Raw genomic sequence first — 55,671 nt, forward strand, 5'->3', positions numbered from 1 at the left:
CTACGTCGACCGCTTCGTCGGCGCCGAGGGCGACCCGGACTACAACGCCGGTGCCGGACTGGGCTGGGTCGACCTCGGCCGCCGGTTCGCGGGCGAGGTGCCCGGGCCGTACACGTGGTGGTCGCAGCGCGGCCAGGCCTTCGACACCGACACCGGCTGGCGCCTCGACTACCAGCTCGCCACGCCCGCGCTCGCCGACCTCGCCCGCAGCTACGAGGTCGACCGCGCCGCCTCCTACGACACCCGCTGGTCCGACCACTCCCCCGTGGTCGTCGACTACGAGCTCTGACCCTCTCCCCCGCGAACCGACCCCTCGAGGCCACCCATGACTCCCAGCACCCCGGGCGCCAAGCCCGTCATCTTTTCCGGCATGCAGCCCTCCTCCGGGTCGCTGCACCTCGGCAACTACATCGGCGCGCTGACCCAGTGGGTCGCGATGCAGGAGGACTTCGACGCCTACTTCTGCGTCGTCGACCTGCACGCGATCACGGTCCCGCAGGACCCGCAGCAGCTCCGCGAGCGCACCCGCGCGACCGCCGCGCAGTACATCGCCGCGGGCATCGACCCCGCGCGCTCGACCCTCTTCATCCAGTCCCACGTGCCCGCTCACGCCGAGCTCGCCTGGGTCCTCAACACCCTGACCGGCTTCGGCGAGGCCAGCCGGATGACGCAGTTCAAGGACAAGTCGGCGAAGCAGGGCGCTGAGGCCGCCTCGGTGGGCCTGTTCACCTACCCGATCCTGATGGCGGCCGACATCCTGCTGTACCAGACGGACGCGGTGCCGGTCGGCGAGGACCAGCGCCAGCACCTGGAGCTCACCCGCGATCTCGCCGCGCGCTTCAACTCGCGCTTCGGCGAGACCTTCGCCGTGCCGGAGCCCCACATCGTGCGCGAGACCGCGAAGATCTTCGACCTGCAGAACCCGGGCGCCAAGATGTCGAAGTCGGCGGAGTCGGATGCGGGCCTGCTCAGCGTGCTCGACGAGCCGAAGGCGACCGCGAAGAAGATCATGCGCGCCGTGACGGACACCGAGTCGGAGGTGCGCTTCGACCGGGCGGCGAAGCCCGGCGTCTCGAACCTGCTGACGATCTACTCGGTCCTCGCCGACCGCTCCGTCGAGTCGCTGGAGCAGGAGTACGCGGGCCACGGCTACGGGGACCTCAAGAAGGGCCTCGTCGAGGTGGTCGCCGCCACCTTCGACCCGATCCGCGCGCGGACCGCGGAGCTGCTCGCCGACCCGGCCGAGCTCGACCGGGTCCTCTCCCTCGCCGCCGACCGCGCGTCCGAGACCGCGGAGCGCACGCTCGCCGCCGTCTACGACTCCGTCGGCCTCCTCCGCCGCGTCCGCTGAGGCGGCCGTGCTGCGGCTCGCGCTCTTCGACCTCGACGACACCCTCTTCGCCCATGCCCGCGCTGTGCGGGAGGGGATCGTCGCGTACGCCGCCTCGCTCGGCGCCGCCTACGCCGGCGAGCCGGCCGACGTGCAGCGCCGCTGGCACCTGCTCGAGGAGGAGCACTACCACCGCTACCTCGCGGGCGAGCTCGACTACGAGGGCCAGCGCCGGGCGCGCGCCACGGACTTCGCCGCGGAGGCCGGAGTCGGGCTGACTCCCGAGGAGGCGAGCTCCTGGTTCCGCGGGTACCTCGAGCACTACGTCGCCGCCTGGACCCTCCACGACGACGCGCTGCCCGTCCTCGACCGGCTCGACGCCGCCGGAGTCCGCCTCGGCGTCATCACCAACGGCGTGCTCGACTTCCAGCGGGGGAAGATCGAGGGCACGGGCCTCTCCGGTCGCTTCGAGCACGTGATCGCCTCCGGCGACGTCGGCGTCGCCAAGCCGGACGCGCGGATCTTCGCGATCGCCTGCGAGCGGTTCGGGGTCTCTCCGGAGGAGGCCCTCTACGTCGGCGACCGGCTCGGCACCGACGCCGTCGGAGCGGCCGCTGCGGGCCTGCGCGGCGTCTGGCTCGACCGCGTCGGCGGTCCCGAGCACGGCCGCGAGCTGCCGCCCGAGGCGGTCGAGCTGGGCGTGCGCCGGATCGGCTCCCTGGACGAGCTGGACGCGCAGCTCGGGCTGTCGGCGGACTGAGGCCCCGCCCGGTCCGGGTCTCGATAAGCCGCCTGCAGCGACTACGCGACCAGCATGCAGGTCCGAATTGCCGGGTCTCGATGAGCCGGCTGCGGCGAAGACTCGACCAGCATGGGTGTCCCCGAACCACCCCGTTGCGATACTCGTTGCGCCGTCGTCGGAACGACGAAGCGCCCCACCCGACCCGAGGGTCGGACAGGGCGCTTCACCGTGAACGGACGCACATCATTCGCTCGCCGCACGAGGCGAACGGGGAGAACGCGTGTCAGCGTTGTCCCCTAACCGGACGGAACCCGCTCCCCGAGACGCGACCACCTCGATGAGCCGACCGCGCCGCGGCAGGCAGGGACTGCCGCGGAAGGAACTACTGCACGTCCTCGTCGATCCAGTCGAAGGTCTTGGTGACGGCCTTCTTCCAGAGGCGGTACTGGCGGGCGGCCTCGTCCTGGTCCATCTGCGGGGTCCAGCGCGAGTCCTCCTGCCAGTTCTGGCGCAGGTCGTCGAGGTTCTCCCAGAAGCCGACCGCGAGACCGGCCGCGTAGGCCGCTCCGAGCGCGGTGGTCTCCGCGACGACCGGTCGGACGACCGGGACGCCGAGGATGTCGGCCTGGAACTGCATGAGCAGGTTGTTGGCGATCATTCCGCCGTCGACCTTGAGCTCCTGCAGGGGGACGCCGGAGTCGGCGTTGACCGCGTCCAGGACCTCGCGGGTCTGGAAGGCGGTCGCCTCGAGCGCGGCGCGGGCGATGTGGCCCTTGTTGACGTAGCGGGTGAGGCCGACGAGGGCTCCGCGGGCGTCGGAGCGCCAGTAGGGGGCGAACAGACCCGAGAAGGCGGGCACGAAGTACGCGCCTCCGTTGTCCTCGACCGTGGCGGCCAGCGCCTCGACCTCGGGGGCCGAGCCGATGAGGCCCAGGTTGTCGCGCAGCCACTGGATCAGCGAGCCGGAGACCGCGATCGAGCCCTCGAGCGCGTAGTGCACCTCGCCGTCGCCGAGCTTGTAGCCGATGGTGGTGAGCAGACCGTTCTTCGAGTGGACGATCTCGGTGCCCGTGTTGAAGATCAGGAAGTTGCCGGTGCCGTAGGTGTTCTTCGCCTCGCCCGGGTCGAACGCCGCCTGGCCGAAGGTCGCGGCCTGCTGGTCGCCGAGGATGCCGGCGATCGGGACCTCGCGCAGCAGCGACGAGGACTCGACGTGGCCGTAGACCTCGGAGGAGGAGCAGACCTCGGGGAGCATCGACTTCGGGACCCCGAAGGCCTCGAGGATGTCGTCGCGCCACTCGAGGGTCTCGAGGTCGAGGAACAGGGTGCGGGAGGCGTTGGTGACGTCGGTCTTGTGGACGCCGCCGTCGATGCCGCCGGTCAGGTTCCAGAGGACCCAGGTGTCCGTCGTGCCGAAGATCAGGTCGCCCGCCTCGGCCTTCTCGCGAGCACCCTCGACGTTCTCGAGGATCCAGACGATCTTGGTGCCGGAGAAGTAGGTCGCGAGCGGGAGGCCCACGATCGACTTGAAGCGGTCCGCGCCCTCATCGCCGGCGAGGCGGTCGACGATCGACTGGGTGCGGGTGTCCTGCCAGACGATGGCGTTGTAGACGGGCTTGCCGGTCGTCCTGTCCCAGACGACAGCGGTCTCGCGCTGGTTGGTGATGCCGACGGAGGCGATGTCGTGGCGGGTCAGGTCGGCGCGGGAGAGAGCCTGGCCGATCACCTCGCGGACGTTGTTCCAGATCTCGATCGGGTCGTGCTCGACCCAGCCGGCGCGCGGGAAGATCTGCTCGTGCTCCTTCTGGCCGGTGGAGACGATCGATCCCTTCTTGTCGAAGATGATCGCGCGGGACGACGTGGTCCCCTGGTCGATAGCGATGACGTAGTCAGCCATGAATGATTACTCCTTCGTAACGGGGGTGAAAGGAAGCGCGGCGGTCTAGAGGACCGGGAGCAGCACGAGCGAGGCGAGGCCCGCGAGCACTCCACCGACGATCGGGCCGGCGACGGGCACCCAGGCGTAGCTCCAGTCGCTCGAGCCCTTGCCCTTGATCGGCAGGAGAGCGTGCGCGATGCGGGGGCCGAGGTCGCGGGCGGGGTTGATGGCGTAGCCGGTCGGGCCGCCGAGGGAGGCGCCGATCGCGATCACCAGGATGGCGACGGGCAGCGCGCCGAGCGCGGCCAGACCGCCGTCGCCCTGACGTCCGCCGCCGAAGCCGATGACGACGAAGACGAGGACGAAGGTGCCGACGACCTCGGTGACGAAGTTCCAGCCGTACGAGCGGATCGCCGGGCCGGTCGAGAAGACGCCGAGCTTGTTGGCCGCGTCGGGCTCCTCGTCGAAGTGCTGCTTGTAGGCGAGCCAGCAGAAGACGGCACCGAGGATCGCACCGATCATCTGGGCGAGGATGTAGACGAGGATCGAGACGATGTTGACGGGCACGCCGGATCCGAACTCGGTCGCTCCGCTCGCGACGAGGCCCAGGGTGACCGCGGGGTTGAGGTGCGCCCCCGAGTTGTACGAGACGATCACACCGGCGAAGACCGCGAAGCCCCAGCCGATGTTGACCATGAGGGTTCCGCCGTTGAGACCCTTGCTCTTCACGAGCGCGACGTTGGCGACGACACCGCAGCCGAGGAGCACGAGCATGGCCGTTCCCACGACTTCGGCGAGGAAGACCACTCCGAGATTGTCCACGTTGACCTTTTCCTTTTCGTAAGACGGACGCGCACAGGCGTCCGCGGCGGGCTTCGATGCCCGACGGTGTGAAGTTATCGGCGCCCTGTCCTAGCGACAAGGAACGGCGCGTGCACGTTTGTGCGTTGTCACGACGGAAGCCCCGGTCGAGGTGGTCCTCGGTCCGGGGCTTCCGTCGATCCGCGCCTGATCGCCGATCAGGAGGCGGGCACGGCCGTCGGGGTCTGCACCGAGGTGCCCCCGACGTCGACGCCGTTGTACTCCTTGAGGTGCGCGATGGTCGCGTCGACCTCCGACGCGCGGGCGGCGTCGTCCCAGCCCAGCACGGCGCCCGTGTGCTCGGCGAGCTCCTCGAGGAGCTCGCGGCTCAGGCCGCCCGTGAAGGCGTGGTTGGTGCGGCGCATCACCAGGTCGATGAGGTGCACCACGCTCTCGCGCTGGGCGAGGTAGCGGATCTCACCGGTGGTGAAGTCCTTGTCGAAGTCGAGCGCCTCGTCGTGTCCGTCGGCCAGGGCCTCGATGACCTCCTGCGCGCGGGTACCGTAGCGCTCGAGCAGCTGGCCCGTGCGGGCCGAGGAGAGCCCGGAGCGGTGCTGGCTGATCCACTGCGCGCGGGACGCATCGGTGCGCGGGAAGCCCTTGCCGCCTCCGATGGGGGTCTTCACGGTGGAGACGCGACGGGTCACGCCGATCCGCTTGAAGACCTCGTTCGAGAGGTGCTCCGACAGGGCGCGGAACGTCGTCCACTTGCCGCCGACCAGGCTGAGCACGGGCGAGCCGTTGCCGGGGAGCGTCGAGGGCTCGATGCGGTAGTCGCGGGAGACGAAGCCCGGGGCCTCGTCGTCGTGGCGGGGCAGCGGGCGGATGCCGGAGAACTTGAAGACGATCTGCGAGCGGTCCACGCGGATGGCCGGGAAGACGTGGTTGACGAGCTCGAAGAAGTAGTCGATCTCCTCCTCCGTGCACACCGCCGGCTTCGTGGGGTCGGCGTCGATGTCGGTCGTGCCGACCATCACGCGGCCCTTGAGCGGGTAGATGAGGACGATGCGTCCGTCGCTGTGCTCGAAGAACATCTCGCGACCCTCGCAGGCCTCGACCAGCTCGGGGTTGTCGAGCACGATGTGCGAGCCCTTGGTGCCGCCCATGAATTTCGTGGACGTGCCGAGGGCCGTGTTGGTGAAGTCGGTCCACGGTCCGGAGACGTTGACGACGACGTCCGCCGCGAAGGTGAACTCCTCGCCGGACTCGCGGTCGCGGAGGACGACGCCCTTCTCGTCGGCGCCGACGGCCTCGACGTAGTTGGCCGCGCGGGCCTTCCTGCCGCCGATCAGCGCGTCGTGGAGCACATCGAGCGCGAGGCGCTCGGGCTCGTGCACGGAGGCGTCGAAGTAGGTGGCGGTGTACTTGATCTTCGGGTCGAGCTTGGGGAGCTCGTTCAGCGAGCGCTTGCGCCCGTGGAACTGGTGGCGCGGGACCGTGCCGCCGTCGCGGGAGAAGAAGTCGTACATCGTGAGGCCGACCTTGATCAGCAGCGCACCGCGCTCCTGCGGCTTGCCCGACTTGTGGGTCAGGAAGCGCAGCGGAGCCGCGAGGATGCCCGAGAACGTCGAGTAGATCGGGATCGTCGTCTGCAGCGGCTTCACGTAATGGGGAGCGATCTTCAGCAGGCCGTTGCGCTCGTGCACGCCCTCGTTGACGAGTCGGAACTCGCCGTTCTCGAGGTAGCGGATGCCGCCGTGGATCATGTGGCTCGAGGCGCTCGAGGCACCGGAGACGTAGTCGCCGCGCTCGACGAGGGCGACGTCGACGCCGTTGAGCGCGAGCTCGCGGAAGGTCCCGATGCCGTTGATGCCACCGCCGATGACCAGGACCGTGGCGCGGGGGTTGTCGCGGAGAGCAGCGACGCTCTCGCGCAGAGCGGAGTTTCCGGGAGTTCCGTCGGACTGTGCCACTTCGTACTCGCCTTCGTGTCGTAGGGGTGTCGTCGAGGCCTCCGCACCAGCGTGCACCGGGGAGATGACCGATTGATTTCGCGGAGGAATACAGCCATCCTTGACCCGACAACACATCCGGTCAAGACGGGTGGAAATCCGTGCAGGGAGTGCTATGACCCCGGTGAGACCGGTCGTCGAACTCGACGAGACGACCCACGCGACCCATCCCGACAAGACGCGGGACGCGCTGCGTGCGGCCCAGCTGTACTACATGCAGGATCTGACGATGGACGCGATCGCGCACGAGCTGCACACGTCGCGCTCCTCCGTCTCGCGCCTGCTCTCGCACGCCCGCGCGACAGGCCTGGTCGACATCCAGATCCGCTCCCCCCTCGACCGGGCGAGCGCCCTCTCGGCCGAGGTGCGGTCCCACTTCGACATCACGGCGCACATCGTGCCGGTGCCGGACCACACCAGCGAGATCGACCGGCTCGAGCGGGTCGCCCTGTCCGCAGCGAGGATCCTCGGGCAGTTCATCGACTCGAACATGATCGTCGGCATCGCCTGGGGCTCCACGATGAGCGCGATCAGCCGCCACCTGATCGCCAAGGAGACGCACAACACGCAGATCGTGCAGCTGAACGGCGCCGGCAACACCGAGACCACGGGCATCAACTACTCGAGCGAGATCCTCCGCCGCTTCGGTGACGCCTACGCGGCGAAGGTCCAGCAGTTCCCGGTGCCGGCGTTCTTCGACGACCCGACCACCAAGCAGGCGGTGTGGCGCGAGCGCTCCACCCGACGGGTCCTGGAGCTGCAGCAGCGGATGGACGTGGCGCTGTTCGGGCTCGGGTCGCCGTTCGCGGCGGTCCCCTCGAAGGTCTACATCGGCGGCTACCTGGAGCCGAGCGACTTCACCTCGCTCAGCGGCTCCGGGGTCGTCGGCGACGTCGCGACGGTGTTCTACCGGTCCGACGGCAGCTGGGACGACATCCCCATGAACGAACGTGCAAGCGGTCCGGACCTCTCCACGGTGCGCCGCGCGTCGCGCCGGATCTGCGTCGTCTCGGGCGCCTCGAAGCTGCCGGGCCTGCGCGGCGCCCTGGCGGCCGGTCTCATCACCGACCTCATCCTCGACGAGGGAACGGCCCGCGCCCTCATCTCGGACTGACGCCTCCCGCCCCCTCCGCGGGACGCGCTCGGGTACGCGGCACGCCGACCCAGGCGCACCGGAGCGGCGTCTCGCGGGAGCGGTCAGGACTCGCGGGCGTGCGCGTCGAGGAACTCGTAGACCTCGGCGTCGTCGATGCCGGGGAAGGTCCCCGACGGCAGCGGCGCGAGCACGTGCGCGTGCAGGCGCGCGCTCGGCCAGGCGTTGCCGTCCCAGCGCGCGGCGAGCTCCGACGGGGCGCGTCGGCAGCAGGACTCGTCGGGGCAGCGGGAGAGCTCGCGGCGGTCGGTGTCGCGGCCTCGGAAGAAGCGGGCCTCGGCGAACGGGACGCCCACGGTGATCGAGAACTCCTCGGTGGCGGTCGTGCCGGTCTGCGACGCCGACCAGAAGGTGCCCGCCGGAGTGTCGACGTACTGGTAGTACTCCGTCGTCCGGTTGGTCCGGGTGAACGCGGAGCGCGCCGACCAGTAGCGGCAGACGACCTGGCCCTCGACGGCCCCGGTGACGTCGGTCGGCAGCGGCAGCCCGTCGTTCTCGTAGGCCTTCTGGATCGAGCCGTCTCCCAGCACCCGCAGGAAGTGCATCCGGATGTCGAGGTGCGAGGTGAGCAGGTTCGTGAAGCGCAGGGCGGCGGCCTCGTGGGTGACGCCGAAGCCGTCGCGGAAGTCCTCCACCGAGATGTCCCGCTCGCGCTTCGCCTCCTGGAGGAACGCGACCGCCGGCTCCAGCGGCATCAGGCACGCGGCGGCGAAGTAGTTGATCTCGAGGCGCTGGCGGAGGAAGTCGGCGTAGGTCACCGGCCGCTCGTGCCCGAGGAGGCGGTGCGCCATCGCCTGCAGCGCCAGCGCCCGCAGGCCGTGCCCCCCGGGGATCGAGGCGGGCGGGAGGTAGATCCTGCCGTTCGCGAGGTCGATCACCGAGCGGGCGGAGTGCGGCAGGTCGCCGACGTGGATGATCTCGAAGCCGAGGTGCCGGGCCATCTTCGAGACGGAGCTGTGGGTCAGTGCTCCTCCGCGGTGCCCGACGGTCCGGAGCATCTCGCCCGCCACCTCCTCGATCTCGGGCAGGTAGGAGCTGCGCTCGCGCAGCTGGAGCCGCTGGGCGGTGTTGGCCCGGCGCGCCTCCTCCGGTGTGGCACTCGCCTCGCTCCGGCGACGGGCGAGCTCGCGGTAGACGCCGAGGAACGCCTCCAGCACGGGCGTGCTCAGCCCCTTGTTGACCTTGAACTCGGGCAGGCCGAGCGAGCGGTACAGCGACCCCTTCTGCACGCGCGCCAGCTCGATCTCGAGCGCGGCCCGCTCGCTCGGCGGCTCGTCCGAGAGCAGCGCCGCCAGCTCGACGCCGAGCGCGGCCGCGAGGCGCTGCAGGAGGGAGAGGCGCGGCTCGCGGCGCCCCGTCTCGATCAGCGAGAGCTGGCTCCCCGACACGTCGACGCGCTCGGCGAGCTGCCCGAGGGTCAGTCCGCGCCGGGTGCGGAAGTGGCGCAGGCGCTGCCCGAGCAGCACGGCGTCGGAGCCCGGGGCGGGCGTCGAGGGATCGGTCACGGCGAGCTCCAGCGATCGGTTGTGACGGAAGCGCAAAAAGGTGGTTTCTTGACCGCCTGAGCGCCGGGAATACCTCCCGATCCTCCTCCATCCTGGCTTCAGGCGCCACTGAGCGCCCCTCCCGGCCCGGCCGGCCTCTTCCCGGCTGCGGCCGGCGACTCCCCACCCCCGTCGACGACGACCACCGAAAGCGGAGCCAGCATGAGCATCTACAGCAACACCGTCCGACTCGAGCCGAGCACCATGACCGCGCCGACGTCCGTCCCCGCGCCCGTCGTGCCGCCGGCGCCCCTCGCCCTCCGCCGCTGGGTGCGCGAGACCGCCGCGATCCTCAAGCCCGACGCGATCGAGTGGAGCGACGGCTCCCCCGCGGAGTGGTACCGCCTGACCGAGCGGCTCGTCGCCTCCGGCACGCTCCTCCCGCTCAATCCGGAGTGGCGGCCCGGCTCGTTCCTGGCCCGCACCGACCCGGACGACGTCGCCCGGGTCGAGGACCGCACCTTCATCTGCACGACCGACGAGGCCGACGCGGGACCGACCAACAACTGGCGCGAGCCCGCCGCGATGAGGGCCGAGCTCGCTCCCCTCCTCGACGGAGCGATGCGCGGACGGACGATGTACGTCGTCCCGTTCTCGATGGGGCCCGTCGGTGGTCCGCTCTCGCAGCTGGGCGTCCAGGTCACCGACTCGGCCTACGCGGTGCTGAACCTGCGGATCATGGCGCGCGTGGGCTCCGAGCCGCTCGCCGCCTTCACCGAGGAGACCCCGTTCGTCCGCGGCGTGCACACCGTGGGGCTGCCCCTCCGCGACGCGGACGGCGTCACCCGCGAGGACGTCGCCTGGCCGTGCAGCCCCGTGAAGTACATCACCCAGTTCCCGGAGACGCGCGAGATCGTCTCGTACGGCTCCGGCTACGGCGGCAACGCCCTGCTGGCGAAGAAGTGCTTCGCCCTGCGCATCGCCTCGGCGATGGGGCGCGAGGAGGGCTGGCTCGCCGAGCACATGCTGCTGATCCGCATCGTCTCGCCCGAGGGACGGCGCTACCACGTCGCCGCCGCCTTCCCGAGCGCGTGCGGCAAGACCAACCTCGCGATGATGCAGCCCGCGATCCCCGGCTGGCGGGTCGAGACGCTGGGCGACGACATCACCTGGATGCGCCGCGGGGAGGATGGACGCCTCTGGGCGATGAACCCCGAGACGGGCTTCTTCGGCGTCGCTCCCGGCACCGGGGAGAGCTCGAACCCGAACGCCGTGCAGACGCTCTGGGGCAACACGATCTTCACCAACGTCGCGCTCCGCGAGGACGGCGACGTGTGGTGGGAGGGCCTGACCGACGAGGTCCCGGAGCGGCTGACCGACTGGCGCGGGCAGCCGTGGACGCCGGCGTCCGGCACGCCCGCCGCGCACCCCAACTCCCGCTTCACCGCGCCGGCCGCGCAGTGCCCGTCGCTCTCCGCCGACTGGGACGCCCACGAGGGCGTGCCGCTGGACGCGATCGTCTTCGGTGGCCGACGGGCGAGCAACGTCCCGCTGGTCACGCAGGCCACCTCGTGGCAGCACGGCGTCTTCCTGGGTGCGACCGTCGCCTCCGAGAAGACCGCGGCCGCGGAGGGCACGGTCGGGGAGCTGCGCCGCGATCCGTTCGCGATGCTCCCCTTCTGCGGCTACAACATGGCCGACTACTTCGCGCACTGGCTCGCGATCGGCGCTGAGCTCGGCGATGCGGCGCCGGCGGTGTTCCAGGTCAACTGGTTCCGGAAGGACGCGGACGGCGAGTTCCTCTGGCCCGGCTTCGGCGAGAACGCGCGGGTGCTGCAGTGGCTCGTCCGCCGCCTGGAGGGGCTGGCGGAGGCGCGGCGGAGCCCCCTCGGCGACCTGCCGGTCGTGATCGACACGCACGGGCTCCGGCTCTCCGCGGCCCAGAAGGAGGAGCTGTTCTCCGTCCCGGTGGAGGCGTGGCTGGAGGAGTGCGCGCTCACGGAGGAGTTCTTCACGCGGTTCGGCGACCGGCTGCCGCCCGAGCTGACCGCCGAGCTCCAGGCCCTGCGGCTCCGGCTCCTCGCCGAGAAGCTGCCGCTGGCGGCCTGATCCCCCTGACCGAGCCGGCTCCTGCCGGACACCCCTGTGGCCCGCGGGCGGATCATCCCCCTTTCCTCGCACCCCCGCGGGTCCACTCCCCCCTTCCGCTCCCACGTCGACGGGCACCATGACCGACCGCATCACGCTCCGCTTCCTCGCCGCCCCGCAGGACGCCACCGCCGACGGCCGCAGCGCCCAGGCCGGCCGCGTCCTCGAGTGGATCGACAAGGCCGGCTACGCCTGCGCCGTGGGCTGGAGCGGCGGCTACTGCGTGACGGCGTACGTCGGCAACGTCCACTTCACCCGGCCCATCTCGGTCGGCAACCTGATCGAGGCGACCGCCCGCGTCATCCACACCGGGCGCACGAGCATGCACGTGCTGGTGCAGGTCGCGCAGGCGGATCCGCGGACCGGCCTCTACGAGGACGCCACGCACTGCCTCCTCGTGTTCGTGGCCGTCGACGACGAGAAGAGGCCGCGGTCGGTCCTGGAGTGGCGGCCCCGCTCGATCGAGGACCTGTCCCTCGCCGAGGGCGCCGCCGCGCGCATCGAGGGCCGCCGGAGGCTGCACGACGTGATGCGCGCCCAGGAGTACACCGAGGCGGGCACCGGTCCGCGGATCGTGTTCCGCTTCCTCGCGGCGCCGGGCGACGTCAACTGGGGCGGCAACGCCCACGGCGGGATCGTGATGCGCTGGATCGACGAGGCGGCCGACGCGGTCGCGCAGCGCTGGACCGGCCGCGACGCGGTGGCCGTCTACTCCGGCGGGATCCACTTCTACCGTCCGGTGCGCATCGGGCACCTCGTCGAGGTGGAGGCGCGCCTCATCCACACGAGCGCCCGGAGCATGCACCTGGCGGTGCACGTGCGCTCCGGGGACCCGCGGACCGGCGAGCTGGAGCTGACCACGCAGTGCCGGAGCGTCTTCGTGGTGCGGGGCTCGGACGGGGCGGCCGAGCCGGTCCCGCCTCTCGAGCCGCGGACCGAGGAGGACCGGCGTCTGGACGCCCATGCGCGCGAGCTGATCCTCCTGCGCGCGGCGCTGCCGCCGCTCCCGCTCGCAGGGACGGCCGGCGCTAGGGTCGGAGCGTGAAGCTGCCGATCCTCGTCCTCAACGGCCCGAACCTGAACCTGCTCGGCACCCGCGAGCCCGAGCTCTACGGCTCGGACACCCTCGTCGACGCCGAGGCGCTGGCGGCGGAGGCGGCCGAGCGGCACGGCTTCACGGTCGAGACCTTCCAGAGCAGCTCGGAGGGCGCGATCGTCGACCGGCTGCACGCGGCTCGCGGCTCCGTCTCGGGAGTGGTGCTCAACGCCGGGGCGTACACGCACACGTCGATCGCGATCCGCGACGCCGTCCTCGCGACCGAGCTGCCGATGGTCGAGGTCCACGTGAGCAACGTGCACCGGCGCGAGCCGTTCCGGCAGCACTCCTACCTCTCGGACGTCGCGATCGCCGTGATCGTCGGCGCGGGGATCGCCGGCTACGGCTACGCGGTGGACGTGCTCGCGCGAGCGGCGGAGAAGCGATGAGCGGCCTCGGACGCTCCTTCGGCAGCGCGGTCGACGCCTACGACCGCGGGCGGCCCGGCTACCCCGACGACGCCGTCGACTGGATCGTGGGGCACGCCCCCGCGCGGGTGGCGGGCGCCTTCGTCCCGGAGCGGGCCCGCGCGGCGGGAGCCGACGCCTCCGATCGGCTGCGCGCTGTGGACCTCGGCGCGGGAACGGGCAAGTTCACCGCGTCGCTCGCGTCCCGCGGCCTCGACGTGACCGCGGTCGAGCCCGACGCGGAGATGCTCGCGCGGCTCGCCTCGAATCTGCCGGGGGTCCGCCCCGAGGAGGGGACGGCCGAGGCGATCCCCGCCGCGGACGCCTCCGCGGAGCTCGTCACCGCCGCGCAGTCGTGGCACTGGGTCGACGCCGAGCGCGCGGGAGCCGAAGTCGCCCGCGTCCTGGTGCCGGAGGGCGTGCTCGCGCTGGTGTGGAACATCCGCGACGAGTCGGTCCCCTGGGTGCGCCGGCTCGGCGAGGTCGCCGGAGCCTCCACCGCCGAGCGCTTCGAGACGCTCCGGCCGCCGCTCGGCTCCGCTCTCGAGCGGGTGGCGTTCGCGGCCTTCGAGTGGTCCTTCGAGCTGGACCGAGCCGGGGTGCGGGACATGTTCGCGTCCCGCAGCTCCGTCATCGCGATGCCCGACGAGGAGCGCGCCGCGGTCCTCGCGGCGGTCGACGCCGTGGTGGACGAGGAGTCGGGCGGGAGCGGGACCGTCGCGATGCCGTACTCGACGCGCGTGACGATCGCGCGCCGCTCCTCCTCCGCCTGACTCCGCGCCGCGCGCCGCGGACCGCCCCGCCCGCCGACTACCCTCGGAGGGCGCCGCACCGGCGCGAGCACCGAGAGCACGAGGAGAGACGCACGTGAGCATCATCGCCGCCGCAGACGGGTCCGCACTGGGCAACCCCGGCCCCGCCGGCTGGGCCTGGTACGTCGACGACGAGCGCTGGGCCGCGGGCGGCTGGTCGCACGGCACGAACAACATCGGCGAGCTCACCGCGGTGCTCGAGCTGCTGCGCGCGACCGCGCAGGAGGAGGAGCCGCTGCACATCCTCTGCGACAGCCAGTACGCCATCAAGGCCTGCACCGAGTGGCTGCCGGGCTGGAAGCGGAAGGGCTGGCGCAAGGCCGACGGCAAGCCGGTGATGAACGTCGAGATCATCAAGGCGCTCGACGAGGAGCTGCAGGGCCGAGCCGTCACCTTCGAGTGGGTGAAGGGGCACGCCAACCACCGGATGAACGAGGCCGCCGACGTCCGCGCCCGGAGCGCCGCGACCGCCTACCAGCGCCGGCAGCCCGTCGACGCCGGACCCGGATGGCCGACGGCCGCCGCCGCGCCCGCCGCGGCCGCCGCGCCCCCCGTCGAGGACTCCGCCACCCTCTTCTAGCCGCGTTCCCCCTGGGGCAGCCGCAGCAGCCCCGTCGCCACCAGCTCGCGCACCCGCGGCAGCACCGAGTCGGACACCGCCTCCTCCTCGACCTGGAGGAGCGAGGCGACCGCCGCCGCGATCGCCGCCACCGAGAGCTCGCCGTCGCAGGCGCCGACCACGGCGGCGAGCGCCGTGTCGACCTCCTCGACCCGGGCGAACCCGCCGCCCTGGCGCAGCCGCAGCACCGTCGGATCGTCGTTGCCCGGCCAGTAGTGCCGCTCCTCCGTGACGTCTCCGGCGACGACCAGGGCGAGACCCGCCAGAGCGCGATCGTCGATCGACGCGAGGGCCTCGGCCGCGTCGAGGCAGGCGGCGAGGTGGCCGCCCAGGCCCGCGGTCGCGACCGGCGTGGTGATCCGCTCGAGGCGGCGGATCGGCGGGCGGGGCTGCTCGGGCAGGCGGAGCGTGACGTAGCCGAAGCCGACGCCGGTCACCCCGCGCCGCTCGAAGTCGGTCAGCCAGGCGTCGACCAGCGCGTCGAACGCGGGGCCGCGAGTCGTGCCGCCGTCCCGGATCCAGGTCTCGGCGTAGACCGCCGGATCCTGACGCTCGCGCTCCACGACCCAGACGTCCAGAGGAGAGGCGGTCCCGCCCATCCAGGCGTCGAGCCCCTCGGGCCCCGCCTCGAGCGCCTGCTCCAGCGGGCTGCGGGCGTCGGCGAGCCAGTCCGCGATCCGGTCGAAGGCGTCCGCGCCCTCCCGGTACTCCCAGTTCCCCAGGAGCTGCGCGACACCGCCGGGCACCAGGTGCTCGGCGGCTCCGAGGATCACGCGGCGCACGATCTCGTCGCCCTCCAGCCCGCCGTCGCGGTACTCGTAGGAGGGGACGCCCTCGGCTCGCGGCGTGATGACGAACGGCGGGTTCGTGACGATGTGGTCGAAGCGCTCCCCCGCGACCGGCTCGTAGAGGCTGCCGAGGCGGAACTCGATGTTCTCGATCCCGTTGAGCGCCGCGGTGAAAGAGGCGAGCGCGAGCGCGCGCTCGGAGATGTCGGTGGCGACCACCTGCTCGGCGTGGCGGGAGGCGTGCAGCGCCTGGATCCCGCAGCCGGTCCCCAGGTCGAGCACGCGGCCGACGGGCCGCTGGATCATCAGGCCGGTCAGCGTGAGGCTCGCGCCGCCGACGCCGAGCACGTGGTCCTCGTCGAGCGCGCGGCCGAGGGCGAGCTCCCCGAGGTCGGAGGCGATCCACCAGGAGGCAGCGCCGCGCTGGTCGACCACGTCGTAGGGGCGCAGGTCGAGAGCCGCGGTGACGACGGCTCCGGCCTCGACGCGCACCAGGCCGAGCTCCACCGCCCCCTCCAGCGCGAGAGCGCCGAACGCCTCGTCCGCGTCGTCGGCCGAGACGGGATCGGCCAGGAGGAACAGGCGGGCGAGGGTGGCCAGCGCGTCGTGGTCGCCGCTGCGCTCGAGGGCGCGGCGGGCGGGGACCCGGTCGCCGCGGTGCAGCGCCTCGGCCGCTTCGTCGCCCCAGAGCCCCCGCACGGCGTCCACGCCGTAGCGGGCGCGGATCAGGTCGTCGCGCAGGAGGGCGATACGGGCTCGGTCGAACGGGTCTGCGGAGAACACCGCTCCATCCTCCTGCACACGGGTCGGCCACCGGGGCCGCCGCGGCCGTACGATCGGAGGCATGCCGCTGACCGGAGAGTACGAACCCAGCACGTCCGAGTGGGCCCGCGAGCAGGCGGAGCTCTACGAGCGGACCGGCGGAGCCGAGGGGAACCTCCTCCGCGGCCGCCCCATCATCGTCCTGACCACCGTCGGCTCGAAGAGCGGGAAGCTCCGCAAGACCGCGCTGATGCGCGTCGAGCACGAGGGCGAGTACGTGGTCGTCGCGTCCAAGGGCGGCGCGCCCGAGCACCCCGTCTGGTACGGCAACATGCTCAAGGAGCCGCACGTCGAGCTGCAGGACGGGCCCGTGAAGAAGGACTACGCCGCGAGCGTGCTCGAGGGCGATCTGCGCGCGGCCTGGTGGGAGCGCGCGGTCGCCGCGTGGCCGGACTACGCCGAGTACCAGACGAAGACCGAGCGGCAGATCCCGCTCGTGCTGCTCACTCCCTGGTCCTGAGCGCGGCGGGCGGCTCGGCCCGTCGCTGAGGCGGCCGTCCTCCGGTCGAGGTCGCGCCGCACGGCAGGCGCCTCACGTGGGCGGCGAGCCCAGCGGATCCCGTCCGGCCTCAGACCCGGGCCGCGATGAGGTCGAGCACCTTCGGGCTCGAGAGCAGCGCGAAGTGGCCGACCACCGAGACCGCGATGTTCTCGCGCGCCCCGGCGAGGCGGCTCCCTCCGGGGATGTACTGGTCGCGCATCCCGTAGATCGACGTGATGCGCGCGTCGGCCTCGCGCTCGGCCAGCAGGGTGCGGATCAGCGGGCGGTGGGGTGCGAACTCCCGGAGCGCCCGCGCCGGGGCGATCCGTGCGAGCGACGAGCCGTTGAACGGGGTCGAGACGGCGATCATGCGCTCGATCCGCCCGTCCTCGCGGTCGTCGACGACCATCATGTGCTTGCCGATCAGGCCGCCCTTGCTGTGCGCGACGACGACGACTCCGCGCAGATCGTGCTCGCGCAGGTAGTCCTGGCCGAGTCCGGCCGACGCGACGATCGGCCGCGTGTTGTAGCCGAGCGCGGGCAGCACGTGGATCGGATGGCCCGCCGCGTGCAGCCTCTCGGCGATGGGCCGGAGGAACTGCCACGTCTCGTAGATCCCGGGGATGAGCAGCACCGGAGCGCCGTCGCCGGACGCGTACCGCGACACGTCCCAGCCCTCCCGCAGGTGCACGAAGCGCGAGCCGTAGGCGTAGCGGTAGTCGCGGAGGTACGCGCGCCGCAGCGACGTCGAGCGGCGCGGGCGGGCGGAGTCACGTGCCGGCATGGGCCCGCTCCAGCTCCGCGATGTCGAGGCGGCTCATCGCGAGCATCGCCTGCAGAGCGCGCGCGGACGCCTCGGGGTCGGCGCCTCCGAGCAGACGCGGGAGGACCTCCGGCACGATCTGCCAGGACAGCCCCCAGCGGTCGCGGAGCCAGCCGCACCGGCTCTCCTCGCCGCCGTCCGCGATCAGGGCGTCCCACAGCCGGTCGAGCTCGGACTGGCCGCCGACGGTCACGACGATCGAGACGGCCTCGGTGAACGGGAACCGCGGCCCGGCGTTGATCGCCTGGAACCGCTGCCCGTCGAGCTCGAACGTCACCGACAGCACCTCGCCGGGCGACGGAGAGCCCTCCGGCAGCACCTGGCTTCCGGTGATCCGCGAGTTCGGCACCAGCTCCGTGTAGAAGCGCGCCGCCTCCCCTGCGCCGTCGTCGAACCAGAGGAAGGTGCTGACCGCGCCCATCGGAGTCTCCGTCCTGCGCGGGAGGGTCTCCGCGGCTCCCTCAGTGTGCCGCGGAGGCGCCCTCCCCGCGACGGATCACAGCGGGTTGACGCCGAACGCCGTGGCCAGCTTGTCGATCTTCTTGGCGCGGCCCAGCCGGGGCAGGTCGCTGCCGTCGCGGATGACGCGGCCGCGGGCCTCGAAGTCGTCGAGGAAGTCGCGGGCCCAGGCGACGTCGGACGGCGTCGGGCTGATGACCTCGTTGATCACGGCGAGCTGCTCGGTGTCGAGGCAGAGCTTCCCGGTGAGGCCGAGCGAGACCGTGAGCGCGGACTGCTCGCGCAGCACGGGGTGGCTGTTCGAGACGGTCGGGCCGTCGATCGGGCCGGGCAGGTCGCCGATGCGCGAGGCGACGACCAGGCGCGAGCGCGGGTAGGCCATCGCGAGGTCGTCGGCGCTGGTGCCGGTGTCGCGGCGGTAGTCGCCGCTGCCGAACGCGAGGCGGAAGGTGCCGCGGGCGCGGGCGATCGAGACCGCCTCCTCGATGCCGAGGGCGGACTCGACCAGGGCGAGCACCGGGGTGGAGCCGCCGAGGCGATCGAAGGTCTCGGTGACGTGCTCAGCGGCCTCGGTCTTGGCGAGCATGACGCCGGCGAGGCCGGGCAGGCCCTTCAGCGCGTCGACGTCGTCGGACCAGAACGGGGTGGAGTGGTCGTTGATGCGGACCCAGGCGCGCTTCTCGCCGGTCAGCCACTCCGCGACGTCGGTCCGCGCGTCGGGCTTCGCCTTGGGGTCGACCGCGTCCTCGATGTCGAGGACGATCTGGTCGGCGCGGGACGCGTGCGCGGCGTCGAACGTCTCGGTGCGGGTGGCGTTCACCAGCAGCCAGGAGCGCGCGATCTCGGGGGCGACGTCGCGCCCCTTCCGCTTCGCGATGGCGGTGGTGGTGGTCTCGGGCAACGTCACGTTCGGGTCCTCTCGGTGGCGCGGTCCTCGCTCCGCGGACGCCACCGCTCTGCGACGGCGCCGGGGACAAGGGTAGCGGCTCCCCGTCGGCGGGGCTCCGGGCACTCCGGCGTCTCTCCACTCCGGGGCTGCGACGCCCCGAGCGCTCCGGATCAGCGGCCCTCCGGACGCTCCCACAGCGTCAGCACGGTCGTCGGCACCCGGATCCGCTCGCGCGCGACGAACCCCGCCTCAGCGAGCACCGCGTCCGCCTCGCCCTCCGGCAGCGCCTGCCAGACCCGGTCCTCCCCGGCGAGCGCGGCGCGCAGCGCCTCGCCCTCCAGCAGGACGTCCGAATACGTGCCCGTCGTCCTGTACGGAGCGGCGAGGGCGACATCGTCCACGCCCGCGAACGCCTCCGGGTAGGCGGCGAGCGCCAGGCGGGGCCGGAGCGAGACCGTCCCGGAGGAGCCGAGGAGGACGGCGTCGCCCGGACGGGCCCGCTCCTCGACGGCGGCCGCCAGACCGCGGAGATCCTGCCCGGCCGGCTTCCCGGTGACCGTGCGCATCTGCACCAGGACCGGCAGGGCGGCCACCGCGATCAGGGCGAGGAGGGCGACGCCCGTCCGGGCCCTGAACGAGTCGAGCGCGAGGCCGAGGAGGACCGCGAGAGCGGGCGTGCTCGACGCGAGGTAGCGCGGAGTGAACATCGGCTCGACGAGGAGGGTCCCGAGCACCAGCACCGCCGTCGGCAGCACGATCCAGAGGACGAGGGCCGGCAGGAGCGGCCCGCGCATGCCGCCCCGCACCGCGGCGACCGCGAGGAGCGCGACGGCGATCCCGGCCAGCCACCACGCGGATCCGAAGAACGGCTCGACCAGGACGGTGAACGCGGTCACCGGCTGCGAGCGGAGCCAGCCGACCTGGCCGCTCTGCCCGGCGGCGAGGAGCAGCACCGGCACGGCGCCCAGTGCAGAGAGGGCGCTCGCCGGGAGAGCCCGCACGGCACCCCGGGGCGCCGCGGCCGCGGCGAGCGCGACGAGAGCCGGCAGCACCAGCACGGAGTAGAGGAACACCGCGTCCGCCAGACCCGCGACGGCCGCGAACGCGATCCAGCGCAGGGCTCCTCCGGAGCGGGCCGCCCGCACGACGAGGACCGCCGCTCCCACCACGAGCGCGGTGGCCAGAGCGGAGGATCGCGCCTCGGTCCCCGAGAACGAGGACCGCGGGAGCAGCACGAGCACCGCGGCGGCGAGGAGTGCCGCCCGGGGCCGGTCGAACGATCGCAGCAGGACGACGACGCCCGCCGCCGCCGCTCCCGTGGCGAGAGCGGACGGCGCCCGCACCGCGAGCTCCGACTCCCCGGCGATCGCGATCCAGCCGTGCATCATCAGGCCGTAGACCAGGTGCACCGCGTCCTTCTCCTGCACGAAGGCGAGGAGCTCCCCCACCGGGAGCCGCGCCAGGCGGAGGGTCGCGGCCTCGTCGTTCCAGTAGGAGGGGATCCAGGAGCCGACGAGGGTCAGCGCGGTGGCGAGGGCGAGGACCGCGCTCGCGGGCAGGGTCCGGAGCGCGCGCATCCCGCCAGCGTAGAGGCCGGGCTCAGCGCGCCGAGCGCTCGGCGAGACCCTTCGCGTACGCGGCCTGGCCGACGTGCTGCGTGTCGTCGTCGATCACCGAGACCAGCCGCACCCCGAGGGTCACCGGCGGATCCCACTGCTCGTCGACGACGCGCTCGAGGTCCTCGTCGCCGAGCGTGTCGAGGAGGGCGAGCGTCTGCCGGTGCACGGCGTCGGCGTACTCCGCGAGCAGCGCGGCCGGCACCGCGGCGAGCGCCGCCACCTCGGCCGGCTCCTGCCCGTAGCCGGTCTCGTCGGGCCCGAAGGGCAGGCCGGACCGGCCGTGGAAGCCGTCGGCCGTCCACACCTGCTCGTGGCCGGCGAGCGGGGCGAGGTGGTCGTCCTGCACCCGGACGAGATGCCAGACGAGCCAGGCGGGCGAGTTCGAGCGGGCGTCCGCGCGGAACGCGAGCTGATCGGGGGTGCTGTCGTCGAGGACGGCGTGCACGTTCTCGTGCACCCGGCCGAAGGCGTCGCGGAGGAGGTCGATGGCTGCGCTCATGCCGCCAGCCTGCCGCTCCCGCGCCCGGTGCGGCACCCCCTCCGCGCGCCTCGGAGGAAGTGCGGAGGCGGGTGCCCGATACTCGGCCCGTGACCTCCGGATCCTCGAACCTGGCGACGAAGCCGTGGCTGACCTCCTACGCGGAGGGCGTGCCCGCCGAGATCGACCCTCCCACCCAGACCCTCGTCGACCTGCTCGAGGACTCGGTCGCGCGGTACCGCCGCGGCACCGCCCTCGAGTTCTTCGGCGCCGAGACCAGCTACGCCGAGCTCGGCGAGCAGGTCGCGCGCGCGGCGGAGGGCCTGCGGCGCCTGGGCGTGCGCGCCGGCGACCGCGTCGCGCTGGTGCTCCCGAACTGCCCGGAGCACGTGGTGGCGTTCTACGCCGCTCTCCGCCTCGGAGCGATCGTGGTCGAGCACAACCCGCTCTACACGCCGCGCGAGCTGCGGCGGCAGTTCGAGGACCACGGCGCCCGGTTCGCGGTCGTCTGGGACAAGATCGCCGACGTCGTCGCGACCATGCCCGCCGACCTGGGCATCGAGCGCGTCGTCTCCGTCGACCTCACCCGCTCCTTCCCGCTCGGCAAGCGCCTGGCGCTCCGGCTCCCCCTGCCGTCGGTGCGCCGGTCACGCGAGAAGCTGACCGCGACCCCCCGCAGCCGCTCCCTGGTGCCCTTCGCGTCGCTGCTGAAGAACCGCCGCATCGCGCGCTCGCACCCCCGCCCGGTCCTCGGCGACACGGCCCTGCTGCAGTACACGAGCGGCACCACCGGCACGCCCAAGGGCGCGATCCTCTCGCACGCGAACCTCCGCGCGAACGCCCTGCAGGGCCGCGCCTGGGTGCCGGGCCTGCGCGAGGGCGACGAGACGTTCTACGCGGTGCTCCCTCTGTTCCACGCCTACGGGCTGACGCTGTGCCTGACCTTCGCGATCAGCATCGGCGCGAAGGTCGTGCTGTTCCCGACCTTCGACGTCGGCCTCGTGAAGGCGGCCGCGAAGTCGTCGCCGCCCACCTTCCTCCCCGCGGTGCCGCCCGTGTACGACGCGCTGGCCCGCGCCTCCGAGCGCCACGAGCTCGACCTGCGCGGCATCCGCTTCGCGATCTCGGGAGCGATGAGCCTGCCGGTCGCGACGGTGGACCGGTGGGAGCGCGCGAGCCGGGGACTCCTGGTCGAGGGCTACGGCATGACCGAGAGCTCGCCTGTCGCCCTCGGGAACCCGGTCGGCCCGACCCGCCGGCCCGGCACGGTGGGCGTGCCGTTCCCCAGCACGACGATCCGCCTCGTCGACCCCGCCGATCCGTCGGTCGACCGCGGCCCGGGCGAGTCCGGCGAGCTCCTGCTCCGGGGGCCGCAGGTGTTCCAGGGGTACTGGAAGCGGCCGGAGGAGACGGCCGAGGCCCTCCTCCCCGGCGGCTGGCTGCGCACGGGCGACATCGCGACCGTCTCGGCCGACGGCTTCGTGACGATCGTCGACCGGGCCAAGGAGCTCATCATCACCGGCGGCTTCAACGTCTCCCCCTCCGAGGTCGAGGGAGTGCTGGAGTCGCACCCGGACGTGACGCGCGCGGCCGTCGTCGGGCTCCCCCGCGAGGACGGCGGCGAGAGCGTCGCGGCGGCCGTGGTCCTGCGGGCCGGGACGGCCGTGGATCCGGAGGCGCTGCGCGACTTCTGCCGGCTGCACCTGACGCCCTACAAGGTGCCCAGGCGGATCGTCCCGGTGGACGAGCTGCCGACCTCGCTGATCGGCAAGGTGCTGCGCCGCCAGGTGCGCGAGAGTCTGCTGGACTGAGGCGACCGGAGCGGGCGGTGGCCCGCGAGGAGGAGGACGACATGGCGAGGATCGTGCAGTACGAGCGGATCGGCGGGCCCGAGGTGCTCGAGACCGTCGAGGCGCCGGAGCCCGAGGCGGGGCCCGGCACCGTGGTGGTCGCCGTCCGCGCGGCCGGCGTGAACCCGATCGAGTGGAAGGTGCGCTCCGGCCTGCGCCCGAGCCCGCCGTTCGACGGTCCGCGGAGGCTCGGGTCGGACGGCTCCGGCGTGGTCTCCGCCGTCGGTCCGGGAGTGACCGGTTGGAGCGTCGGCGACCGGGTCATCGTCAGCGGCGCCACCGGCACCTACGCGACCGCCGTCGCGGTCTCCCCCGACTCCCTCGATCCGCTCCCCGACGGACTCGGCTTCGAGGAGGCGGCCGCGCTCGGCATCCCGGTCTCCACCGCCTACCAGGCGGTGGTCTCGCTCGGCGTCGCGGAGGGATCGACGTTCGTCGTCCACGCGGGCGCCGGAGCGGTCGGCCGGGCGGCGATCCAGTTCGCCGTCGACCGCGGAGCCCGGGTGATCGCCACGGCGAGCCCGGCGAATCACGAGGCGCTGCGCGCGCTCGGAGCGGTGCCGGTCGCCTACGGGCCCGGACTGCTCGAGCGGCTGCGTGCCGCGGCGCCCGAGGGCGTCGACCGCGTGCTCGACGCGGCCGGGACGGACGAGGCGCTCGCCGCCTCGCTCGCGCTGGTGGAGGATCCGCAGCACGTCGGAACGGTGGTCGCCGGTCCTCGGGCGGCCGAGCTGGGCATCCGGGCGTGGAGCGGCGGCAGTCCCGTGCCGCTGACCGAGGAGGAGCAGCGCCTCCGCCGCGAGGGGGTGCCGCTGGCCGCCCGGCTGGCGAGCGAGGGGCGCTTCGCGGTCGCGACAGGTCCGCGCCTCCCGCTCGAGCAGGCCGCAGAGGCGCACCGGCTCAGCGAGGACGGCCACGTCCGCGGGAAGATCCTTCTCGTTCCCTGAGCCGGGCCGGCTCCCGGCATCCGTCTCCCCGCCGCTTCCCCCGCTCTCACCGTCGAGAAGGAGTCCCCGTGTCCACTGACGACACCACCCCCGTGATCCTGGGGGGCGCCCGCACCCCGTTCGCCCGCTTCTCCGGGGCCTTCGCGCCGCTCTCGGGCGTCGAGCTCGGCGCCGCTGCCATCCGAGGGGCTCTCGAGCGCTCGGGCGCCTCCGCGGCCGACGTCGACGCGGTCGTGCTCGGCCAGGTGATCCAGGCCGGAGCCGGTCAGGGCCCCGCCCGGCAGGCCGCGGTCCTCGCGGGCCTGGGCTGGGACGTCCCGGCGGTCACGATCAACAAGCTCTGCCTGTCGGGTCTCACCGCGGTGATCGACGCGGCGCGGATGATCCGGCTCGGCGAGGCGCAGGTGGTCGTCGCCGGAGGGCAGGAGTCGATGACCAACGCGCCGCACCTCCTGCTCGGATCCCGCTCGGGCCTGGGTGTCGGTCCGCGTCCGCTCGAGGACGCACTCCTCCACGACGGCCTGCTCGATCCGTTCGACCGCCGCCTGATGGGGAGGGTGACCGACGACGGCAACGCCGCACGGGGCATCCGCCGCGAGCGCCAGGACGCCTTCGCCGCGCTCTCGCACCAGCGGGCCGCCGCGGCACGGTCCACCGGCGTGCTCGCCGAGGAGATCGTGCCGGTCGCGGTGCCGCAGCGGCGCGGACCGGACCTCGTCGTGTCCGCCGACGACGGGATCCGGGAGGACAGCACGGTCGAGACGCTCGCCCGGCTGGCCCCCGCGTTCTCGCCCGAGGGCACGATCACCGCGGGCAGCTCGTCCCCGATCACGGACGGCGCCGCCGCGCTGGTCGTCGTGTCCCGCGGCTGGGCCCGCGAGCGCGGACTGCCCTGGCTCGCGACCGTTGCCGAGCACGGGCAGGTCGCCGGACCGGACAACTCCCTGCATTCACAGCCGTCGGCGGCGATCCTCCGGGCGCTCGGCCGCCGCGGTGCAGCGGTGTCCGACCTGGACCTGATCGAGATCAACGAGGCGTTCGCCTCCGTCGTCCTCCAGTCGGCGGACGATCTCGGCGTCGAGCCCGAGGAGGTCAACCTCGACGGCGGGGCGATCGCGCTCGGCCACCCGGTGGGCGCCTCCGGAGCACGGCTGGCCCTGCACCTGGCGCTGGCCCTCCGTCGCCGAGGCGGCGGGCTCGGCGTCGCCGCGCTCTGCGGCGGAGGCGGCCAGGGCGAGGCGCTGATCCTCGAGGGCTGACCGGCGGTCCGCCCCCAGGAGCGCGTCGGCGCCTCCGGCTACGCTCGCGGGATGAGCATCCTGAGCGCCGACGGCCTCGCCTTCGTCACCGAGCGCCACCTGGCCACCCTCTCCACCCCCGGCCGCCAGGGCCGCCTGCACGTGGTCGCCGTGGGCTTCACCTACGAGGACGGCGTCGTCCGCGTCATCACCTCCCGCGAGAGCCAGAAGGTGCTCAACGTCCGGCGGGGCGGCACCGCGACGGTCGGGCAGGTCGACGGCATCCGGTGGCTGAGCCTGGGCGGTCCGGCGACGATCGAGGAGGAGCCGGACGCCGTGCAGCACGCCGTCGAGCTCTACTCCCAGCGCTACCGCACCCCGCGCCCGAACCCCCTCCGCGTCGCTATCCGCATCGACGTCGACTTCGCCCTCGCCTCCTCCGGCCTGCGCGCGGAGTAGCCGGGTGGCCCGCGGCGACGCGCTGGGCGGGGGCGGTGCCGTCTCCTCCCTCCGCACCTACCGCTACGTCCGCCTCTCCCTGGTGGCGGCCGTGGTGCTCCTCACGGCCGGCCTCGTCCACCAGCTCGTCGTCGGAGGCCCGCTGCGCTCGATCAGCGCCTCGTACTACACCCCGGTCCGCTCCCTCTTCACCGGGGCGCTCTTCGCGGTCGGCGTCGCGCTGGTCGTCCTCGCCGGGAGGAGCGTGCGGCGCTTCCTCCTGCTGCTGGCGGGCATGACGGCGCCGGTCATCGCGATCGTGCCGGTGCCCCTCGCCTCGGAGGAGCTGCAGCGCCTCCAGGGAGCGGTGTGCCCGGCGGGAGGGGCGTCGTGCCTTCCCACGACGGCCGCGGGTGAGGTCGCCGCCTCCCTGCCCGCCTACCTGGTCACGGCCGCGGCCGTCCTCGTCGCCTCCGTGATCCTGCTCGCCCTCGACCGGGTCCTCGACCGCTGGGCGCTCGTCCGCACCGCGATCGCCGCCGCCCTCCTGATCTTCCTGGCGGCCTGGAGCACGCTCCCGTCGTTCCTGCGGCTCGGCCACTACGCCGCCGCCGGCGTCTTCTTCCTCCTCATCGCCGTCACCGCCGGTCTGCACGCCGTCGCGGTGCGCGAGGAGGGAGCGAGCGGGCCGGGGACGCCGCGCTTCTACTCCCGCTGCTACGCCGTTCTCGCGGTGCTGATCGCCGCGGTCGATGCGGCGCTGGTGCTCCTGCTGCTCACGGGGCGGGGAGCGGAGCTACTCGGCGAGCAGTGGCTCCTGCTCGGCGAGGCCGTCGCGCTCGCCCTCTTCGGGGTCTTCTGGGTGCTGCAGACCGTCGAGAACTGGGATCGTCCCGACGTGCTGCTCGTCGCGCGGGGCTGAGGGGGCCGGTGGCGGCCCCCTCAGCCGCTCAGCGCTTGAGGGTGATCGACGCGCTCCGCCCGAGGTTTCCTGCGGCGTCGTAGGCGTGCGCGACGATCGCGTACCGCCCGGCCGGGTAGGAGGAGGCCGAGACGGTCAGGCGCCACGTGCCGTCCGACGCCCTCGTCGCGTCGCCCAGCCGCGTGGCTCCGCTCCAGAAGCTCAGCTTCGTCGTGCCGACGTCGTCCTTGGCGGTGGCGACCAGGGTGACAGAGCCGCGCACCGTCGATCCGCTCGTCGGCGCGGTGATGACGGTCTTCGGAGCCGTCGTGTCGCGCGACGGCGCGGGCGAGCCCGTGGGTGCCGGAGCAGGAGCCGCGGTGGGCGCCGACGTGGGAGTCGGGGTCGGGGTCGGAGCCGGTTCGTCGCCGAGGCCCCAGGCCGTCCACAGCTCCTCCGCGATCATCGCCTGACCGGCGACGTTCGGGTGGAAGTAGTCGACGTCCGTCGAGAGCTGGTCGAGCGAGATCGGAGCCGCCGTGAGGGCGCCGCCGTCCCAGACGCAGTCGTTCGCGGCGGATGCGCAGGCCGATTCGAGTGCCTCGTTGAAGTCGGCCTCCCGGTCCTCCGCCGCCGCGAGCGAGGCGGTGTAGGCCGAGCCGGTCAGCGGGGCTCCGGTCGTGGCGTCGACTCCGCGCTGGGTCCGGCAGACCCCGCCCCAGGCCCAGATCGCGGCGCCCGGCGTCGGCTTCACGGCCTCCCACTCCGACTCGATGTCCGGGACCGAGCCGACGAGCACCGTCGCCTCCGGCCACTCCTCGCCGATCGAGCGCAGGATCCGGGTCGCCGACGCGGCGAAGGAGGCCGCGGGCGTCATCGCGTAGCCGTCGCGGGAGTCGGGCGAGAGGCTCAGCGAGCAGAGGTCGTTGCCGCCGATCAGCAGCGTGACCACGTCCGGCTCCTCCCCGGCCGCGACCGCGGCGTCGATCCGCGACTCGACTCCGCTGATGACCGCGCCCGACTTCGCGTAGTTCACCGCGCGGACCGCCGTCCGCGGATCCGCCGCCGCCATCCGGCTCGCGATCGAGTCGACCGCGGGCGCCGATCCCGTCGCCCAGGAGTTCTCGACGCAGTCGCGGTTCACCCCGCAGGTCGTCGCCGCGCGCGTGATCGAGTCGCCGAGCGCGAGCAGCGTCTGCGTCCCGGACGCCTGCGCCGGCGGTGCCGCCAGGAGCCCCGCCAGGAGCGCGATCGCCCCCGCGCCGACCCCTGCCGCTCTCCGCCGTGCCCTGTGTGCTGTGGTCCCCATGTCGTCCCGTCCCCTGGTCGTCCGTCGCTCGAGTGCCTCGCGTGCTGCGAGAGCACGAGGGGCGAGCGTACGTCGCTGCGGATCCCCCGACGGACCGGAGGAGAACGGCTCCCGCCCGGCGCGGCCCGGATGGGGGACACGGAGGACGCACGGAGGCGGGCGGCCCACAGCTTCGGGCGCCCGATCGTCAGGACCTGCACGACCGGCCCGCGCGCTCTCCCGCCCGGAGAGCACGTGGACCGACGGCTCCTCCTCGATACTCTGAGGCGATGATCGGCCGTCGCCGTGGAGGGAAGAGGGATCAGCATGGACTACTCGAACGAGGACGATCTCAAGCAGAGGATCGGTATCGTCTCCTGGAGGAATCTGTCGAAAGAGAACTTCATCGCGTTCGCATCCGAGTTGCCGAACATGAGCGAGGAGCTCGCCCTGAAGGTCGTCGAGCAGTTCCCGGATTTCAAGAATCTCGTCCTCGACTCGTTCAGTGAAGTGCGAGATCAGGCGAGTTCAGCCGTTCGAGCCAACTGGAAGAGTCAGAAGAAGGTTCACAGGGCCTTCGCCGAGTACCGCGCCGTCCTGAACCGCGAGCTGGATCGTGACACCCTGAGCGCGGCGGACCGCTACTCGGTCCTTCGGCTGTTCAAAGAAGCGATCGACGACGAAGCACTCAAGGATTCGGAGCACAAGGCGTTCGTGCTCCGGGCACTGGGCATCGTCGCGATGGTCGCAGTCGCCGGAGTCTCGACGGGAGTCGCCGTCCTCGGCGGTCGAGCCAGGATCGGCGGAGACGCCTAGTACCGAAGCCGATCCAACGGACCACTCCTCCGCCGACGAGCGCGTCGAGGCCGCGAGGCGGTCGACCCGCCGAACAGGCGAGGTTCCCGATCCGGCCGCCGGGAGAACACAGAAGGCCCGCTCTCTCGAGCGGGCCTTCTGTGGTGGTGGATCCGAGGGGATTCGAACCCCTGACCTCTTCATTGCGAACGAAGCGCGCTACCAACTGCGCCACGGACCCGTGCCTTCCGAGCCGTCACCGGCCCGAACAACTCGTCCACACTAGCACGGACGAGCAGGCGCCTCGCACTCGGGTCAGGCCCCGCGGCGGCGCTGCAGCGCCTGGTCGAGGTCGATCGCGTCGACGCCGTCCACGACGCCCATCGCGGCGAAGCGGGAGGAGGGACGCGGCGCCTCGGGAGCGGGAGCGGCAGCACGCGGGACGCGCAGCGGCGCCACCTCGGGAGCGGTCGCGGCGGCGCGCTGGGCGAGCTCCGCTTCCGCCGCGGCGGTGCGCAGGCGCTCCACGGCGTCGATCGACGCCATCGCGGAGGCGGCGACCGTGCCCCGGGAGAGGTAGAGCGGCTTGGGGAGCGGCTGCGGCGTCCAGCTCGCACGGTCCTCGGCGAGCTCCTCGGAGGCGTCGTCCGCCGCCTCCTCGGCGAGCTCGGCCTCGAAGACCTCGGCGCGCCGGCGCTCGGTCGCGGCGGCCGTCGTCGCTGTTGCGGCCGGAGCGGCCGCGCGCCGGCGACCCGGAGCCAGCAGGATCAGCGTGCCGAGCCCCGCGACGGCGAGGAGCAGGCCGACGAGCGGCACCGCACCCGTGCCGCCGAAGGGCAGCATCACGAGCCCGACCAGCGCGGCGACCGCCCCGACCAGCACGGCCAGCGCGGCGCCCTGGCGCCAGCGCAGGACCGAGGGCCCTGACCGCGTGCTCCGCCGTGCGCTCGCGGTCGCCCGTCGCAGCGCGTCGCGCGCCGCCTTCTCCGCCTGTGCCAGCTCCATCGCCTGTGCCTTCTCTTCGGCTCGTCGTCGTGTCTCGGTCACCCGGAGCCGGCGCTGCTGCAGCGCCACCTCGCGGGCTGTCGCCTCCGCACGCACGTGCTCGGGCACTTCCGCGGTCTCGGCGAGGATCCGCAGCGTCTGCTGCAGCCTCACCGCGTTGCGCTCGGTCGCGTTGTACGACCGCCTGCGCATCCACGTGGGGATCAGGTAGGCGACCCACAGAACGGCGGCGAGCGCCCAGACGACGCCCCCGCCCAGCCAGTCGCTACTCATGCGGACAACGCTAGGAGTACCGGGCACTCCCGTCCGTCATTACGGGTAGGTGTGTCCGTGCGGATCGCGGATCAGCCGGGGCCCCGTCGGAGGGACACCGGCGCCATCGGAGGGTCCGGAGAGACCCGAGCGGCGCGAGGCGCGGAGATCCGCGTCGGTCGGCACGCCGACCTCCGACGGGACCTGCCCGTCGAGGTAGCGGCGGAGCACGCCGCGGGGCACCTCCTCCGCCACGAGGGCGAAGCAGAAGTGGTCGCGCCAGTCGCCGTTGATGTGGATGAAGCGTCGCCGCAGGCCCTCGTAGCGGAAGCCGAGCTTCTCGACTACGCGCAGGCTCGGCCGGTTCTCCGGGCGGATGCAGATCTCGATCCGGTGCAGCCCCAGGTCGAGGAAGGCGTGGTCGGCCGCGAGGGCCACGGCGATCGGAGTGATCCCCCGCCCGGCGTAGCGCTCGGACACCCAGTAGCCGATCGACCCGGAGGAGAGCGAGCCGTACCCGATGTTCGAGATGTTGAGCTGCCCGGCGAGCTCGCCGTCCCAGTCGATGAGGAACGGCACTCCCCCGCCGGCCCGCGCGTTCTGCTGCAGCGAGCGGATGCTGGCGCGCACGTCGAACGCGGCGCCTCCCCGGGGGTCGGACGCCTCCCACTGGCGCAGCCACGACCGGTTCGCGATCAGCTCCCGCTCGAGAGGGCGGGCGTCGCGCACGCGGATGGGGCGGACGGTGACACGACCCTCGGTGAGCGTCGGGATCGGGAGCGGCATGATGCGACCCTACTGCTCCACCGCACTGCGGGAGGGGGACTGGACTCCGGGGCGTTCCGTGCTTCCGTGGAACGGAGGAACGGACGGGATCCCCCGCCTCAGCAGGGGGTCCCGTCCGTTCCGGAGGCGCGCTCGCCGGGGCTCAGAGGCCGGCGACGAAGTCCTTCAACCAGGGCTTGAGGTCCTTGCCGAGGTCGTCGCGGTCGGAGGCGAGCTGCACGATGGCCTTGATGTAGTCGAGCTTGTCGCCGGTGTCGTAGCGGCGGCCGCGGAACACGACGCCGTAGACGCCGCCGAACTCGGCCGGATCCTGGGCCATGCGCTCCAGCGCGTCGGTCAGCTGGATCTCGCCGCCCTTGCCCGGAGCGGTGTGCTCGAGCACGCCGAACACGTCGGGCTTCAGCACGTAGCGGCCGATGATCGCGAGGTTCGAGGGGGCGTCCTCCTTGGAGGGCTTCTCGACCAGCCCGGTGATCCGCACCACGTCGTCCTCGTCGGTCGCCTCGACCGCCGCGCAGCCGTAGAGGTGGATCTGGTCGGGGTCGACCTCGAGCAGCGCGACCACCGTGGTGTCGCGCTGCTCGGCGACGTCGATCATCCGGGAGAGCAGCGGGTCGCGGGCGTCGATCAGGTCGTCGCCGAGGAGCACGGCGAAGGGCTCGTCGCCGACGTGGCGCTGCGCGCGGGAGACCGCGTGGCCGAGGCCCTTCGGCTCGCCCTGGCGGACGAAGTGCACGTCGGCGAGGTCGCTGGCGTACTTGACGTGCTCGAGCTTCTTGTCGTCCTTCTTCTGGGACAGGTTCTGCTCGAGTTCGGGCACCGAGTCGAAGTGGTTGGCGAGCGCGTTCTTGTTGCGCCCGATGATCACGAGCACGTCCTGGAGGCCGGCGTCCGCCGCCTCCTCGACCACGTACTGGATCGCCGGCTTGTCGACGACCGGCAGCATCTCCTTGGGGATGGCCTTCGTCGCCGGCAGGAAGCGGGTGCCGAGACCTGCGGCGGGGATGACTGCTTTGCGGATTCGAGTGCCCATGGGGCGCCATCCTAGCGGCGGGGGAAGTCGCGGGAGTTTCGCGCCAGGACCGGCGACGGAAGGCGCCGGACCCCGTTCCGGGGCGGTCCGGGACGAGCGTCCCTCAGGGTCGTCCGCGCGGAGGCCGGCGCGGGGCCCGGTTCTAGACTGAGCGCATGCCAGCCGACATCACGCACGAGAAGCGGGCGCTGCGCGCCGAGCTGCGCGAGCGCCGCCGCACGCAGACCTCGACCGCTCGCGACCAGGCCGCGGAGCAGATCACCGCCCACCTGATCGAGCTCGCCACCCGCGTGGGGGCCCGCTCCCTCGCGTGCTACCTCTCCGCTCCGGACGAGCCGAGCACCCGGCCGTTCCTGGGCTGGGCCGAGAGCCACGGCATCCGCGTCCTCTTCCCCGTCTCGCGCCAGGACGGCCTGCTCGACTGGGCGGTCGGCGACGGCCACACCGAGACCCAGGGCCTGTTCGGCATGCCCGAGCCCGTCGGGCAGCTGCTCGGCCCCATCGCGATCAACGACGTCGACCTCATCGTCGTCCCGGCCGCCACCGTCGACCGGCAGGGGATGCGGATGGGCTGGGGGCGCGGCTACTTCGACAAGACCCTCGGCTCGATGGAGAAGTGCCCTCCGGTCTACGCCGTCGTCTTCGACGGCGAGCTCGTCGACCGGGTGCCGAGCGAGGTCCACGACCAGGCCGTCGACGGAGTCGTCACTCCCTCCGGCATCGTCGACCTGCGCCACTGACCCCGTCCTCCTTCTCCCCCACCCGCCTCCGAGGAGCCCCCTGTGCCCACCTACTCCTACCGCTGCACGCAGTGCGGCAACGCCTTCGACATCCAGCAGAAGTTCACCGACGACACGCTCACCGAGTGCCCGAGCTGCCAGGGGGCGCTGCGCAAGGTGTTCAGCGCGGTCGGCGTGACCTTCAACGGCTCGGGCTTCTACCGCACCGACTCCCGCTCCGGCGGGAAGTCGAGCGAGGGCGGCTCCTCCTCCTCGGGTTCCGGCTCGTCCGGCTCGGGCGCATCCGGCTCCGGCTCATCCGACTCGTCGTCGGGCTCCTCGGGATCGGGCGGCTCCTCCTCCGGATCCTCGGGTTCATCGGGCTCGGGCGGCTCCTCGTCCGGCTCGGGGTCCTCGGGCTCCGGATCGTCCTCCTCCTCGTCGTCCTCGGGCTCCTCCGGGTCCTCCTCCTCGGGTTCCTCCTCCGGGAGCTGACCCGCCACCCACCGCTCACGGCAGAAACGGAACGATCATGATCAACGGCTTCAAGGAGTTCATCCTCCGCGGCAACGTCATCGACCTGGCTGTCGCCGTGGTCATCGGCGCCGCCTTCACGACCATCGTCAACGCGATCGTGACGGGGATCTTCAACCCGCTCATCGGCGTGATCTTCGACGCCTCCTCCCTCGAGGCCCTGGTCTGGCCCATCCGACCGGGAGAGAACGGCGAGGACCCGACCGTCATCGCCTACGGCTCGGTCGTCTCGGCCCTGATCCAGTTCGTGATCGTCGCCTTCGTCCTCTACTTCGCGTTCGTCCTGCCGATCAACCACCTCAAGAACGCCGCGTTCGCCAAGAAGGCCGCCGACGCCCCCGCCGCGGAGGACAAGGCCCCCACCGAGCTCGAGCTCCTCGCCGACATCCGCGACCTGCTCGCCAACAACGGCACCGCCACCACCGCGAACTCCGGCAAGCACGTCGACTGAGTTGTCCTGTCTTCTTCCGCCGGAGGCGGAAGAAGACCGCGGTCGGCTTCCCGATGGAGAGCGTTCCGTGGAGCGGTGTGCGAACAGTGCGTTCGAAACGCTGGCACGCGTTTCGGACGACACCTGCACCCTCGGCAGGTCGCCTATCGGGGCCTTCAGCGTCTCCGGCGGGGACTGATCGTTCCTGTGTCCACGCCTTCATCGGACATCGCCGGGCATGAGGCGGAAAGCGGTCGATCAGCTAGGCACCGGACGGACGCGATCGTCCGCAGGCACCGGACGGGAAGCAGCCGGTCACCGTCGCCGGGTCCGACGTGAGCGGTCGCCGGACAGCGGCGTGACGCGTTCGCTCGTCGAGGCGGGGCGCGGCGGGGTGAGGTCCGAGGTCGTCGACGGGTCGAGAGCCGAATCGCGGATCACCGACCGGTCCGGCTGACGTCAGTAGTGCGGGGGGACGTCCTGGCGCAGGCGCGCGTCGTTCGGGCCGGTGTCGGGGCGCGCGGGCGGCGCGGAGGGGTCGGCGACCGGAGCATCGTGCGGGGACGGATCGGTGCCGGGCTTCGCGGGGAGCGTCGCCCGCCGGCCGCCGCGGGTGCGCCGCAACGGGCGGTCGGCACCCGCGGGGGCGTCGGGATCCGGCGCCACGATCAGTCGTGCGGCAGCGGTTCGACGGGCTGCGTCTCCCCCGATGCCGGAGCGGCGGCGGCGGCAGGAGCGGCGGGAGCAGCAGGAGCCTCGCCGGCGGCGGGAGCAGCGGTCTGCTCCTCCCCCGCGGTCGCACCGATCAGCCCGGCCACCCGCGCGGCCACGGCCTCGGGGTCGGCGAACAGCTCGAAGTTGTGCACCCGCAGGTAGTGCCAGCCCAGCCGGCGCAGCAGCTCCGGACGCAGGCGCAGCGACACGCGCAGGCTCTGCGTGCTCACGTCGCGGTCGGTCTCGACCACCACGGCACGGGTCCCGTGCGCGGCGACGAGGGCCAGCTTGCCCTTGTGCCCGATGTTGACCCGGAGTCCGCGGCGCTCGAGGCGCGCGGCGAGATCCACCAGCATCGGCTCCGAGTAGTCGTCGCGGTCGCTCGGCTGGACGCGGTCCTCCGCCTCCTGCAGCACCTGCGCGAGCGCGACCATGCCGTAGCGCATGCGCGACTCGTCGATGTCGCCCGGGCGGAAGCACGAGACGATGTCCATCGAGCGGCGGGCACGGGTCATCCCGACTGCCAGCAGGCGCTCTCCGCCCGGCTCCGCGAGAGCGCCGAAGTTCGACAGCAGGCGGCCGTGGGGCGTCCGGCCGTAGCCGATCGAGAAGATGACGCGGTCGCGGCTCTGCGCGACCGACTGCTCCAGCGTCACGACGGCGAAGGGCTCGGGACGGTCGCCGAGGATGAAGTCGCTCAGATCGGTGCGCTTGGCGAAGGCCGTCAGCACCGCCTGCTGCACCCGCACGGCGTGGCGAGGACTCGCGGTGATGACCATCAGCGACTCGCGCGGACGGATCACGGCGTGCTCGAGCACCAGCTCGACCACCTTCGCGACCTCGGCGTCGACGGACTCGACGGCTCCGGAGTCGTTCTCGGGCATGCCGTGCCCGCTCGCGATGTAGTGGAAGCGGAGCGAGTCGTGTCCGAGGAACGAGCCGGCCCAGGGCAGCGAGTCGATGCGGCCGCCGTAGAAGCGGCGGTTGACCAGCTCGGCCAGGTCCTCGCCGCCCGCGCGGTAGCTGCGGGTGAGCGTGACGGTGTTGAGCAGCTCGCCGAGTCGGGCGAGCGCCGACTGGGCGTGCAGCGCCTCCACGTCGGTCCGCGAGGCGGTGGAGCCGAACTCCGGCGTCTCGTCGACGCGAAGGCCGAAGGGAGTGGGGGTCTGCGTGACCGGGTCGCCGAACGCGACGACCTGCTTCGCCCGGCGGATCGCTCCGACGTTCTCGGCCAGCGTGGTCGCCCCGGCGTCGACGAGGAACACCGCGTCGAAGGTCGTCTCGGTGCCGATGCGGTGCACCTCGTACGGCGAGGCGAGCCAGGCCGGAGCGAGCACGCGCGAGAGGTGCGGAGCGGCCTTCTGCAGCTCCTGAGGGGTCGTCGCCGCCTCGGTGCGCAGCAGCGCGCGCAGCGCGTCGCGCTCCTGCGGCCAGTCGACGAGCCCGATCTTCCAGGTCTCGGAGAGCTTCCAGGCCAGCAGCTCGGCGCTCGAGGCGGCGTGCGCCTCGTCGACGAGCTTGAAGTCGGCCTCGAGCCGGTCGAGCACGCTCGTGTTGCCGCCGAGCAATGCGCGCTCGTCGGTCAGCATGATCTCGAGCGCCGAGCGCCACCAGGCCAGGTCCAGCTCGCCCGCGACCAGCTCGGCCGGCACGTGGCGGCGCGAGAGGTCGGTGAGCAGCGGGTCCAGGCCCCAGTCGCGCAGGGTGGCGAGAAGGGTCGTCCGCTCCTGGAGGTTGGCCAGCACCTCGCTGTCCTCGGCGAGGCCGGACACCATCGAGGCCAGCTCCGCGAGAGGGAGCGAGGCGAGCTGCAGGTTCGTCCCGCGGCGGCCGAGCGGCTCGTCGAGACGGCTCAGCTGGTCGGTCACCTGCTGGTAGGCCACCTGCACGTCGGCGACGCCGACCGGGACCTCGGGGATCGTGCCGGCGACCGCGTAGCGCTGCCACAGCGTCCGCTGCTGCTGCACCCGGCGGAGCGCCGCGTTGAGGTCGGTGACGTGCGCGCCGGGACGCAGGTACTCGCGCGCGAGCTTCTTCAGGCGCCGGCGGTTGGTGGACGACATCTCGGCGGCCTCGCGGCGCGGCGAGGTGGCGACGATGAGGTCCTGGATCGAGCGGTCGAAGACGGCCGGCTGGAACTTGTCCAGCGTCTCGCGGACGTCCTGCAGCAGGCGCAGGTAGATGCCGAGCTCGGCGACCGACTCGAACGGGCGCATCCGCGTCTGGCCGATGACGTCCTGGGCGCGGTCGAGCAGGCGCGGCAGGTCGCGCAGGTGCAGGCGCTTGGCCAGCTCGTGGGCGATCTCGGCGTCGGCGGTGGAGTCGAACTGGGCCCCGTACCAGGGCGAGTCGCCCGGGCCGTAGCGGAACTCGCCCAGGCGCGCCGACTCGATCAGCATCCGGGTCGCCTCGGGGCGGCTGTGCGCGAGAGCGGTGACGGAGCGGCGGTCGAGGCGGGCGGCGGTCGACGGGGGCGTCCGCAGCTGCGAGAGGCGGGCGAGCTCCTCGAGGGCCTGCAGCGCCGAGACGCCGAAGCTCTCGTCGCGCCGGGAGAGCGCGCCGCGGTAGTCGAGAAGCACCTTCCGCAGCCGGAGCAGGGCGTCGTCGATCTCGCTGACGGAGGGGCGCGCGGCCTTCTCGTTGCGGCCGATCGACTGGATGAGGTCGCGGCGGAGCGTGCGGGGCCCGACTGCGATGCCGCCCAGGCCCGCCGAGAGCAGGCGCTGGTGGATGCTGTCGAGGCTCGACCGGCGGGCGCTGACGACCAGCACGCGCTTGTGCTGGGCGGCCAGGGCGCCGATCGCGTTGACGATGGTCTGGGTGCCGCCCGTGCCGGGAAGGGTCTTCACGACGAGCGAGTTGCCGGCCGCGATGTTCGCGATCACCTGCTCCTGCTCGGCGTCCGCGTCGAGGAGGAGGTTGTCGGTCGCCGGAGGACGCTCGTCCTGCGGGATGATCGACGCCACCTTCTGCGACTGCTGCAGCGCCCGCTTGGCGGCCGGGTTCCCGGCGACGGCGTCGAGGACCGGGTGCTCGAGCATCCGGGCGTCGCGGAGCATGTCGCCCGCCACGTCGGCGAAGCTCGAGACCACGAGGCGCGGGTGCACGGCGAACCACGGCAGGTGCGAGGTCAGGCCGCGCAACTGGTCGATGACCGGCTGCGGCTTGAAGACGCCGTTCTGCACGGCCAGCTCGACGAACTGCTCGGGGTCGATCGTGATGCCGAACTGCTGCTTGAGGGCGCGCGCGAGCTGCGGATTGAAGTAGGGCTGGCCCTTGAGCTTGAGCTCGAAGTCGCGGCCGTAGCGGCGGATGGCGAGCGGGCGCAGGAGCACGGGTGCGGTGAACTCCGTGTCGCCGGCGCGCCACTGGGCGAGGCCGATGGCGAGGTGGACGCCCTCGATGCCGCGGACCGAGCGCAGCTCGATCCCCTTGTCGGTGATCGCACCCGCGGCGTTCTTCGCGGTGCGCAGGGCGAGCTCGTCGCGGATGAGCGAGGAGAGGAGCGTCGTCTTGCCCGAGATGAACGGGGGCAGCCCGCCGGGGTGCGTGGTCGAGAGCTCGATGCGCGTCCGGGGCGAGTCCACGAAGTGGAGCAGGGGCGACGGACCGCCGACCTTGGCGAGCTCGTCGCGCCACGACTGCCACACCGGATCGGCCACGTTGCCGCCCTGGTAGCCGGCCTCGCCGCTCGTCACCTGCACGGGAGAGGTCGCCGTCGGGGAGAGCCGATGCGCGGACGCCTCCCCCTGGTCACCGGATTCGGGTGAGGTCGCCACCGGTCCGGCTCCTGGGAAATCGTCGACTCGTTGCACACGGACACCCTAAACCGGGCACCTCCGAAAGGCCGTAGCGACGCGGGTCGGCTGCATGGCACCTCCGAACGGCTCACCTGCCTGGAGCATCGGAGGAACGCGGAGCCCAGGGTCGGATCGGCGAGCGCGCCCGCCCGATCGGGGCGGGCGGGGGGCTCAGGATGGCCAGACGGCCAGGGGCGGCGCCGTCTCGACCCGGCGCTCGTCGCCGACCACGCGGATCCGGCTGCTCACGCGGTCGTGCCCGGCGGCAGCGGCGACCGCGGTCATGACGAGCTGAGCGTGGTCGCGCGCGAGATGCCCGAAGGCGCTCCGCAGATCGACGGGACGGCCGGTGGCGAGCGACACGGCGATGCGGGCGACCGCCTCCTCCGAGAGGTCGAGGAGGCACGCCTGCTCGGCGAGGACGGCGAAGTCGATCCGCGGCGCGGCCTCCGTGGCGGCACCGGCCGCCCACGGGTGCTCGGGGCGGAGGCATCCGGCGCGGACGAGGAGCTGCTCCGCGGCCTCGAGGCCGGGCCCGGCGAGGACGGCGATCATGCCGCGGTCCGCTCGGCGCGGCGCCCGGAGGCGCGGACCCCGACGGACACGACGGCCGACAGCAGGCAGGCGACGCCGGCGATCAGCGGCGCGAGCCAGCCGAGGACGCTCACCTCGTCGACGTCCGTGCCGAAGTACTGCCAGTGCGCGATGGCGTAGACGAAGAGGGAGAAGAAGCAGAGCGCGACGCCCGTGAGCGCCGACACCAGGTCTGCCGGACGGACGAGGGGCTCGTGCTCCGCCGAGGCGGCCTGCTCGATCGCGGGCTCGGAGAGGGCGGCGGCCGGGACCTGCGGGAGGGTCGCGGTGGCGGGGTGCTGCGTCATGTCTCCGAGGCAACCAGCCGCGCAGTGTCACGGTCGTCACTCGCTGGCATGACGTCCCGAGCCGAGCGGATGGTGGCGCGGTCGGCCCGTCAGGGAGCGACGGGGACGTCCGCTCGGGCCGGTCGGCGTCCGAGCGACGACTGGAACCGCAGCAGGTACCCGTCCGGATCGGCCACCACCAGCTGACGGACGCCCGCCTCCTCCGCTCCGACCCGGTACCAGCGGGTCTCGAGCGGCGAGAACAGCGGCGTCCCGGCCTCGGCGAGCGCCGCTGCCGTCCGGTCGGCGTCGTCGACGTGCAGCTGCAGGTTCATCCCCCGGCCGAGCGGGCGCTCCAGCGGTGCAGCGATCCAGTTGCGGCCCCGCCCCGCCTCTTCGAGCATCACGTGCGCGGAGCCGAGGACCAGGTACGCGAAGCCCTCCTCGGGCCGGGCGTAGTGGATCCGGAACCCGCAGAGACCGCACCAGAATCCCAGGCTCCGGTCGAGGTCGGCGACGAGCAGCTCGGGGACGAGATCGGGATCGGCCATCCGCGCGGTCTACGCCTCGGCGCTCTCGGGGCGCTTCGTGCGGCCCGGGAGCAGGAGCAGGCCCGAGACGCCCACGACGATCAGCAGGATGGCCGCGACCGTGACGAAGGAGGCCAGCGCCAGCACGGGCATGATGATCGTCAGGACGCCCGCGATGACCGAGGCGATCCCTGCCGCGATCGGCAGCCACGCGGGGCCGGCGACGGTGCGGCCGCTGGTGATGCTCGAGACGCCGTCGAGGATCCAGCCCGCGCCGATCACGAGGCCCAGGACGCTCAGCGACTCGAACGGGTTCGACAGGCACAGGATGCCCGCGACCAGGATCAGGGCGCCGAGCAGGCCCGCGAGCCAGCGCACCCGGGCATCGAGCCGCGAGGCGGTGAAGGCCAGCAGCAGGCGGAAGACGCCCGCGGCGATCAGGTGGATGCCGAAGACGATGGCGACGGTCAGCAGCGTCGGACCGGGGATCAGGACGGCGATGACGCCGAGCACGATCGCGATCAGCGAGACGGCGATGATCCACCAGCGCTCGACGGAGGTGCGGGACATCGTGGGCGCGGCGGTCTCGGACATGGCGTTCCTTCGCGTCGGGGAGTGCGGACCCCTCGAACGTTAAGGCACCCGGGCGGGGTGGCGCGGGGCCTTCCGCCCGCCCGCCCGAGGACGCAGGTCAGTGGCGCGATCCGGAGCGCGCCGCGGCACGGTGCCGCCGCACGCGGCGCACAACGAGCGCGAGCAGCAGCACGCCGAACGCGCTGTAGATGATCGCGTCGAGCACGCCCGCATACTGGTCGACGAGCTCGTACTGCGTGCCGAGGGCCGCACCGAGGCCGATCAGCAGGCCGTTCCAGATGCCGGAGCCGAGGATCGTCAGTCCCGAGAACAGCAGCAGGTTCATCCGCTCGGCCCCCGCGGGGAGCGAGATGAGGCTGCGCACGCCCGGGATGAGGCGACCGAAGAGGACCGCCCAGGTGCCGTGCCGGCGGAACCAGCCGACCGCCTTCTCGAAGTCCTCGCGGTCGACCAGCGGGAGCTTGGAGAGCAGGCGGATCGAGCGCTCCGTGCCGATGCGGTGGCCGAGCGCGTAGAGGATCAGGCCGCCGAGGTAGGCGCCGAGGGTCGCCGTGATCACGACCAGCACCAGGTTCATCCGGCCCTGCTGGGCGAGGAAGCCGGCCAGCGGCAGCACGAGCTCGCTCGGGATCGGCGGGAACACCGTCTCGATCAGCGTCAGCAGGCCGACGCCCGCCTCTCCGAGCGCGGCGATCACCCGCGCGGCGACGCCGACGAGTCCGGAGAGCTCGTCGATGCTGTCGGAGGAGGAGGCGGTCGCCACGGAGGCGGGGGCGAGGGCGAGGGTCGCGATCGTCATGACTGAGAAGCTACTCAGTCCGTCGCGCGCGCACCTGGGAATCCGGCGGCCCGCTCAGGGGTGGCCGGTGAGCACGACGGTGTCCGTTCCCTGCAGCCGCACCTCGACCGAGGCGATCTCGGACAGCGGGAGCCCGGTGGCGAGGCTGGGCTCCATCGTCGTCCCCGGCGCGCTCGTCCACGATCCGACGGCCTCGGTGCCGCCCGAGGTGTCCGTGACGTAGAGGACGTAGCCGGCCGAGCCCGCGTACTGCTCGGCCGTGTCGGCCCAGCTGCAGTCCATGTCGATCCGCGTGCCCCACTGCTGCGGCACGAACCGCACGGAGGCCTCGACGGGGACGCCCGGAGCCGCGGCGAGCGAGACGGTCGAGCCGACGGTCTCGACGGGGGCGAGGGTCGGGCCGATCGCGAGCGGCAGGGCGACGGCGGCGGCGGCCGAGACGCCCGCGGCGGCGAGCACCAGGCCCGCGATGCGCAGCCGCGTCCGGCGGCGGACGGAGTCGGTGGCCGCGGCGAGGCGGGTCAGCAGTGCCGCCGGAGCCGGATCGCCGGCCGCCTCCGGCTCCTCGACCAGGCGCATCGCCTCGTCCTGGGGCAGGTGGGCCAGCAGGCCCGGCAGCGGGACGAACTCGGCGAGGGACTCGCGGCAGCCGGGGCAGGCGCGCAGGTGCAGCTCGTACTCGCGGCGGTCGGCAGCGGTCAGGGATCCGAGGAGGTACGCGGCGTCCCAGTCGCGGAAGGGGTCGTCGTGCCGGTCGTCGGAGGAGGGGTCGCGGCTCACAGCTCCGTCACCCCCCGCTCCTGCAGTGCGAGCTTGAGGGCCCGCATCCCGTAGTGCATCCGCGACTTGACGGTGCCCGGGGCGATCCCCAGCAGCGCGGCGATCTCGGTGACCGTGCGGCCGCCGTAGTAGGCGTGCACGATGACGGCGCGGTGGTCGTGGCTCAGTCCGCTGAGCGCGTCCGAGAGCAGCCAGGCGTCGAGCACCTGGTCGGTGCGGTCGGCGGTCGGGCGCTCGGGGACCTCGTCCGTGCCCAGCTCCCGGGCGTAGCGGGCGCTGCGGCGGTCGTCGATGACGAGGTTCCGGGCCACGGTGTAGAGCCAGGAGCGGGCGGCGGCCTCGCCCTGGGCGAGGATCTCGGGGTGCTTCCAGGCGCGCAGCAGCGCCTCCTGCACGACGTCCTCCGCCATCTGGCGGTCGCCGGTCAGGCGCAGCACGAACCGCCAGAGCGCGCTGGCGTGCTCGTCGTGCAGCGCACGCAGCATCTGGGCCTGATCCTCGGACATCTCCACCTCTTCCTGCACCAACGTAACGGGGGCCCGAACGGTTCAGCCGGTTCGCGCGAGCGGCCGCACTCTGGTACTCCGGAGTCGATGACCTTCCCCGATGCCGACGACGCCGCCCGCGTGCGCTCCTTCCTCCGCGACAACCGCTCGCGGATGCTCGACGACGTCCGGCACCTCGTGATGATCGAGAGCCCCAGCGACTCCCTCGAGGCGCTCGGCGAGCTGCACGCCTTCCTGGTGCACTGGGTGGGAGAGCGGCTCGGGCACGACGCCGACGTGCAGCACCAGCGTGCGCAGGACGCGCCGACCGCGACCAGCTGGACCGTCCCGGCGAGCGGCGGCGCGAGACCGCACCGGGGCACGCGTCCGTTCGTGGCGCTGCTCGGCCACTACGACACGGTGTGGCCCCTGGGCACGACCCGCTCCTGGCCCTTCGCCGTCGACGGCGACCGCCTGAGCGGACCGGGCAGCTACGACATGAAGGCCGGGCTGGTGCAGATGGTGTGGCTGGTGGCCGCGCTCCGCCACGCCGGCGTCCCGCATCCAGCCGTCCGCCTGGTGATGAGCGGGGACGAGGAGATCGGCAGCGCCGCCTCCCGCCCGTTCCTGGAGCGGCAGTGCGCGGGCGCCGACGCGGTCCTGGTGTTCGAGGGCGCGATCGGCGACGCGGTCAAGACGGCGCGCAAGGGCATCGGGCGCTTCGTGATCGACGTGGTCGGGGTCGAGGCGCACGCCGGGGTCGAGCCGGAGAAGGGGGCGAGCGCGATCCACGAGCTCGGCTCGCTGATCCCGCGGGTGCTGGCGATCGCGCGGGAGGAGGAGGGCACCTCGGTCAACATCGGAGTGGTCTCCGGCGGCTCGCGGGTCAACGTGACGACGGCCCGCGTGCGCCTGGAGCTGGAGGCGCGGATCCGCGGATCCGCCGAGGCCGCCCGCGTCGAGGCCGAGCTCGACGCGCTCGCCGCCGCCGACCCGCGCATCCGGCTGGAGGTGCGCGGCTCCTGGGAGCGGCCCGTCTTCGAGCGGACCGCCTCCGTCGCCGCGCTCTACCGCAGGGCCGAGCGGGTCGCGAAGCGGATCGACGTCCCCCTCCGCGAGATCGCGGTCGGCGGGGCGAGCGACGGCAACCTCGTCGCCGCGCTGGGCCTGCCGGTCCTCGACGGGCTCGGCGCCCCGGGCGAGGGGGCGCACGCGCGCAGCGAGGCGATCGGCATCGAGGGCATGCTGGAGCGGACGGCGCTCGCCGCGCTGCTGGTCGCCAGCTTCGGCGACGAGCACTGACCGGCTGCAGAGGAAGGACGAGCGGATGACCCTGTACGAATCGCGCCCCGTGGGCGTCGTGATCGAGGCTCCGGCCGCGGAGGTGTACGCCTTCGTCTCCGACCCGGCGAACCTCCCGCGGTGGGCCGCGGGCCTCGCCTCCTCCGCGCTCGAGCAGGTCGACGGACGCTGGTTCGCCGACTCGCCGATGGGCCGGGTCGAGGTGCGCTTCGCCCCGCAGAACCCGTTCGGCGTCGCGGACCACGAGGTCACGCTCCCCGACGGGACGGTGGTGGACAATCCGCTCCGGGTGCTCGTGAACGGGGACGGCGCCGAGGTGGCCTTCACCGTGCGGCGGCGCCCCGGGATGAGCCTCGACGACTGGGACGAGGACTGCGCGCGGGTCGCGGACGACCTCGAATCGCTCCGGCTGCTGTTCGAGCGCGGGGCGCTGTAGGTTCGTCACAGCTCCGGCGCAGGGCCGGCACCCGTGAGAACGAGGACGCGATGACCTCCCCCGATCGTCCGAGCACCCGCCCCGCAAGCGGCATCGAGCTGAACGGCCTCGACACGATCCAGGAGTCGGAGCGGCACGGCCGCCCCCGCGACCTGTTCTGGCCGTGGTTCGCCGCGAACGTGTCCGTGCTCGGGCTGAGCTACGGCTCCTTCCTCCTCGGCTTCGGCCTCTCCTTCGGGCAGGCGACGCTCGTCAGCGTGATCGGGATCGTCGTCTCGTTCCTCTTCTGCGGTCTGGTCGCCGTCGCCGGCAAGCGCGGCTCCGCCCCCACGATGGTGCTCAGCCGGGCGGCCTTCGGGGTCGACGGCAACCGCCTCGTCTCGGTGATCTCCTGGCTGCTCACGGTGGGCTGGGAGACGGTGCTGGCCTCCCTCGCGGTGCTCGCGACGGCGACGGTGTTCGAGGAGTTCGGCTGGGACGGGGGCGTGCTCACCAAGGTGGTCGCGCTCATCGTGGTCGCCGCGCTCATCGTGATCGCCGGGATCGCGGGCTTCCGCCTGATCATGCGGCTCCAGCTCGCGATCACCGTCGCGACCGCCGTGCTGACCGTGGTCTACGTCGTGCTCGTCCTCGACCGGATCGACCTCGCCGCCGTCGGCGCCCTGCCCGCGGGCTCGGCCGCCGCGGTCATCGGCGGGCTCGTGTTCATGATGACCGGCTTCGGGCTGGGCTGGGTGAACGCCGCGGCCGACTACTCCCGCTACCTCCCCCGCGGTGCCCGCACGAGCGGAGTGATCGCGTGGACGACGATCGGCGGAGCGGTCGCGCCCGTCGTGCTGGTGGTGGTCGGCCTGCTGCTGGCCGGCTCCTCGCAGGAGCTCTCGGACGCGATCGCCGCGGACCCGATCGGAGCGCTCGCCGGGATCCTGCCGACCTGGTTCCTGCTCCCCTTCATCGTCGTCGCGCTGCTCGGCCTGATCGGCGGGGCCGTGATGGACATCTACTCCTCGGGCCTGGCACTGCTCAGCACGGGGCTCAAGGTCTCGCGGCCGGTGGCCGCAGGGATCGACGGCGTGCTGATGGTCCTCGGAGCGGTCTACGTCGTGTTCGTCGCGGGCGACTTCCTCGGCCCGTTCCAGGGCTTCCTGATCACCCTCGGCGTGCCGATCGCGGTATGGCTCGGCGTGTTCCTCGCCGATCTCCTCCTCCGCCGGCGCGACTACGACCAGGAGGCCCTGTACGACTCCCGCGGCCGCTACGGCAGCGTCTCGGCGGTCCCCGTGGCCCTCGTGCTGATCGGCGCGGTCGTCGGCTGGGGCCTGGTGGTCAACTACTCCCCCGGGTTCGAGTGGGAGGGCTACCTCCTCGGCCCGCTCGGCGGCCGCGACGGCGACTGGGCCGGCGCCAACCTCGGCGTCCTCGTGGCGCTCGTGATCGGCTTCGCGGGAACGCTCGCCCTCTCGCGCGGGGCCGTCCGCCGCCAGGAGGCCTCGGCGTGAGCCTGCTCGTCGCGATCGACCTGCAGCACGTCTTCGCCGACGCCGAGTCGCCGTGGGGATCCGGCGGATTCGAGCGCGCGGCCGAGGGGACCCGCCGGCTCCTCCCGGCGTTCGGCGAGCGGGTCGTGACCACCCGCTTCGTCGCCCCGGAGCGGCCCGCCGGCGCGTGGATCCCCTACTACCGCGAATGGCCGTTCGCGCTCGTCCCCGAGAGCGACCGGCTCTACGAGCTCGTGGCCGGGTTCGAGGGCCACCGCACGATCACCGCCACGACCTTCGGCAAGTGGGGGCCCGAGCTCGAGGCCGAGCTCGACGACTCCCGCGAGCTCGTGCTCACCGGCGTCTCGACCGACTGCTGCGTGCTCTCGACGGCGCTGGCGGCCGCGGACGCCGGAGTGCGGGTCAGGGTCGCCGCGGACGCCTGCGCGGGCGCCTCCGAGGCCGACCACCAGCGCGCGCTCGACGCCATGTCCCTGTACGCGCCGCTGATCGAGATCACGACCGTGGACGCGGTGCTGGCGGACCTGCGCGCCCGGGGCTGAGACCGCGGTCGGGACGCGAGCCGCTCGCGCCGGTCGGCCCCGCGCGTCGCGGGGCGACCCCGTCACCCGGCATGATGTCGGCATGTCCTCCACCGACGAGCGCGTCAGCCCGGCTTCCCGCACCCTGGTCATCGGCGAGGCGCTGATCGACATCGTCGAGCGCGACGGCAGCGCCACGGAGCACGTCGGCGGCTCCCCGGCCAACGTCGCCCTCACGCTCGCCCGACTCGGGCGACCCGCGACCCTCGTCACCGACATCGCCGACGACGAGCGCGGCCGCCGCATCAGCGCCCACCTCGAGGCCTCCGGAGTGGAGGTCCGGCACGGCGACTCGGAGCGCACCAGCACCGCTCGGGCGGTCCTCGCCGCGGACGGGTCGGCCCGCTACGTCTTCGACCTCTCCTGGAACCCGCCGGCGGCGGACCCGGAGGGCGCCTCCCACGTCTACACCGGTTCCATCGCGATCTTCCTCGAGCCGGGCGGATCCGCCGTGCTCGAGCTCCTCGAGGCTCTGCCCGCCGGAGTGACGGCGAGCGTCGACGCGAACATCCGCCCGGCTCTGGTCGGCGCGCACGCCGAGGCGCTCGCGCGCTTCGAGCGGATCGCCGCCGCGTGCGAGGTCGTGAAGCTCAGCGATGAGGACGCGGAGTGGCTCTACCCGACGATGCAGCTCGACGAGGTCCTCAGCCGGCTGCTCTCCCTCGGGTCGCAGCTCGCGGTCGTCACCCGCGGCGCGGAGGGACTTCTGCTGGCCTCGGCCGTCACGCGGGTGACCGTGCCCGCCGCCCGGATCGTGGTGGCGGACACGATCGGCGCCGGCGACTCCGCGATGGGCGCGATCCTCGACGAGGCGTTCCGCCAGGGCCTCGGCGCCGCGAACGGGATGCTGCTCGACGGCCCCGCCCTGCACGCGATCGGCCGCCACGCCGCGCACGTCGCCGGCATCACGACCTCCCGCTCCGGCGCGAACCCGCCCACCCGCGACGAGCTCTGAGGACCGGGGGCGGACCTTCTGCAGGACGCCCCTGGTGCTCGCGTCGGGACGCGGAGATACTGGGCGCACCTCGACGGAAAGGCGTGCCGTGCCCACTTCACTGAGCCCCTACATCGGCTTCGACGGCTCCGCGCAGGAGGCGATGGAGTTCTACCGGGACGTCCTCGGCGGCGAGCTCAGCTCCAGCCGCTTCGGCGACTTCGGGATGAGCGCGGATCCGGCCGACCAGGACCGGATCATGCACGCCCAGCTCGTCACGCCGAGCGGGATGATCCTGATGGGCTCCGACTCCCCCTCCTCGAGCCCGGCCGAGAGCGGCGCCCGCATCACGATCGCGCTCTTCGGCGACGACGACGCCGAGCTGAGCGGCTACTGGGACGGCCTGGCCGAGGGCGGCACGGTCGTCGAGCCGCTGGTGGCCTCGCCCTGGGGCGACCGCTTCGGGATGCTGGTCGACCGCTACGGCGTCGGCTGGATGGTGAACATCGCCGCTCCGCCGGCCTGACGCTCCTCCCCAGCGCGGGATCGGGGCACGCCTCCCCCGGGTGCGTCCACCCGTCCCGCCGGGCGCCGCGGCAGGCGCAGAATGGAGGGGCCGCTCCCGCTCCGGGAGCCGTCCCACCTCTCACGAAGGCTGCAGATGACGATCACGCTCGGGTACAAGGCATCGGCGGAGCAGTTCGGCGCCCGGGAGCTCGTCGAGCTCGCGGTCGGCGCCGAGCGGCACGGCTTCGAGACCGCGGTCGTCTCGGACCACTTCCAGCCGTGGCGGCACACGGGCGGGCACGCGCCGTTCTCCCTCGCCTGGCTCGCCGCGGCCGGTGAGCGCACCTCCACCATCACCCTCGGCACCTCCGTCATGACCCCGCACTACCGCTACAACCCCGCCGTCATCGCCCAGGCGTTCGGCACGCTCGGCGTGCTCTACCCCGAGCGGATCATGCTCGGCGTCGGCACCGGCGAGGCGCTGAACGAGGTCGCCACCGGCTACCAGGGCGCGGGCGAGCAGACCTGGCCCGACTTCAAGGAGCGCTTCGCCCGCCTGCGCGAGGCCGTGCGGCTGATGCGCGCGCTGTGGGCGGGCGACCGCGTCACCTTCGACGGTGAGTACTACTCCACGCACGAGGCGTCGATCTACGACAAGCCCGAGAGCGGCGTGCCGGTCTACATCGCGGCGGGCGGCCCCGTCGTCGCCAAGTACGCCGGCCGGGCGGGCGACGGCTTCATCTGCACGTCGGGCAAGGGCATGGAGCTCTACACCGAGAAGCTGCTCCCCGCCGTCGAGGCGGGCGCCGCGGCGGCCGATCGCGACTCCTCGACCATCGACCGCATGATCGAGATCAAGCTCTCCTACGATCCCGATCCGGCGCTCGCGCTCGAGAACACGCGCTTCTGGGCGCCGCTCTCGCTGTCGCCGGAGCAGAAGCACTCGCTGACCGATCCGGTCGACATGGAGCGCGCCGCCGACGAGCTGCCGATCGAGCAGGTCGCGAAGCGCTGGATCGTCGGCTCCGACCCCGAGGAGACGGTCGCGCAGATCAAGCCCTACGTCGACGCGGGCTTCACCCACCTGGTCTTCCACGCCCCGGGCGACGACCAGCAGCGCTTCTTCGACGCCTTCGAGCGCGACCTCGCGCCGCGGCTGCGCGCGCTCTGACCTCCCGCCTCCGCCACGACCCCCTTCGGAAGGGCCGCTCCCGCATGACCACGGCCACCCTGCTCGCCCGGCTCGACCGCGGCGAGGCGCTGACGCGCGAGACCGCCGAGGAGCTCCTCGGCGCGCGCGGCGACGACCTCGACCTGCTGCTGGAGGCCGCCGGCCGCCTGCGCGACGACGGACTCGCCCGCCGCGGACGGCCCGGCGTCGTCACCTACTCGCGGAAGGTCTTCGTCCCGCTGACCAAGCTCTGCCGCGACCGGTGCCACTACTGCGTCTTCGTGGAGACGCCGGGCGGGCTCGCGGCCAAGCGCGAGTCGACCTTCATGGAGCCGGAGGAGATCCTCGAGGTCGCCCGCGCCGGTGCCGCGCTCGGCTGCAAGGAGGCCCTGTTCACGCTCGGCGACCGCCCGGAGGACCGGTGGCCGGTCGCCCGCGCCTGGCTCGCCGAGCACGGCTACGCCTCGACGCTCGAGTACGTGCGCGCGATGGCCGTCCTGGTGATGAGCGAGACGGGCATGGTCACGCACCTGAACCCCGGCGTGATGTCGTGGGCCGAGCTGCAGCGGCTCCGCCCGGTCGCGCCCTCGATGGGCATGATGCTCGAGACGACCGCCGAGCGCCTCTGGTCCGAGAAGGGCGGCGTGCACTACGGCTCCCCGGACAAGGACCCGGCGCTGCGCCTGCGCGTGCTCGAGGACGCGGGACGCAGCCGCATCCCCTTCACCACCGGCGTGCTGCTGGGCATCGGCGAGAACGCGGCGGAGCGGGCGGACGCCCTCTTCGCGATCCGCGAGTCCCACGAGCGGTGGGGCCACGTGCAGGAGTGCATCGTTCAGAACTTCCGCGCGAAGCCGCGGACGGCCATGCAGAACGAGGTCGACCTCGAGCTGCAGGAGTACGTGGCCAACGTCGCGGTCGCGCGCCTCGTGCTGGGCGCCGAGGCGACGATCCAAGCGCCGCCGAACCTCACCGACGAGCAGGAGCTCGGGCTGCTGCTGCGCGCCGGGGTCGACGACTGGGGCGGTGTCAGCCCGCTCACGGCGGATCACGTGAATCCGGAGCGCCCCTGGCCGAACATCGACGACCTCGCGCGGCTCACCGCGGCGGCCGGCTACCGGCTGCACGAGCGGCTGACCGCCCACCCGCAGTACCTCCGCGACTCGGCCACCTGGATCGATCCGCGCGTCGCTCCCTACGTCGAGGCACTCGCCGACCGCGGGACCTGGCTCGCCGACGAGGCGGCGGCGGTCCTCCCCCGGCCCTACCGCGACTCGCTCGACCCCCTGCCCAGACCGGTCGCGCCCGCCCTCGGCGCCGTGCTCGCCCGGGCGGAGACGGACCCCGCCGGTCTCGAGGACGCCGACTACCTCGCCCTGCTCGCAGCCGACGGCGACGACCTCGACGCCCTCTCCGCTCTGGCGGACGACCTGCGGCACGACGCCGCCGGCGACGAGGTCTCGGTCGTCGTGAACCGCAACATCGACACCTCGCTCTGGGGAGTCGGCGATCTGACCGTCGAGCGGCTGGAGGAGCTCGCCGACGAGGCGGTCGCGCTCGGCGCCACCGAGCTCTGCCTCCAGGGCGCGATCGGACCGGAGCACCCGGGCGACGATCTGCTGCTGATCGTCCGCACGCTGAAGCAGCGGCAGCCCTCGCTGCACCTGCACGCCTACCGGCCCGGCGAGATCCTCGAGGTCGCCCGGCGTACGGGCCGAACCCTGCCCGAGATGCTCGACGCTCTGCGCGAGGCCGGCGTGGACTCCGTCCCGGGGACCGCCGCCCGCATCCTCGACGACGACGTCCGCGCCGTCCTGAGCGAGGGGACGGACCCGACCGTGGCCGAGTGGCGGGAGGCGATCACGGCCGCGCACCGCAGCGGCCTCCGCTCCACCTCGACCATGGTCTACGGACACGTCGAGACCCCCGAGCAGCAGCTCGCGCACCTGCGCACGCTCGCGGCGATCCAGGACGAGACGGGCGGCTTCACCGAGTTCATCGCGATGCCCTTCGTCCCGGCGGAGGCGCCTCCTTCCGTGGTGCGCGCGAGCCGGGGCGGGCCGACCCTCCGCGAGACCCGCGCCGTGCACGCCGTCGCACGGCTCGTCCTCCACGGCCGGATCGCCCACGTGCAGACCGCCTGGACCAAGCTCGGACTGCACGCGGCGCAGGTCCTCCTCCGCGGCGGGGCGGACGACCTCGGCGGCCTGCTGCTCGACGGGGCCCTGCGGCCCGAGGCCGGAGCGGAGGCCTACCGCTCGCTCGACATCGCGACCGTCGCCCGGCTGAGCGGCGAGATCGGCCGCGGTTGGCGCCAGCGCACCACGACGTACGGCGTGGTCGCGCCGGAGAGGGCGCTGCGGGCGGAGCCCGTCGCAGCGGCGGGTCCTCAGCGGATGCGCCTCCCGGTCCGCGGGACCCGCCGGGCGTCATGACCCGCTCCGAGTACCTGCGGCGCCAGGCCGAGCTGGTCCGGGAGGAGCGGATCGAGTCGGACAGCGCCACCGTGCGGCTGCTGACCGCGGGCGCCGGGAGCCCGCGCGCGGTCCTGATGCTGACCGGCGTCGGCCGGGGCGCGCGGAGCGACACCGGGCTGCTGCTGCCGATGCTGGCGCGGCGCCACCGCGTCGCCGCGCTCGAGCTCGCCGATCTCGGCGACCCCTGGCTCGACGGACCCGCCGCGGTCCGCGCCTCCCTGGACGCGCTCGGCGCCGACGAGGCCGTCCTGATCGGCCACTCGCTCGGAGCCGCCGTGGCCCTCGCCGCGGGCGATCGGCGGGTGCGCGCCCTCGCCCTCGTGGCCGGATGGCTGCGGCCGACGGAGCGCCTCCTCCGCGCGGCGCGCCTCTGGCCGATGCTCCCGCCCGACGCGCAGGAGGAGGCCGCTCGGCTCCTCGCCGTCCGCTCGGCCACCGCCTCCTCCCCGTGGGGCGCCGACGTCGCCAGGATGCTCGCCGCCTCCGCCCGGGCCGACGTCGCTGCGGCCGCCTCGGACTGCCGGGTTCCCGCCCTCGTGGTCGGCTGCTCCGCCGACGCCGTCGCCGGCGTCGAGGGCGCCGAGGCCCTGCTCGGCGCGATCGACGACGCCCGCTACGCCGTCCTCGACTCCGGTCACGCGGTGCTCGCCGAGCGGCCCGCCGAGCTCCTCGCCGTCCTCGAGCACTTCCTCGCCGATCCGCACCGCGACCCGGCGGGCAGCGTCCTGGCGAGGACGACGGTCTGATGGACGTCGACGTCGTCGTGATCGGCGCCGGGTTCGCCGGGCTCGGAGCCGCGGTCCGCCTGGAGCGCCGCGGCGGGACCTCGTTCGTCGTGCTGGAGCGCGCCGAGCGGATCGGCGGGACCTGGCGGGACAACGTCTACCCCGGAGTCTCCTGCGACATCCCCTCGCACCTCTACTCCTACTCCTTCGCCCCCGAGGCCGACTGGTCGGCGTTCTACGCCCCCGGGGCCGAGATCCAGTCCTACCTCGAGCGCGTCGTCGAGAAGGAGGGCCTGGCGCCCCGGCTCCGGCTGGGGACCGAGGTGCTCGAGGCGGTCTTCGACGAGGAGGCGCACCGCTGGCGGGTGCGCACCTCCCGGGGCGACTACTCCGCCGCGGTCCTCCTCGTCTGCGCGGGGCGCCTCTCCGAGCCCCGCCTCCCGGCCGTCCCGGGCCTGGATTCGTTCGCGGGTCCCGCCTTCCATTCCGCCCGCTGGAGGGACGACGTCGACCTCGACGGGAAGCGCGTCGGCATCGTCGGCTCGGGAGCCTCCGCCGTGCAGATCGTGCCGCACCTCGCCGAGCGCGCCGCCGAGGTGGTGCTCTTCCAGCGCTCGGCCCCGTACGTCGTCCCCCGCCGGAACCGCCCGTACCCGCCGGAGGAGCGCCGAACCCTCTCCCGCGCGCCCGGGGCCCTCGCGAGGCTCCGCGAGGAGCTGTTCTGGCGCGCCGAGCTCGGCTTCGCCGGCCGCGTCGCCGTGCCCGAGGCCATCGACCGGCTGCGGGCGGAGGCGCTCGGCCACCTCGAGGCGCAGATCATCGATCCCGCGCTCCGCGCCGTGCTGACTCCGGACTACGAGATCGGCTGCAAGCGCGTGCTCCTCTCGGACGACTACTACCCCGCTCTCGCGCAGCCGCACGTCCGCGTCGTCCCCGGTCCGCTCCGGCGCATCGAGGAGGGCGCCGCGCTCGGCGACGACGGCGTCCCGCACAGGGTCGACGTGCTCGTCTTCGCGACCGGCTTCCACTCCACGCGGCCGCCCTTCGCCCGGCGCATCCGCGGCCGCGGCGGCGTCCTCCTCGCCGACCACTGGGCCGACGGCATGGTCGCCTACGAGTCGACCGCGGTCCACGGGTTCCCGAGCCTCTTCGTCGTCAACGGCCCCAACGCGAGCCTCGGCCACAACTCCGCGGTGCACATGATCGAGACGCAGATCGCCTACGTGCTCGCCGCGCTCGACCACCTCGCGGTCTCCGGCGCCGACCGGCTCGAGGTCACCGCCGAGGCCGAGGCCGCCTCCGTCGCACGGCTCGACGCCCTCAGCGCCGACACCGTCTGGACCAACGGGGGCTGCGAGAGCTGGTACCTGGACGACAACCGGCGACTCACCCTGCTCTGGCCCGACTTCGCCTTCGCCTTCCGCGAGGAGCTCGGCCGGTTCGACCCCTCGGCCTACACGACCTGACCGCGGCTCGCTATCGTGACCGCATGACCGACCGCGTGCTCGCTCCCGAACCGCCCGCCGACGGTGCGAAGCCGAAGGGACCGGCCTCGTACTTCCCGAGCATCGAGAAGACCTACGGCCGTCCCGTCCAGGACTGGCTCGACCTCGCCGACGAGCGTCTGCGCTCCGAGCCGCACATGCAGGTCGTCACCTGGCTGAAGACCGAGCACGGCCTGGGCCACGGCCACGCCAACGCGATCGTCGCCTACGTCCGGGCCGCCCGCGCCTGACCGGTCCGCCCGTCGTCCGCACAGGCTAGGCACGCCGGCCTCCCCGGACCACCCGTCGTCGGCGCCCGCGCCGTCCGGGGATAATCGGGGCATGCGCGAAGACGACGATGTCGATCTGGTGATCGACGCGTGGGCCGGGGCCCTGCCCGACCTCGATCTCGCGCCTCTGGACGTCGTCTCCCGCCTCCGCCGGCTCAGCCCGCGCGTGCAGGAGGTGCGGCGGCAGTCCTTCGCCGTCAGCGATCTCGCCCCGTGGGAGTTCGAGCTCCTCTCGCTGCTGCGGCAGCGCGGGGAGGGCGGGATGACGCCCTCGGCACTGGCCACGCACCTCGCGCTGTCCAGCGGCAACCTCGCCAGCCGCGTCGACCGCCTCGGGGCCCGCGGGCTCGTGGTCCGCGAGCAGAACGCCGCCGACTCCCGCAGCAAGATCGTCTCGCTCACCCCGCGGGGCACGAAGCGGGTCGACGAGGCGATGCGCAATCTCGTCGCTGCCGAGGGCGAGGTACTCGCCGACCTGGACGCCGCGCAGATGTCGGTCCTCATCGAGTGCCTGCGGCGGATCAGCGACACCCTCGACCGACTGCAGTGACGCGCTATGCCCGACGAGCCTGAGAGGTCAAGCCCGTTCGGAGAGACGGGCACCGGACGTAGCGTGAAGCGTGCACGGTCGAGGCGTCAGCCACCCGTGCGGATGATCGCGAAAGCGGAGAGCACCATGACACAGATTTCTTCTATCCAACCCGCGCGATGGAGCCGGAACGGAGTCAGGATCGTCGTCGTTCCCGGGGCGGAGCTGCCCCGGTTCCGACTCGAGATCGACGCCCGACTGACCACCGCGCCCTCCCTCGTCCCCACCGGACCCTTCTCGACCGTCGAGGAGGCCGAGCGGGCCGCCGAGGTCGCCGCCGGCCTGCTGGGGGCGAAGATCCCGGCCTGAGCGCACACCCGTCGAGACGGCCGGATCAGCCCGCGAGCTCCGCGAGCGATCCGGTCGGGACCGCGATCCACCCCTCGGCCTCCGCCGCCTCCTGCAGTTCGGGAGGCACCGGCATGGTCGCGCCCAGGGCGTGGGCGCGGGCGTTGAGAGCGGCGACGACGGCGTCGAACGCGTCGTCGGAGCGGCTCATCAGCGCGAGCGCGGGCGCCGGCACATCGAGCCAGGGTGCGGCCCGTCGCAGCGACTCCGCGGCGAGCGCCACGGCCTCCGGTCGCGTCTTGTACCCCGTGGTGTCCACTCCCCAGAGCCGCAGCGCCGCCGCCGGGTACGCCTCGACGAGCCGTCCGCTCCCGGAGCGGTCGACGTCCTCCCCGCTCGCGGCGAAGGCGTCGAGCAGCTCCGCGCAGCGCATCGCGGTCATCCCGAGCCGGTCGGTCGAGACGCTGAGCGGCCAGCGGCCGGTGACCTCGCGCGCCACCCGGTCCGTCTCGCGGTACGCGAGGCGGCGGCGCCAGTCGCGTCCCGCGAGCGTCCGCGGCGAGACCTCCCGTCGCGTGTGCGCGGAGACGAACGCCGCGAACTCCACCGGCCAGCCGAACGCGCAGTCGATCCCGATGACCGCCGCGTCCCGTGACGCATCGACGATCGTCGCGTCCTCGGCGCCGAGTACGAGCGAGCGGACGACGGCCCGGCCGCCGGAGAACTCGAGGGCGGCGAGAGCGGTGCGCACCGGCTCCGCAGCGAGGTCGACACCGATCGTGAGCACGGGGACAGGGTAGGCGCTCCGGCGCTACGCTCGAGCGATGACGCCGCCCGCTCCCTCCTCCCGGGCGGAGTCGGCCCGCGTGCCGGTCGCGCTCCTCCGCCTCCTCGTGGCCGCCGCCGTTCTGGTGGCCGTGATCGCGACGGCCGTCGACACCGCCTCTCGGACGCCGCTGAACCCGTTCAACTTCTTCGGCTTCTTCACCATCCAGAGCAACATCGTGCTGGCCGTCGTGCTCGGAGCCACCGCCGTGCTCGCGCTCCGCCCCAGCCCCGCGCCCAGCGGGCTCCTACTGGTGCGGGGTGCCTTCACCGGGTACATCATCGTCGTCGGCCTCGTGTACAACACCCTCCTCACCGATGTGGCGGGCGGAGTGGCGCTGCCGTGGGCCAACACCGTCATGCACGTGCTGTTCCCCGTCTACGGACTGCTCGACTGGCTGCTGCTCGCGGATCGCCCTCCGCTGCCGTGGCGCAGGCTCTGGCTGGTCGTGGTCTACCCGATCGTCTGGCTCGTCGTGGTGCTGATCCGCGGAGCGACGGACGGCTGGGTGCCCTATCCGTTCCTGGATCCCGCGACCGGGTACGGGCAGGTGTCGGTGTTCGTCGTCGGGATCGCGGTCGCGTTCCTCGCGTCGGGGGCGCTGGTCTGGGCGATGAGCCGGCTGCGGATCGTGCCGGTGGCGGGAGGCTGAGAGGACGCTCGCCTTCCAGACGGTTCCGCCCGCCGGACGACCGGATCCGCTGCCGTCGCGCACATCCGGCCCGTTCTGGGGTCACCCGTTCGGGGTCATCCGGGGCGCCGCTCCCCTAGCGTCAGCACCGACGGCTCCCCCACCGTCCTCCCCCTCGAGAACGGTCCCCCATGAGCCTCTCCCCCTCCGCACCGCCGACCCCGAGCAGCTCGAGCAGGTGCACCGGGACGCGTTCGCGAAGCTGACGACGGCGCAGCGCACCCAGGTCGAGGCGCGCCTCCGCGACGAGC

At 73.0% G+C, this 55,671-nt stretch carries 56 protein-coding genes, 1 tRNA gene and 1 pseudogene; 33 read left to right on the top strand and 25 right to left on the bottom strand.

The genetic code is table 11. The annotated features are described in order from the left end of the window. The 3 genes and pseudogenes from C5C33_RS10620 to C5C33_RS10630 form a co-directional block, all read left to right on the top strand. Positions 1–289, top strand: a pseudogene (locus C5C33_RS10620) (exodeoxyribonuclease III); the annotation flags it as partial. Between the two features lie 36 nt (positions 290–325). Next, complete coding sequence (gene trpS, locus C5C33_RS10625) at positions 326–1,351, top strand: tryptophan--tRNA ligase (RefSeq protein ID WP_104261092.1); 1,026 nt, start codon at positions 326–328, stop codon at positions 1,349–1,351. A gap of 7 nt (positions 1,352–1,358) precedes the next feature. Further along, the gene (locus C5C33_RS10630; protein WP_104261093.1) at positions 1,359–2,090 is read left to right on the top strand and encodes an HAD family hydrolase; all 732 of its coding nucleotides are present in this window, start codon (positions 1,359–1,361) and stop codon (positions 2,088–2,090) included. Between the two features lie 364 nt (positions 2,091–2,454). Here the strand turns inward: C5C33_RS10630 and glpK are convergent, their stop codons facing one another. From glpK to C5C33_RS10645, 3 genes are all read right to left on the bottom strand, one after another. After that, a complete protein-coding gene (gene glpK, locus C5C33_RS10635) occupies positions 2,455–3,969 on the bottom strand; it encodes a glycerol kinase GlpK (protein ID WP_104226427.1) in 1,515 nt (504 codons plus the stop codon). 45 nt (positions 3,970–4,014) lie between these two features. After that, positions 4,015–4,725, bottom strand: coding sequence for an MIP/aquaporin family protein (locus C5C33_RS10640; RefSeq protein ID WP_374953823.1), 711 nt, complete (start codon positions 4,723–4,725; stop codon positions 4,015–4,017). 245 nt (positions 4,726–4,970) lie between these two features. Further along, positions 4,971–6,725, bottom strand: coding sequence for a glycerol-3-phosphate dehydrogenase/oxidase (locus C5C33_RS10645; RefSeq protein WP_258061232.1), 1,755 nt, complete (start codon positions 6,723–6,725; stop codon positions 4,971–4,973). A gap of 154 nt (positions 6,726–6,879) precedes the next feature. Between C5C33_RS10645 and C5C33_RS10650 the strand changes: the two genes are divergently transcribed. Then, a complete protein-coding gene (locus C5C33_RS10650; protein WP_104223198.1) occupies positions 6,880–7,878 on the top strand; it encodes a sugar-binding transcriptional regulator in 999 nt (332 codons plus the stop codon). Between the two features lie 83 nt (positions 7,879–7,961). On the opposite strand, the gene C5C33_RS10655 is transcribed toward C5C33_RS10650, so the two are convergent. Beyond that, complete coding sequence (locus C5C33_RS10655; protein ID WP_104223199.1) at positions 7,962–9,422, bottom strand: helix-turn-helix domain-containing protein; 1,461 nt, start codon at positions 9,420–9,422, stop codon at positions 7,962–7,964. 243 nt (positions 9,423–9,665) lie between these two features. On the opposite strand from C5C33_RS10655, the gene C5C33_RS10660 reads away from it, so the two are divergent. From C5C33_RS10660 to C5C33_RS10680, 5 genes are all read left to right on the top strand, one after another. After that, on the top strand, positions 9,666–11,510 hold the full coding sequence (locus tag C5C33_RS10660; protein WP_104261113.1) for a phosphoenolpyruvate carboxykinase (GTP): 1,845 nt from the start codon (positions 9,666–9,668) through the stop codon (positions 11,508–11,510). A gap of 118 nt (positions 11,511–11,628) precedes the next feature. Beyond that, positions 11,629–12,594, top strand: coding sequence for an acyl-CoA thioesterase (locus C5C33_RS10665; protein WP_104261095.1), 966 nt, complete (start codon positions 11,629–11,631; stop codon positions 12,592–12,594). After that, on the top strand, positions 12,591–13,034 hold the full coding sequence (aroQ, locus tag C5C33_RS10670; protein WP_104226430.1) for a type II 3-dehydroquinate dehydratase: 444 nt from the start codon (positions 12,591–12,593) through the stop codon (positions 13,032–13,034). The genes C5C33_RS10665 and aroQ overlap by 4 nt, the downstream gene beginning before the upstream one ends. After that, on the top strand, positions 13,031–13,825 hold the full coding sequence (locus C5C33_RS10675) for a class I SAM-dependent methyltransferase (RefSeq protein WP_104261096.1): 795 nt from the start codon (positions 13,031–13,033) through the stop codon (positions 13,823–13,825). The genes aroQ and C5C33_RS10675 overlap by 4 nt, the downstream gene beginning before the upstream one ends. Before the next feature lie 94 nt (positions 13,826–13,919). Then, a complete protein-coding gene (locus C5C33_RS10680; protein ID WP_104223203.1) occupies positions 13,920–14,444 on the top strand; it encodes a ribonuclease H in 525 nt (174 codons plus the stop codon). Here C5C33_RS10680 and C5C33_RS10685 read toward each other — a convergent pair. Continuing rightward, on the bottom strand, positions 14,441–16,054 hold the full coding sequence (locus C5C33_RS10685) for a methyltransferase (protein WP_258062581.1): 1,614 nt from the start codon (positions 16,052–16,054) through the stop codon (positions 14,441–14,443). The two genes, C5C33_RS10680 and C5C33_RS10685, sit on opposite strands and share 4 nt — an antisense overlap. A 61-nt stretch (positions 16,055–16,115) precedes the next feature. On the opposite strand from C5C33_RS10685, the gene C5C33_RS10690 reads away from it, so the two are divergent. Continuing rightward, a complete protein-coding gene (locus C5C33_RS10690; RefSeq protein WP_104223205.1) occupies positions 16,116–16,553 on the top strand; it encodes a nitroreductase family deazaflavin-dependent oxidoreductase in 438 nt (145 codons plus the stop codon). Positions 16,554–16,662: 109 nt separating this feature from the next. Here C5C33_RS10690 and C5C33_RS10695 read toward each other — a convergent pair whose 3' ends face one another. The 5 genes from C5C33_RS10695 to C5C33_RS10715 all read right to left on the bottom strand — a co-directional run bounded on the left by C5C33_RS10695 (position 16,663) and on the right by C5C33_RS10715 (position 20,863). Further along, the gene (locus tag C5C33_RS10695) at positions 16,663–17,358 is read right to left on the bottom strand and encodes a triacylglycerol lipase (RefSeq protein ID WP_104223206.1); all 696 of its coding nucleotides are present in this window, start codon (positions 17,356–17,358) and stop codon (positions 16,663–16,665) included. Next, positions 17,345–17,818, bottom strand: coding sequence for a VOC family protein (locus tag C5C33_RS10700; RefSeq protein WP_104246703.1), 474 nt, complete (start codon positions 17,816–17,818; stop codon positions 17,345–17,347). Before C5C33_RS10700 ends, C5C33_RS10695 begins: the two co-directional genes overlap by 14 nt. A gap of 75 nt (positions 17,819–17,893) precedes the next feature. Then, positions 17,894–18,757, bottom strand: coding sequence for a CoA ester lyase (locus C5C33_RS10705; RefSeq protein ID WP_208543400.1), 864 nt, complete (start codon positions 18,755–18,757; stop codon positions 17,894–17,896). Between the two features lie 158 nt (positions 18,758–18,915). Continuing rightward, positions 18,916–20,322 (bottom strand): glycosyltransferase family 39 protein, encoded by a 1,407-nt coding sequence (locus C5C33_RS10710; RefSeq protein WP_104261097.1) that lies wholly within the window; start codon positions 20,320–20,322, stop codon positions 18,916–18,918. A gap of 22 nt (positions 20,323–20,344) precedes the next feature. Next, on the bottom strand, positions 20,345–20,863 hold the full coding sequence (locus C5C33_RS10715) for a DinB family protein (RefSeq protein WP_104223209.1): 519 nt from the start codon (positions 20,861–20,863) through the stop codon (positions 20,345–20,347). Positions 20,864–20,952: 89 nt separating this feature from the next. On the opposite strand from C5C33_RS10715, the gene C5C33_RS10720 reads away from it, so the two are divergent. From C5C33_RS10720 to C5C33_RS10740, 5 genes are all read left to right on the top strand, one after another. Continuing rightward, positions 20,953–22,653 (top strand): long-chain-fatty-acid--CoA ligase, encoded by a 1,701-nt coding sequence (locus tag C5C33_RS10720; protein WP_104223210.1) that lies wholly within the window; start codon positions 20,953–20,955, stop codon positions 22,651–22,653. A gap of 41 nt (positions 22,654–22,694) precedes the next feature. Continuing rightward, positions 22,695–23,639 carry an NADP-dependent oxidoreductase gene (locus tag C5C33_RS10725; protein ID WP_104261114.1) on the top strand — a complete coding sequence of 315 codons (945 nt, stop codon included), beginning with the start codon at positions 22,695–22,697 and terminating at the stop codon, positions 23,637–23,639. A 68-nt stretch (positions 23,640–23,707) separates the two neighbouring features. Continuing rightward, a complete protein-coding gene (locus C5C33_RS10730; RefSeq protein ID WP_104261098.1) occupies positions 23,708–24,898 on the top strand; it encodes an acetyl-CoA C-acyltransferase in 1,191 nt (396 codons plus the stop codon). A gap of 51 nt (positions 24,899–24,949) precedes the next feature. Beyond that, positions 24,950–25,336 carry a pyridoxamine 5'-phosphate oxidase family protein gene (locus tag C5C33_RS10735; RefSeq protein ID WP_104223212.1) on the top strand — a complete coding sequence of 129 codons (387 nt, stop codon included), beginning with the start codon at positions 24,950–24,952 and terminating at the stop codon, positions 25,334–25,336. A gap of 4 nt (positions 25,337–25,340) precedes the next feature. Next, on the top strand, positions 25,341–26,237 hold the full coding sequence (locus C5C33_RS10740) for a hypothetical protein (RefSeq protein ID WP_104261099.1): 897 nt from the start codon (positions 25,341–25,343) through the stop codon (positions 26,235–26,237). A 28-nt stretch (positions 26,238–26,265) separates the two neighbouring features. On the opposite strand, the gene C5C33_RS10745 is transcribed toward C5C33_RS10740, so the two are convergent. Then, positions 26,266–27,525, bottom strand: coding sequence for a GDSL-type esterase/lipase family protein (locus C5C33_RS10745; RefSeq protein ID WP_104261100.1), 1,260 nt, complete (start codon positions 27,523–27,525; stop codon positions 26,266–26,268). 306 nt (positions 27,526–27,831) lie between these two features. Between C5C33_RS10745 and C5C33_RS10750 the strand changes: the two genes are divergently transcribed. Next, complete coding sequence (locus C5C33_RS10750) at positions 27,832–28,320, top strand: hypothetical protein (RefSeq protein ID WP_104261101.1); 489 nt, start codon at positions 27,832–27,834, stop codon at positions 28,318–28,320. Positions 28,321–28,464: 144 nt separating this feature from the next. Here C5C33_RS10750 and C5C33_RS10755 read toward each other — a convergent pair. The 4 genes from C5C33_RS10755 to galU all read right to left on the bottom strand — a co-directional run bounded on the left by C5C33_RS10755 (position 28,465) and on the right by galU (position 31,375). After that, positions 28,465–28,540, bottom strand: a tRNA-Ala gene (locus C5C33_RS10755). 74 nt (positions 28,541–28,614) lie between these two features. Further along, positions 28,615–29,577, bottom strand: a complete 963-nt coding sequence (locus C5C33_RS10760) for a hypothetical protein (protein WP_104223216.1) — start codon at positions 29,575–29,577, stop codon at positions 28,615–28,617. A 39-nt stretch (positions 29,578–29,616) separates the two neighbouring features. Continuing rightward, a complete protein-coding gene (locus C5C33_RS10765) occupies positions 29,617–30,342 on the bottom strand; it encodes a GNAT family N-acetyltransferase (RefSeq protein WP_104223217.1) in 726 nt (241 codons plus the stop codon). A gap of 142 nt (positions 30,343–30,484) precedes the next feature. Then, on the bottom strand, positions 30,485–31,375 hold the full coding sequence (gene galU / locus C5C33_RS10770; RefSeq protein WP_104223218.1) for a UTP--glucose-1-phosphate uridylyltransferase GalU: 891 nt from the start codon (positions 31,373–31,375) through the stop codon (positions 30,485–30,487). A 155-nt stretch (positions 31,376–31,530) separates the two neighbouring features. On the opposite strand from galU, the gene C5C33_RS10775 reads away from it, so the two are divergent. From C5C33_RS10775 to mscL, 3 genes are read left to right on the top strand one after another with little or no spacing between them, the layout of a single operon-like run. Beyond that, entirely contained in the window at positions 31,531–32,115 is a 585-nt protein-coding gene (locus C5C33_RS10775) for a 5-formyltetrahydrofolate cyclo-ligase (RefSeq protein ID WP_104261102.1), read from the top strand. Between the two features lie 42 nt (positions 32,116–32,157). Next, complete coding sequence (locus C5C33_RS10780) at positions 32,158–32,589, top strand: FmdB family zinc ribbon protein (RefSeq protein WP_104249457.1); 432 nt, start codon at positions 32,158–32,160, stop codon at positions 32,587–32,589. A gap of 37 nt (positions 32,590–32,626) precedes the next feature. Continuing rightward, positions 32,627–33,079: a large conductance mechanosensitive channel protein MscL gene (gene mscL, locus C5C33_RS10785; protein ID WP_181027096.1), complete on the top strand. Its 453-nt coding sequence runs from the start codon at positions 32,627–32,629 to the stop codon at positions 33,077–33,079. 438 nt (positions 33,080–33,517) lie between these two features. On the opposite strand, the gene C5C33_RS10790 is transcribed toward mscL, so the two are convergent. From C5C33_RS10790 to C5C33_RS10830, 9 genes are all read right to left on the bottom strand, one after another. Then, complete coding sequence (locus C5C33_RS10790) at positions 33,518–33,724, bottom strand: hypothetical protein (RefSeq protein ID WP_104232858.1); 207 nt, start codon at positions 33,722–33,724, stop codon at positions 33,518–33,520. A gap of 2 nt (positions 33,725–33,726) precedes the next feature. Continuing rightward, positions 33,727–37,551: a DEAD/DEAH box helicase gene (locus C5C33_RS10795; RefSeq protein ID WP_374953259.1), complete on the bottom strand. Its 3,825-nt coding sequence runs from the start codon at positions 37,549–37,551 to the stop codon at positions 33,727–33,729. Positions 37,552–37,743: 192 nt separating this feature from the next. Then, the gene (locus C5C33_RS10800) at positions 37,744–38,127 is read right to left on the bottom strand and encodes a hypothetical protein (protein WP_104246713.1); all 384 of its coding nucleotides are present in this window, start codon (positions 38,125–38,127) and stop codon (positions 37,744–37,746) included. After that, positions 38,124–38,453 carry a hypothetical protein gene (locus C5C33_RS10805; RefSeq protein WP_104226447.1) on the bottom strand — a complete coding sequence of 110 codons (330 nt, stop codon included), beginning with the start codon at positions 38,451–38,453 and terminating at the stop codon, positions 38,124–38,126. The genes C5C33_RS10800 and C5C33_RS10805 overlap by 4 nt, the downstream gene beginning before the upstream one ends. A gap of 89 nt (positions 38,454–38,542) precedes the next feature. Beyond that, positions 38,543–38,983: a VOC family protein gene (locus C5C33_RS10810; protein WP_104261103.1), complete on the bottom strand. Its 441-nt coding sequence runs from the start codon at positions 38,981–38,983 to the stop codon at positions 38,543–38,545. Positions 38,984–38,992: 9 nt separating this feature from the next. Next, positions 38,993–39,556 carry an HdeD family acid-resistance protein gene (locus tag C5C33_RS10815; protein ID WP_104225073.1) on the bottom strand — a complete coding sequence of 188 codons (564 nt, stop codon included), beginning with the start codon at positions 39,554–39,556 and terminating at the stop codon, positions 38,993–38,995. Positions 39,557–39,653: 97 nt separating this feature from the next. Beyond that, positions 39,654–40,355, bottom strand: a complete 702-nt coding sequence (locus C5C33_RS10820) for a DedA family protein (protein ID WP_104261104.1) — start codon at positions 40,353–40,355, stop codon at positions 39,654–39,656. Positions 40,356–40,409: 54 nt separating this feature from the next. After that, positions 40,410–41,135 carry an anti-sigma factor gene (locus C5C33_RS10825; RefSeq protein ID WP_104261105.1) on the bottom strand — a complete coding sequence of 242 codons (726 nt, stop codon included), beginning with the start codon at positions 41,133–41,135 and terminating at the stop codon, positions 40,410–40,412. Next, the gene (locus C5C33_RS10830) at positions 41,132–41,641 is read right to left on the bottom strand and encodes a sigma-70 family RNA polymerase sigma factor (protein WP_104225070.1); all 510 of its coding nucleotides are present in this window, start codon (positions 41,639–41,641) and stop codon (positions 41,132–41,134) included. The genes C5C33_RS10825 and C5C33_RS10830 overlap by 4 nt, the downstream gene beginning before the upstream one ends. Before the next feature lie 87 nt (positions 41,642–41,728). Between C5C33_RS10830 and C5C33_RS10835 the strand changes: the two genes are divergently transcribed. The 13 genes from C5C33_RS10835 (at position 41,729) to C5C33_RS10895 (ending at position 53,924) form a co-directional block, all read left to right on the top strand. Beyond that, a complete protein-coding gene (locus C5C33_RS10835; protein ID WP_104238334.1) occupies positions 41,729–42,922 on the top strand; it encodes a M20/M25/M40 family metallo-hydrolase in 1,194 nt (397 codons plus the stop codon). Positions 42,923–42,947: 25 nt separating this feature from the next. Then, on the top strand, positions 42,948–43,358 hold the full coding sequence (locus C5C33_RS10840) for an SRPBCC family protein (RefSeq protein WP_104249452.1): 411 nt from the start codon (positions 42,948–42,950) through the stop codon (positions 43,356–43,358). 50 nt (positions 43,359–43,408) lie between these two features. After that, entirely contained in the window at positions 43,409–44,857 is a 1,449-nt protein-coding gene (locus C5C33_RS10845; protein WP_104238336.1) for a cytosine permease, read from the top strand. Next, on the top strand, positions 44,854–45,399 hold the full coding sequence (locus C5C33_RS10850; RefSeq protein WP_104232866.1) for a cysteine hydrolase family protein: 546 nt from the start codon (positions 44,854–44,856) through the stop codon (positions 45,397–45,399). The genes C5C33_RS10845 and C5C33_RS10850 overlap by 4 nt, the downstream gene beginning before the upstream one ends. A gap of 82 nt (positions 45,400–45,481) precedes the next feature. After that, a complete protein-coding gene (locus C5C33_RS10855; RefSeq protein ID WP_104261106.1) occupies positions 45,482–46,393 on the top strand; it encodes a carbohydrate kinase in 912 nt (303 codons plus the stop codon). A gap of 88 nt (positions 46,394–46,481) precedes the next feature. After that, positions 46,482–46,898: a VOC family protein gene (locus C5C33_RS10860; RefSeq protein WP_104246718.1), complete on the top strand. Its 417-nt coding sequence runs from the start codon at positions 46,482–46,484 to the stop codon at positions 46,896–46,898. Between the two features lie 135 nt (positions 46,899–47,033). Continuing rightward, positions 47,034–48,050, top strand: coding sequence for a glucose-6-phosphate dehydrogenase (coenzyme-F420) (fgd, locus tag C5C33_RS10865; protein ID WP_181074566.1), 1,017 nt, complete (start codon positions 47,034–47,036; stop codon positions 48,048–48,050). 44 nt (positions 48,051–48,094) lie between these two features. Next, the gene (gene cofG, locus C5C33_RS10870) at positions 48,095–50,485 is read left to right on the top strand and encodes a 7,8-didemethyl-8-hydroxy-5-deazariboflavin synthase CofG (RefSeq protein WP_104261107.1); all 2,391 of its coding nucleotides are present in this window, start codon (positions 48,095–48,097) and stop codon (positions 50,483–50,485) included. Beyond that, complete coding sequence (locus C5C33_RS10875) at positions 50,482–51,273, top strand: alpha/beta fold hydrolase (protein ID WP_104261108.1); 792 nt, start codon at positions 50,482–50,484, stop codon at positions 51,271–51,273. Before cofG ends, C5C33_RS10875 begins: the two co-directional genes overlap by 4 nt. Beyond that, complete coding sequence (locus C5C33_RS10880; RefSeq protein ID WP_104261109.1) at positions 51,273–52,718, top strand: NAD(P)/FAD-dependent oxidoreductase; 1,446 nt, start codon at positions 51,273–51,275, stop codon at positions 52,716–52,718. The genes C5C33_RS10875 and C5C33_RS10880 overlap by 1 nt, the downstream gene beginning before the upstream one ends. A 23-nt stretch (positions 52,719–52,741) precedes the next feature. Further along, positions 52,742–52,987, top strand: coding sequence for a DUF4287 domain-containing protein (locus C5C33_RS10885; protein WP_104225060.1), 246 nt, complete (start codon positions 52,742–52,744; stop codon positions 52,985–52,987). A gap of 91 nt (positions 52,988–53,078) precedes the next feature. Beyond that, positions 53,079–53,576 carry a MarR family winged helix-turn-helix transcriptional regulator gene (locus tag C5C33_RS10890; protein WP_104261110.1) on the top strand — a complete coding sequence of 166 codons (498 nt, stop codon included), beginning with the start codon at positions 53,079–53,081 and terminating at the stop codon, positions 53,574–53,576. Positions 53,577–53,702: 126 nt separating this feature from the next. Beyond that, on the top strand, positions 53,703–53,924 hold the full coding sequence (locus C5C33_RS10895; RefSeq protein WP_146076606.1) for a hypothetical protein: 222 nt from the start codon (positions 53,703–53,705) through the stop codon (positions 53,922–53,924). Positions 53,925–53,949: 25 nt separating this feature from the next. On the opposite strand, the gene C5C33_RS10900 is transcribed toward C5C33_RS10895, so the two are convergent. Beyond that, complete coding sequence (locus C5C33_RS10900; protein ID WP_104261111.1) at positions 53,950–54,690, bottom strand: DUF429 domain-containing protein; 741 nt, start codon at positions 54,688–54,690, stop codon at positions 53,950–53,952. A gap of 37 nt (positions 54,691–54,727) precedes the next feature. Here C5C33_RS10900 and C5C33_RS10905 point away from each other — a divergent pair, with 37 nt between their 5' ends. Next, a complete protein-coding gene (locus tag C5C33_RS10905; protein ID WP_104261112.1) occupies positions 54,728–55,381 on the top strand; it encodes a Pr6Pr family membrane protein in 654 nt (217 codons plus the stop codon). Positions 55,382–55,671: the final 290 nt, after the last annotated feature.

Source organism: Rathayibacter sp. AY1H3 (assembly GCF_002932015.1).

Coding starts and splice junctions, on each gene's coding strand:
- C5C33_RS10745 (WP_104261100.1), bottom strand. CDS start 27,525: ATGGGGACCACAGCACACAGGGCACGGCGGAGAGCGGCAGGGGTCGGC.
- C5C33_RS10750 (WP_104261101.1), top strand. CDS start 27,832: ATGGACTACTCGAACGAGGACGATCTCAAGCAGAGGATCGGTATCGTC.
- C5C33_RS10735 (WP_104223212.1), top strand. CDS start 24,950: ATGAGCATCCTGAGCGCCGACGGCCTCGCCTTCGTCACCGAGCGCCAC.
- mscL (WP_181027096.1), top strand. CDS start 32,627: ATGATCAACGGCTTCAAGGAGTTCATCCTCCGCGGCAACGTCATCGAC.
- cofG (WP_104261107.1), top strand. CDS start 48,095: ATGACCACGGCCACCCTGCTCGCCCGGCTCGACCGCGGCGAGGCGCTG.
- C5C33_RS10700 (WP_104246703.1), bottom strand. CDS start 17,818: ATGGGCGCGGTCAGCACCTTCCTCTGGTTCGACGACGGCGCAGGGGAG.
- glpK (WP_104226427.1), bottom strand. CDS start 3,969: ATGGCTGACTACGTCATCGCTATCGACCAGGGGACCACGTCGTCCCGC.
- C5C33_RS10800 (WP_104246713.1), bottom strand. CDS start 38,127: ATGATCGCCGTCCTCGCCGGGCCCGGCCTCGAGGCCGCGGAGCAGCTC.
- C5C33_RS10815 (WP_104225073.1), bottom strand. CDS start 39,556: ATGTCCGAGACCGCCGCGCCCACGATGTCCCGCACCTCCGTCGAGCGC.
- C5C33_RS10760 (WP_104223216.1), bottom strand. CDS start 29,577: ATGAGTAGCGACTGGCTGGGCGGGGGCGTCGTCTGGGCGCTCGCCGCC.
- C5C33_RS10855 (WP_104261106.1), top strand. CDS start 45,482: ATGTCCTCCACCGACGAGCGCGTCAGCCCGGCTTCCCGCACCCTGGTC.
- C5C33_RS10830 (WP_104225070.1), bottom strand. CDS start 41,641: ATGTCCGAGGATCAGGCCCAGATGCTGCGTGCGCTGCACGACGAGCAC.
- C5C33_RS10890 (WP_104261110.1), top strand. CDS start 53,079: ATGCGCGAAGACGACGATGTCGATCTGGTGATCGACGCGTGGGCCGGG.
- galU (WP_104223218.1), bottom strand. CDS start 31,375: ATGGGCACTCGAATCCGCAAAGCAGTCATCCCCGCCGCAGGTCTCGGC.
- fgd (WP_181074566.1), top strand. CDS start 47,034: ATGACGATCACGCTCGGGTACAAGGCATCGGCGGAGCAGTTCGGCGCC.
- C5C33_RS10875 (WP_104261108.1), top strand. CDS start 50,482: ATGACCCGCTCCGAGTACCTGCGGCGCCAGGCCGAGCTGGTCCGGGAG.
- C5C33_RS10840 (WP_104249452.1), top strand. CDS start 42,948: ATGACCCTGTACGAATCGCGCCCCGTGGGCGTCGTGATCGAGGCTCCG.
- C5C33_RS10845 (WP_104238336.1), top strand. CDS start 43,409: ATGACCTCCCCCGATCGTCCGAGCACCCGCCCCGCAAGCGGCATCGAG.
- C5C33_RS10710 (WP_104261097.1), bottom strand. CDS start 20,322: ATGCGCGCGCTCCGGACCCTGCCCGCGAGCGCGGTCCTCGCCCTCGCC.
- C5C33_RS10650 (WP_104223198.1), top strand. CDS start 6,880: ATGACCCCGGTGAGACCGGTCGTCGAACTCGACGAGACGACCCACGCG.
- C5C33_RS10805 (WP_104226447.1), bottom strand. CDS start 38,453: ATGACGCAGCACCCCGCCACCGCGACCCTCCCGCAGGTCCCGGCCGCC.
- C5C33_RS10725 (WP_104261114.1), top strand. CDS start 22,695: ATGGCGAGGATCGTGCAGTACGAGCGGATCGGCGGGCCCGAGGTGCTC.
- C5C33_RS10660 (WP_104261113.1), top strand. CDS start 9,666: ATGACCGCGCCGACGTCCGTCCCCGCGCCCGTCGTGCCGCCGGCGCCC.
- C5C33_RS10715 (WP_104223209.1), bottom strand. CDS start 20,863: ATGAGCGCAGCCATCGACCTCCTCCGCGACGCCTTCGGCCGGGTGCAC.
- C5C33_RS10905 (WP_104261112.1), top strand. CDS start 54,728: ATGACGCCGCCCGCTCCCTCCTCCCGGGCGGAGTCGGCCCGCGTGCCG.
- C5C33_RS10835 (WP_104238334.1), top strand. CDS start 41,729: ATGACCTTCCCCGATGCCGACGACGCCGCCCGCGTGCGCTCCTTCCTC.
- C5C33_RS10665 (WP_104261095.1), top strand. CDS start 11,629: ATGACCGACCGCATCACGCTCCGCTTCCTCGCCGCCCCGCAGGACGCC.
- C5C33_RS10765 (WP_104223217.1), bottom strand. CDS start 30,342: ATGCCGCTCCCGATCCCGACGCTCACCGAGGGTCGTGTCACCGTCCGC.
- C5C33_RS10885 (WP_104225060.1), top strand. CDS start 52,742: ATGACCGACCGCGTGCTCGCTCCCGAACCGCCCGCCGACGGTGCGAAG.
- C5C33_RS10695 (WP_104223206.1), bottom strand. CDS start 17,358: ATGCCGGCACGTGACTCCGCCCGCCCGCGCCGCTCGACGTCGCTGCGG.
- C5C33_RS10775 (WP_104261102.1), top strand. CDS start 31,531: ATGCCAGCCGACATCACGCACGAGAAGCGGGCGCTGCGCGCCGAGCTG.
- C5C33_RS10880 (WP_104261109.1), top strand. CDS start 51,273: ATGGACGTCGACGTCGTCGTGATCGGCGCCGGGTTCGCCGGGCTCGGA.
- C5C33_RS10675 (WP_104261096.1), top strand. CDS start 13,031: ATGAGCGGCCTCGGACGCTCCTTCGGCAGCGCGGTCGACGCCTACGAC.
- C5C33_RS10640 (WP_374953823.1), bottom strand. CDS start 4,725: ATGCTCGTGCTCCTCGGCTGCGGTGTCGTCGCCAACGTCGCGCTCGTG.
- C5C33_RS10895 (WP_146076606.1), top strand. CDS start 53,703: ATGACACAGATTTCTTCTATCCAACCCGCGCGATGGAGCCGGAACGGA.
- C5C33_RS10690 (WP_104223205.1), top strand. CDS start 16,116: ATGCCGCTGACCGGAGAGTACGAACCCAGCACGTCCGAGTGGGCCCGC.
- C5C33_RS10810 (WP_104261103.1), bottom strand. CDS start 38,983: ATGGCCGATCCCGATCTCGTCCCCGAGCTGCTCGTCGCCGACCTCGAC.
- trpS (WP_104261092.1), top strand. CDS start 326: ATGACTCCCAGCACCCCGGGCGCCAAGCCCGTCATCTTTTCCGGCATG.
- C5C33_RS10820 (WP_104261104.1), bottom strand. CDS start 40,355: ATGACGATCGCGACCCTCGCCCTCGCCCCCGCCTCCGTGGCGACCGCC.